Source organism: Frankia canadensis, assembly GCF_900197875.1.
Taxonomy (GTDB): Bacteria; Actinomycetota; Actinomycetes; order Frankiales; family Frankiaceae; genus Frankia; species Frankia canadensis.
In genome coordinates, this window is record NZ_FZMO01000445.1 from 1 (window position 1) to 56,577 (window position 56,577).

A 56,577-nucleotide genomic window follows, 5' to 3' on the forward strand; every position below is an offset into this window, starting at 1 on the left:
GCGGGGCGATCAGGCGCGGGCGATGGCCTCACAGACCGCCAGCGAATCCCGGGCCGCCAGCTCCAGCGCCCGGGAGCAGTGCCGCAACCAGGCGATGACCCCTTCGGCGCCGCCATGCACATACGCGTCCGCCGCCGCACGGTAGTCGAGGACGGCCTCGTGATCCGGCGCCGCGGCCTCCTGGCCGATCTCCAGATGACCGACGTCGGTCGCGGTGAGCGCCTTCGGATCGAGCCCGCGGCTGATGAGGACCAGCCGGGCCGCCGCGCGCGCGATCACGCCGTCCAGGACGCCGAAGGGACGCAGGGCCAGCAGCTCGCCGTGCACGACGGCGGCGACGATGATCGCCGGCGCGGTGGTGGGGGCGACGAGCAGCCCGGTCAGGCCATCGAGCCGGACCGAGGCCTCCATCGAGCTCGGGGGCGGGCCGAGGCGCAGGGGGTCGGACGGGGGACGCGTCCCCGCGTCGGCCCGCGGCCGGCCGAGCTCCTCGTCGGGCAGCACGCCCCGCCCGAGCAGCACGTGCATCCGAGCCAGCGCCTGGCGCGGGGCCCGCTCCCAGGCGGGTGCGAGCATGCCCAGCTCGGCGTACAGGCGCACCGTGCCCAGGACAGTGGGATCGGGCCCGCCCGCCGGCACCGCTGCCTGGTCGGTAGGCGCCTGCGGCGGGTCGCCGGCCGCCGACAACATGCCGCGCAGCTGGTCGAGGCTGATCTCGTGGCCCTCCAGCGCCGCGCAGGCGCGGGCGGCGCGCAGCGAGGCCTCGGCGGTCACCTCCGCGCTCTGACGGCGCAGGACGCGGTGGCGCAGCAGCGTGTCGACGGCGGCACGGGCGGTGTCCGCGGCCTCGCGCACGCCCGGCAGGGCGGCGACACGGGCCAGCGGATCGGCGGCGAGTACTGATCCGGACGGGCGGTGGTTCACGGTGGGCACGCTACCGGTCCGGGCCATCCGAGGCGGGCCGGCCGGAATCCGTAGGAGGCATCACAGGGGCATCAACGCGTCGTTCGCCGACGGCTGGGGTCTGTCCGAGGGACACTGCGCACAGGACGAGGGGGCGGTGGACCGGCCGGAGCGCGGCCGGTCACCTGGAGATGCGTCGGCGGTGCGATCCCGCGGGGTCCGGGCCGGGGTCGCTCCGGTGGGATCTCCCGATCCGCCGCGGGCGCGGACCATCCGACCCGCGCGATCGGCCGCGCGTCCGGCCCGTGGGCCGGCGCCGGCCAGAGGGAGGACGAAGGGTGTCGACTACGACCGGGAAGACCCGGGATGGCCGCGAGCCCTCTCTGGGAGAGCTGGTGGCGCTGGCCACGCGCGACGTCTCGCTGCTCGTCCGGCAGGAGATCGACCTCGCTAAGGCGGAGCTGGCCCGGCAGGCCGTGTCGGCGGCGTTGGGCGTCGGCTGCCTGGCCGTGGCGGCCGGGCTCGGGCTGTGCGCGCTCATCGCGGTGACGATCTTCCTCGGTGAACTGTTCACCTGGGCGGGCATGGAGAGGTTCTGGTCCTACCTGCTTACCGCGGCGATCTACCTCGTGGTCGCGGGCGGGCTGGCACTTGTCGCGATCACCAGGTTCCGTCGGCTCTCACCGCCCGAACGGACCATCCAGACGGTGCGCGACGACATCGCCTGGCTGCGCAGCCCGACGGCGCGCCCGAACGGATCGTCGTCTCCCGCGGCGGCGTCGCGCGCCGGCGCGGTGCCGGGGGCGCCGACGGCGGCGGGTGGCGGGCTGGGCTGAGCCACCAGCGGTCGGCCGGCCGTGTGACCGAGCGCCGGTCGGCCATCCGGGTCCACCGGCGGCGTCGCCCGGGTCCGGGCACGCACACCGGACGGCGCCGGTCCGCGGCAGGTCTGCCATCCTGGCAGGCGATGGAGGACAGCGTTCCCGAGCCGGCCAGCGTCCTGGTCGACGGGCCGTGGCGGCACCGGGACGTGTCCGCCAACGGGACCCGTCTGCACGTCGCCGAGCTCGGCCGCGGGCCGCTGGTGCTCCTGCTGCACGGCTTCCCGCAGTTCTGGTGGGCCTGGCGGCACCAGCTGCGGGCGCTGTCGGCCGCCGGGTATCGGGTGGTCGCCCCCGACCTGCGCGGCTACGGGGCAAGTGACAAGCCACCGCGCGGATACGACGCGTTCACCCTGTCCGACGACGTCGCCGGGCTCATCCGGGCGCTCGGGGAGCGTGACGCGGTCGTCGTCGGACATGACTGGGGCGGCCTGCTCGGCTGGACCACGGCGGCCCGGCATCCGAGAGTCGTGCGCCGCCTGGCGGTCCTCGCGATGCCGCACCCGTTGCGGCTGCGGCATCAGATCGCGGCGGATCCGCGCGGGCAGGGCGCCGCCAGCGGGTACCTGTTCGGCTTCCAGCTGCCGTGGCGGCCGGAGCGTGTCCTCGTCGCGGACAATGCCGCCCGCGCCGCGACGCTGCTGCGGGACTGGGGTGGTCCCGGCTACCCGGACGCCGAGGCGGAGGCGCGCTACCGCGCCGCGATGCGCATCCCCGGGGTGGCCCACAGCTCGCTGGAGTACCACCGGTGGGTGTTCCGTTCACTGTTCCGGCCGGACGGCGCCCGGTTCGCCGGCGTCCTGCGCCGGTCGTCCCACATCGACACGCTGCAGATCCATGGCGCCGCCGACCGGTGTTTCCTGCCCGGCACGGCGCAGGGCTCGGGCCGCTACGTCAGCGGCCGCTACACGTGGCGGTTGCACGAGGGGGTCGGGCACTTCCCGCACGAGGAGATCCCCGACGTGGTCAACGCCGAACTCCTCGGCTGGCTCGGTTCCTGACCGGTTCCCGGCGCGAGCGGTGCGACGGGGGGCCGGTCCCGGGCCGCCGTCAGTCGCAGCCCTGCGTGCTGACGGGCGCGACGGCCACGGTGCCCACCGAGGCGGACTGGGCCACCTCGGCCGCGCTGAGCACATAGCCGGTGTCGGAGTCGCCGATCGCCGCGGCGAACACCACGCCGAGCACGGTGCCGTCCGGGGCGAGCAGCGGCCCGCCGGAGTTGCCGGGCAGGACCTGCCCGCGCACCGCGTAGATGTCGCGGATGACGGTGCCCCGCTCGTAGATGTTCGCCGCTCGCGCCTTCTGGTGGTTGCGGACCCGGGCGGCCACGGTGGTGTATGGGCCGTCCTCGGGGAAGCCGGCGATCACCGCCGGGTCGTCCGCGGCGGCCGCCGGGCTTGACCGCAGTTGCAACGGCGGGCGCTGGAGATCCGGGACCCGCAGCACGGCGATGTCGCGGTCGGGGTCGAACAGGACGACCTCCGCCGGCAGTACCCCGGTGGAGAGCACCACCGTGGGATTGCGCACCCCGGCCACGACATGCGCGTTCGTCATGACCCGCTGGGGCGCGATGACGAATCCGGAGCCTTCCACCCGCTGGTTGCAGGAGCGGGCGAGCCCCCGGATCTTGACGATGCTCGCGGCGGCGTTGCGCACCCCGATGGCCTGGACGGTCGCCGGGTCCGGCGGGTCGGTGGCGATGATCCGCTGCCCGTGCAGGCTCGAGAAGACCTCGGGGAACGTCTTGTTGCCGGCGAGCTGTCGCAGGTCGGCGAAGGTGTCGCGGACCCCGTTCGGCATGCCGTTGTCCACCGCGGCGAGCACGTGGGAGTCCTGGACCGAGCGCGCGAGCGTCGTGAACGACGAGCGCTGCACGGCCGTCGCGAGCAGCCAGGCGACGAGCAGGACGGAGATGCCGGACAGCACGGAGCCGGCGGCGGCGTCCACAGCACGCCCCGGGCGCCAGGTCAACCGATCACGCAGGGCGACGCCGAGCGCGGTGCCGGCGACCTGCCCGGCCATCGCGAGTCCGAGCACGACCAGGAGTGCCACGAGCGCGCCGTGTTGCTGCTGGCCGATCAGCTCGGTGAACGGTTTGACGATCTTCGCGCCGAGCACACCACCGCCGAGGAAGCCGGCGAAGGACAGTGCGCCCACCAGGAAACCCTGGCGGTACCCCGAGATCGCGAACAGGATGATCAGGGCCACCAGGATGATGTCCAGCAGGCTCGGCACGATGCTGCCCCGCCCCGACTCAGGTGATCTTCAACGTCGCCGTCATGTTGGGATGGAGGGTACAGACCACCTGATAATCACCTGGCTGGGTGATCGTGAAGGTGACACTCTGCGACTCTCCGGCGGAGATGATGCGGGTATGGGCATCCCGGATCCGCGGGATGACGAAGTTGTGCGGCGCCGAGCCTGGCGCGACCGAGAAGTCGACCCGGATCGTCCCCGGCTTCGCCACCAGCTCACTGGCGGAGAAGGCCATGCTCGGCAGGCCGGTGACGGCGAAGACCTGCACGCCGTTCGCGCCGGTCGTGGCGGCGACCGTCGGGCCGGCGGACGGGCTGGGGCCACCGTTCCCGCCGCAGCCGGCGGCGCCGACGAGGACGGCGAGGACAAACGCCAGCGACGCCACCGCCGGGCCGCGCCGGGGCGATCGCACCCGGACGCCCTGGAGCCGGCCGGCCGCCTGCGCGTCGTGCGGGGTACGGGTCAACGGGACTGCCTCTCGGGTCGGGGGCCCGGTGGGTCGCCGGCCGTGGACAGCGGCACGCGTTGCTGGAAGGGATAGCTGACGATCTCGACCGGGCTCCAGGGCCGCTCCCAGCCACCCAGGCGCAGCAACACGTCGAGCACGCCCGCGGTGAAGCCCCACACGAACATGCCGTGCACGTGGAAGGCCGGGGCGAGCACCTCCGGCGCGTAGCGCACCGAGAACCGGTTGGCGGGTTCCGCGAGTTCCGCCAGCGGCACCCGCGACACGAAGGCCGTCTCGGCGGGGTCCACCGGGGCGACCGCGCTGGGCGTGTGCCACCAGCCGATCACCGGTGTCACCGTGTGGTGGCTCGCCGGCAGATAGAGCGGCGAGGTCGTGCAGAGCACCTCCACGCCGGCCGGGTCGAGCCCGACCTCCTCCGCGGCCTCACGCAGGGCGGTGTCGACGCGGGAGGCGTCCCCGACCTCGGCGCGACCGCCGGGGAAGGCCGGCTGGCTGGCGTGGCTGCGCAGCGCGGCCGACCGTTCGAGCAGCAGGACGTCCGGCCCGTGCGGGCCCTCGCCGAACAGCACGAGGACGGCCGCGGGCCGCGGGTCGACGTCGGACCCGGCGGGCGGCCGCGGGCGGTTGCGCACCAGTTCGCCGTCCGCCTGGGCGGCGGCCGAGCGCAGCCACTGCGGGGCGCCGTGGGGCGGGGAGACATCCGTCATCGCAGCGCTTCGACATCCCCTCGTGTTCCCCGCACCAGCCTGGCGGCCTCGCCCGCCTCGGTCGGCCCGAGCCCGAACGAGGGGCACAGCCGCGCCAGCGCGCAGGCCCCGCAGGCCGGCCGGCGGGCGTGGCAGTAGCGGCGGCCGTGAAAGATCATCCGATCCGAGGCGATGGTCCAGTCGCGGGGCTCGAGCAGCGCGCACAGCTCCGCCTCGACCCTGACCGGATCGTTCTGGTCGGTCAGCCCGAAGCGGCGCGACAGCCGCCCGACGTGGGTGTCGACCGTGACGCCCGGCGTGCCGAAGGCGTGCCCGAGCACGACGTTCGCCGTCTTGCGGCCGACCCCGGGCAGCGTGACCAGCGCGTCGAGCGAGCCGGGGACCTCGCCGCCGAAACGCTCGGTGAGCGCCGCGCCGATGCCGATCAGCGAGTTCGCCTTGGCCCGGAAGAAGCCGGTGGGCCGCAGCATCGCCTCGAGCTCGGCGCGATCGGCGCCCGCGTAGGCCGCGGCGGACGGATAGCGCGCGAAGACCGCGGGAGTGACCTCGTTGACCTTCTTGTCTGTGCACTGTGCCGACAGCACCGTGGCGACCAGCAACTCAAGTGCGTTGTCGAAATGCAACGCGATACGGGCGTCCGGATGTATCTCGCCCAGCAGACGCACGATCCGACGGGCCCGCCGTGTTCGCGCGAGAGGCGTCTCGGTCGCGACATCGAGGGCGGCGGGCATGTCTGGCAGCGTATCCGCCCCGGCGGGGCGCCGAGACCGGCGTCGCGGCCGAAGCCCCACGATCGTCACCGCGATGACACCGATCCGCGACACGCCGACCCCCGCCCGCGGCGCGCGGCCGATCGTCGGCCACCATGGGGGAGTCATGTTTGTCATCGCAGCGATCTTCTTTCCCCTCCTCCTGCTCGGACTGTTGCTGGCGATGGAACGGGTGGAACGCCCGTTGAACGCCGCGGACACCGGCAAGGGGCTCGAGGGCTTCCTTCACAACGCGCAGCCGGACGAGGTCGACACGCTCGCGCACCAGGGCCTGCCGGCGGCACTGGAGCGGTATCGGCGGCGCCTGCGCCGTCCGCCGCCGGGCAAGCATCGAGCGGCCTGACGGCCCCTCGGCGCGCGGCCTGACGGCCACCTCGGCGCAGGGAGGCCGGCGCGCGCGGATTCGGCCGCCACCGCCTGTAGCACGACCGCCCATAGCACAACTTGCCGTTCCGTGCTCGCACACGCGGCCCCCGCGTCCGCCGGTCGTGGGTGATGTGCTCCACGCCGGTGATCCCGCGTCGGCGCGGTGCCGTCGGTCCTGGCTGTCCGCCCAGCTCAGCCCGTCGATGGTGGGCTGGCGCCGGCCGGCTTCCCAGGGCCGGCGAGGGGCGACGGTCGAGGTGGCTCGATTCCGTGGGCCCGGCGTGCCGGTCCGGTGTCCGTTGGTCGATCGGCCGGTGGGCGGACCGGGACGATGGGCCCGGACGGCGGCGGGACGATCTGCCCGGCATGATGTGGCCCGTTCAGGCGACACCGTTCGCGCGGACTGCAACATGGTCATCCTGGGCCAGGCGAAAACCCCGGATGTGTCAACCGGAAGTGCCTGATCAAGGCCTGATTCTCGCCATCAGCGCACGTTCGGTCGCGTTACGTTCACCCCTCGGGGTGCATTTCGATGCTGGGGGTCCCTGCCCGTGCTCTCTGGCGATAGTCCTGGCATGCTCAGGACCGTGGAGGATCTGCTTGCCCGCGTACCGCTGTTCGTGGGGCTCTCCGAACAGGACCGGCTAGCCCTCTCCGACCATCTTGATCGGCAGGACGTCACCCGCGGGGACGTGCTGTTCCGAGAGGGAGACGTCGGCGACCGGGTGTACGTGGTCCTGTCCGGAAAGGTGAAGATAGGACGTCAGTCTGCCGACGGACGGGAGAACCTGCTGTCCGTCATGGGTCCCGGGGACCTGTTCGGCGAGTTGTCGCTGTTCGACCCCGGGCCACGCACGGCCACCGCCACCGCGGTCACCGACGCGTCACTGCTGTCGCTGGAGCACACCGCGCTGCGGCCCTGGTTGCGTTCTCGCCCGGAGGCGGGCGCGATGCTGCTGCGGGTGCTCGCCCGCCGGCTGCGCCGCACCAACGACAACGTCGCGGACATGGTGTTCACCGACGTGCCCGGGCGGGTGGCGAAGGCGTTGCTCGACCTGGCCGAACGGTTCGGCGAGCCGGCGCAGCCCGGCAACGAGGCCGCCGGCGTGCGCGTCGAGCACGGGCTCACCCAGGAGGAGCTGGCCCAGCTGGTCGGCGCCTCCCGGGAGACGGTCAACAAGGCGCTCGCCGACTTCGCTACCCGTGGCTGGCTGCGCCTGGACTCACGCGCCGTCGTCCTACTCGACCGCGAACGGCTGTCCCGCCGGGCCAGATAGCCGCGTCCGGGTCCGCGTCGCGCTCGCGTGCGGCGCGGTCCGGACGGCTGTGCCGACGTACGTCCGCGCTCAGTGCCGGCGGGGGGAGGCCGTGATCGGACGCCCCCGCCGGCTTCACGCTGCGCGGGCGCACGGCCCATCCGCCCGAGCCGGGCCGAGTCCCCGACGCGAGCGGAGTGCCCGACGCGAGCGGAGTGCCCGACGTGGGCCGAGTCCCTGACGCGAGCGGAGTGCCTGATGCGGGCGGTGTGCCGCCGTGCCCGCCGGTCAGCCGCCGGGCACGGCCGAAGCGGTGGCCGTGCCCGCCCGCTCGGCGCCCGCCTGCCGCGTGACCTCCCGGGCCTGCTCGCCGGCCCCGCCGCGGCCGCCCGCGTCGGCGGGCCGGGTCCGCCCGCCTTGCCCGTTCGGCCCGCCGGGCCCGCCGCCGCCCGCCGGGCCCGCGGCGGGCGCCGAGCCGCCGCTCGGCGGCAGGCCGGCCAGCAGCCGGCGGGTCTGCGGTGCCTCGCTGACGGCCCCGGTCGCCGTCGCCGCCGCCAGCGCCCGTAGGTAGGCCCCCCTGCCGGCCTCCAGCTCGCCGTTCGCGACGAGCGCCGTGCCCAGCGCCCGGTAGCCCAGTACCGTGGCCCGCACGTCCTCGGCGTCGACCGCGACCGCCTGCCGTGCGACCTCCAGCGCCTCGACCGGCGAGCCACCGTCCAGCAGGATGCCGGCGAGGTGCGCGTAGGCCTGGCGCCGGGGGAACATCAGGGTCGCCGGCTCGCTGGCCGCCAGCGCCTCGCGCAGCAGGTCACGCGCGGCGTCGATCCGCCCGCGGGCCCTGGCGATCTGTGCGACGAGGACCTTCGCCCCCAGCTGGGCGTGGGGTCGCAGCTCGAGGCTGTCCAGGTCCCGCAGCGCCGCCTCGGCGGCCTGCTCGGCCTGGTCCACCTCGCCGGCGTCGAGCAGGGTCAGGCCGAGCAGCACCCGGGCCAGGGCGCCGACGACCACCTGGCCCCGTTCGGCCGCCTGTTCGCAGGCCTCGGTCAGGTACCGCGCGCCGCGCGCCGGCTCGCCCGCACCGCGGGCCGCGAGACCCCTCGCGACCAGCACGAGCATGGATCCCCAGGTGTCCCCGGAAGACTCGAACAGCTCGGTGGCCCGGGCCGCGTGCGCCTCGGCGGTGGTGATGTCGCCGAGTTCAGCGGCCGCGATCGCGCCGATTGTCAGGCACACCGCCATCCCCCACTGCTCGCCCACCGAGCCGGCGAGCTCGATCAGCTCACGGGTGAGCTTGCGCGCCCGAGTGAGCTGGCCGGACAGCAGCAGCACCAGCGCCTCGGTGCCCCGGCACCAGCCCAGCCCGCCGGTGTCCTCCAACCGCTCGAAGACGGTCGAGGCCTCGCGTAGCGTCCGTTCGGCTCGCGGGTAGTCGCCCCGGGTGGTGGCGTTCCAGGCCAGGTGCTGCAGCGCCCAGCCGATGCCGCGCGGGTCGTCGACCTGCCGGGCGATGGCGAGGGCGTCCTGGTAGCGCTCCTCGGCGGCGCTGATCCGGCCGGCGTTGTACTCGAGCATGCCCAGCCGGCGCAGCGCCGCCGCGGTGGCCCGCTCGTCGCCCGCCTGGCGGGCCGAGTCGAGGGCGGTGAGCAGGCACTGCGCGGCCTCCTCCGGCCGGCCCTGCTTCTGGCGCAGCTCACCGAGCACCGAGAAGGCGGCCGCGCGCCGGGCCGGGGCCTCCGCCCGCAGCGCCGGGCGCAGCGTGCGCCCGGCCTCGTCCAGCTGGCGCAGCGCGACGAGAGCCTCGGCGTGCAGCACCCGGACGGTGTTGTCCTCCTTGCGATCGATCATGTCCCGCCCGAGCCGGCGGGCGTTGGCGAGCAGTTCGGCGGCGGCCCGATGGTCGTCGCGGGCCAGCGCCGCGCGGGCCAGCCGCACGTGCGCGTGGAAACCGGACATCCGCGACGTCCATGCCGGGTCGCCGGGGGCGAGGCCCATCGACGCGGCCAGCTCGTACGCCCGCAGTGCGTGGCTGGCCACGAAGGTCGACACCGAGCGCGACGTGCCGATCATCGCCGTGACACCCCAGCGGGCCGCCGTGGCGTGCCGCCGGGCACGCTCGACCTTCGGCAGCCCGGCGTAGGCGACGTCGCGGGCCATCGGGTGCACGAAGCGCCAGCGGGTCTCGCTGGCCCGCGGCGGGCGGACGAGCTGACGTTCGGTTAGGACGTCCAACGCGCGGGTCACCTCGTCGGCGGGCCGCTCGTCGACCATGGGCAGCGCCTCGGCGGGGAACCGCCGGCCGAGCACGGCGGCCGCCCGCAGCACCGCCTTGGCGACCGGGTCGAGATCATCGATGCGGGCGGCGAGTACCGACTGGACGCCGGCGGGCAGCGGGGTCTCGGCGAGCGATCCGTCCAGCACGAGTTCGGCCTGCCCGTCCGCGTCGGCGTTGCCGTCCGGGGCCGTCGCGGAGTCGGGGCGTGCCGGGTGCAGCAGGCGTCGGTCGATGAGCAGGTTGAGCAGCTCGACCAGGAAGAACGGGTTGCCGTGCACCCGGGCGAGCAGGTCGGTGCGGGTCTGCGGCTCCAGCGTGCGCCCGCGCAGGTGGCTCTGCAGGAGCAGGCCGGACGCCTCCACGCTCAGCGGCGCGAGATCGATGCGGCGCATCTGCGGCAGCGAGGTCAGCCGGGGCCCGGCCCGGTCGAGCAGGACCAGCAGCACCGGCCCGGACAGCCGCGACGCGAGCCGGCTCATCGCGTTGCTGAGCTGGCTTGTCGCCCACTCCAGGTCGTCGATCACGACCAGGATGGGACCTGAGCGGGCCCGCGCGCTGAGCAGCAGCGCGACCGCCTCCACCGTCGCCTCGACCGCCCGGGCCTCGGCCTCCTCGACATGCGAGGCGCGGGCCGCCGGGTCACCGGGGGTCGCGGCCGGAACACCGGTGGAGCGCCGGTCGAGCGGCACCCCGAGCAGCAGCAGTAACCGGTCGGCGATGCCGGCGGGCAGCCGGGTGCCGGTGATCGGATGGGTGAGGCCCGCCACCGTGGCGCGCACCCGGTCGGCCACCCGGTCGAGCGAGTCGCCGTCGGTGATGCCGCAGGCGTTGCGGACGACATCGACCAGCGGGGCGAGCCCGCGGCCGTCACCGTGGCGGACCGTGCGGCCCCACAGCACGACCGTGCCCGGGGTCTGCGCGGCCCGGCTCGCCAGCTCACTGGCCAGCCGGGTCTTGCCGATTCCGGCCTCGCCGACCAGCAGGGCGACCTGGGGGGCGCGCCGGGTCACCACCTCGTCGAACAGGGCCCTCAACTCGTCGAGCTCGGCCTCCCGGCCGAGGAACGGCGCGTCGTCGGCGAGCCCGGGGCGGGCCACGTTGGACGGGCGCAGGCTGATCAGCTCGTAGGCCGGTACGGGCTCCCGCTTGCCCTTGAGCACGAGGTCGGGCAGTTCTCGCCAGCTCGCCACCGACCTGGTCGCGAGCACGGTGGACCGGCCCGCGTAGACGGTGCCGATCGAGGCGGCCGCGGACAGCCGGGCGGCGGTGTTCACCGTGTCGCCGATGACGGTGTAGGACAGCGCGGCCTGGACCCCGGCGAGGACCTCACCGGTGTTGAGCCCGACCCGCAGGCCCAGACGCCCCTGGGCGCTGTCGCCGGCGGTCTCCTGGACCAGCCGGCGGACCGTCTCCTGCATCGCGGTCGCGGCCCGCACGGCGCGTTCCGGATCGTCCTCATGGGCGGTCGGCGCGCCGAAGACGGCCATGATCCCGTCGCCGGCGAGGTTGTCGACACGCCCGCCGACCTCGTCGATCTCGCGGGCGAGCGCGGCGAGCACCCGGTCGGTCATCTCGCCGACCCGCTCGGGGTCGCGGTCCTCCGCCCAACCGGTGAAGTCGGACAGGTCACCGAACAGGACGGTCACGACCCGGCGTTCCGGCGCGTCGGAGGCGGGAGCCTCCGCGGAGCTGAACTCCAGGCCGCAGTTGTAGCAGAACCGGCCGCCGGGGACGGCCGCGGACGCGCAGCGTGGGCAGCGCAGCGGACCGGTGTGCGGCGCGGCGATCACCATGGCCGCGCCCTGGTACGTGGGGATCGCACGGGTACCCTCATCCGCGGGCCTCCCGGAGTCGAGGACGTGGCCGAGCCGCCGGTCGCCCGGCCGGGTGGCCAGCGGCCGTCCCGGGCCGGCCACTCGGCGTCTGCCTGGTCGAAGAAGTCGTCATCCTGCGCACGGGCGGTTCCCTCCAGACCTGAGTTTAGTGGCCTGGATCTCGTTTCCCGGATCGCGTCCGCTCGGGTGACGGAACGCGGCCATCACCCGCCGCCGGGTGGTATCGGCGGCGGGAGACCCCCCATCCGTGCCGTCTCGGCGCCCGATCGGGTGCGGGCCGTGCCGACCCGCGCCGCCCGGCCCGTCTGCGCCGACCGTCCTGGTCGGGCGGCGCAGACGGGCCGGCCGGCCGCGCCGGGCCGCGGCCGGCCGGCGCGTTGCGGCGCGGCGGTCGCGTCCGCGGCGCACCTCAGGTGATACGGCCCGGGTGTGGCCGGCCCGAAGTGCCTGGCTCGATCAGGGCATGTCGGAATGCTCCCGGAGGTAGTCCAGTTGGGCCCGGACGGACATCTCCGCGGCCGGCCACAGCGCCCGGTCGGTGTCCGCGTACACCCGGCGGACCACGGCCACCGGATCCGCCCGGGCGGGGGTCGTGCCCGCGTCGGCCAGCGCCTGGCGGACCTGCGCCAGCCGGGACTCACGGTGAGCCAGGTAGCGCTCGGCGGCGGCGCCGGCCGCCGGGAGCTCCGGCCCATGCCCGGGTAGGACGGTGGCCTCGCCCAGGTCCCGCAGCAGCCGCAGGCTGTCGAGGTAGTCGCCGAGGCGGCCGTCGGGATGCGCCACGACGGTGCTGCCCCGGCCGAGGATCGTGTCGCCGGTGAGCACCGCTGGCGCGGCGCGCTCGTCCCCGGCGAGCAGGAACGACAGGGAGTCGGCGGTATGGCCCGGGGTGGGCAGCACGCGCAGCTCCATGCCGGCCAGGCCGAGCACGTCCCCGGCGGCCAGGCCCTCCGAACCGAGCCGGTGGGCCGGATCCAGCGCGCGCACCGGGGCGCCCGTGAGGGCGTGCAGCGTGGCGGCGCCCGCGCTGTGGTCGTGATGACCGTGGGTGAGAAGGATTACGTCGACGCGGCCGCCGGCGGCGGCGACCGCGGCCAGGTGACCGGCGTCGTCCGGCCCGGGGTCGACCACCGCGCAGCCGTCCTCGCCGGGGGCTCGCAGCAGCCAGGTGTTCGTGCCCTCCAGCGTCATCGGACCTGGGTTCGGCGCGAGCAGGACGGCGGCCAGCGGTGTCACCTGGCGCGGGGCGGCGTGGCGGGGGGAGGCCACGGGACTACGCCGACACGTCGCCGCGGCCGCCGGGCAGCACCGCGGCCGGGTCGTCGTACGCCTCGTCGTGCGGCAGCAGCATGTGCGCCTCGTCCCCGGTGACCAGGATCTTCGGGATGATCGGCGACAGGTCGCGGGTGTGCGCGGCGGCCATCACCGAGGCGACGTCGTCATACTCGGCCAGCTCGGCGAGGGTGAAGGCGGTCGGCGGCAGCATCCGCATCGTGCCGGCGTCGTGGCCCGCGAGCGCGTCGACGGGGCGTGTCCACTCCATCGAGGACGCCTCCCGGCTCGGCTGGCCCGGAGACTGCCCGGGCGGCAGCGCCGCGACGAAGAAGCGGGTGTCGTAGCGGCGGGGCTCCACCTCCGGGGTGACCCAGCGGGCCCAGGGGGCCAGCAGATCGCCCCGCAGCGCCAGCCCGTGCTCGCTCAGCAGGGCGCTCAGTGCCAGCTCGTGGCGTTCCAGCGCGGTGCGCGCGGCGTCGCGCGCCGCGGGCGCCAGCGGCGGCGCGCCGGCCGCGCCCTCGACGCCGGCGCGACCACCACCGTCCGCGTGGTCGCTGCCGCCGGTGGTCGGCACGGCGAGCAGGACGCCACACTCCTCGAAGGTCTCGCGAACGGCCGCGCACATGAGTGCCCGAGCGAGCGCCGGGTCGGCGGCGAGGGCACGCAGCGCGTCGGCGGACGGCGGGTCCGCCCAGGGCAGGTCCGCGCCCCGGTCTGTCGGGTCGACCCGACCGCCCGGGAAGGCGTACATGCCGCCCGCGAAGGCCATCCCGGCTGCCCGGCGCAGCAGGTACGCCTCGATGCCCGGACCGTCCGGGGCGTCGCGCAGCATCACCACGGTCGCGGCGTCGCGGATCGCCGCGGGCGGCCCGGCGGGAGCCGACACCCGGATCCCGGGGCCGGCCACCCCGTCGACGACCGCCATCGGCCGGCGGAACAGGGCGAGCAGGGCAGCTTTGTGGTCGGGCATGTCCCCGATGCTAGTGACGGGCCCCGGCCGCCGCCGCCGATCGGACCCGCGGGTCAGCCGCGTGCGGCCGCGGCGACCCGCGCCACCACCTCGATCTCCACCGGGGCGCCCAGCGGCAGCGAGGCGGCGCCGATCGCCGACCGGGCGTGTCGGCCCGCCGCCCCGAAGACCTCGACGAACAGCTCGCTCGCGCCGTTGACGACGGCCGGCTGGCCGGTGAATCCGGGGGCGCTGGCGACGAAACCGACCACCTTGACGATCCGGACGACCCCGTCGATCCCGTCCGCCTGGGACGCGACGGCGGCCAGCGCGTTCAGCGCGGCGACCCGGGCGAGACGGGCGGCCTCCTCCACGGTGACCTGGTCGCCGACCAGACCGGTCGCGAGCAGCCGGCCGTCGGCGATCGGCAGCTGCCCGGCGGTCCAGACCAGGTCGCCGTCACGCACCGCGGGCACGTAGGCGCCGGCGGGGCTCGCCACGGGCGGCAGTGTCACGCCGAGCTCGGCGAGGCGCCGCGCGGGCGTGGTCAGGACTGCCCCTTGGGCCGCTTGAAGTAGGCGACCAGCCCCTCGGGGTTGGTGGGCGCGGGGATCACCTGCACCAGCTCCCAGCCGTCCTCGCCGAACGTGTCGAGGATCTGCTTGGTGTTGTGGATCAGCAACGGAGCCGTGAAGTACTCCCACTTCGTCTGCATGACACCGGACCTTAGAGCATCGACCGGGTAGGCCCCGGGCACCTCGTCCGGACGGTCCGGTCGGCGATGTCGCGAGCGGGCCGGTTCGCCACCGCGGCACGATGGGCGCGGGCTTGCGCGGGTGGCCGCGGCCGGCCGCACGAGTACGGTCGAGCATGTGAGCGGCAAGCGCACCGTGACCGAGGGCCGTGCCGGCGACGACGCCGACGGCACCGGCGGCGGACTCGACGACAGTGACGCAGTGGAGCGCGGTGACGGCTTCGACGGCCCGTGGGATCGTCGGCTGCACATCGTCACCGGCAAGGGCGGGACGGGGAAGACGACCGTGGCGGGCGCCCTGGCGGTGGCGCTGGCCACCGGCGGGCGCCGGGTCCTGCTGACCGAGGTCGAGGGCCGCCAGCAGATCGCGCAGCTGTTCGACACGCCTCCGCTGCCCTACCAGGAGCGCAAGGTGGCGAGCGCCCCCGGCGGCGGTGAGGTGTTCGCCCTCGCCATCGACGCGGACGAGGCGCTGCTGGAGTACCTGGAGATGTTCTACAACCTGCGCCGGGCAGGGAAGGCACTCGGCCGCATCGGCGCGGTCGACTTCGCCACGACCGTCGCGCCGGGAGTGCGCGACGTGCTGCTGACCGGCAAGGTCAAGGAGGCGGTCAACCGCCCGGACGGCACCCGCCCGAGCGGCCTCGCCTACGACGCGGTCGTCCTCGACGCCCCGCCGACCGGCCGGATCACCCGCTTCCTCAACGTGTCCGCCGAGGTGGCCGGGCTCGCCAAGATGGGCCCGATCCGCGCGCAGGCCGACAGCGTGATGGCGGTGCTGCGGCCCGAGCGGGCCGCGGTGCACCTGGTCACGCTGCTGGAGGAGATGCCCGTCCAGGAGACCGTGGACGGCGTCGCCGAGCTCGCCCGGGTCGGCCTGCCGCTCGGCGGCGTGATCGTCAACATGGCGCGCCCGCCGCTGCTGAAGGTCAAGGAGTCCCGGCTGGCCCGCCGCGGTGAGCTGGACCGGGAGGAGATCGCCGCCGGGATCAAGGAGGCCGGGCTGGAACCGACGCCGGATCTGGTCGAGGCGCTCGCCTGGGAGGCGGCCCAGCACGCCGACCGGGTGGCGCTGGAGACGGCCGAACGGGCGGAGATCGCCGCGCTCGGCCGTCCCGTCTACGAGGTGCCGCTGGTCGCGGACGGGGTTGATCTGGGCACCGTCTACCGGTTCGCGGAGCTGCTGCGCGCCCAGCAGATGGTGGCCTGAGCCGATGGCCGCCTCCTCGCCGTCGCCCGCCTCACCGGTCACGCCAGCCTCCTCGCCGGCGTCGTCCGCGTCGTCCGCGTCAGGATCGCCCCCGCCGGCACGGCCGAGGACGCCCCGCTCGAAGCCCCGGTCGTCGTCCGGCGCCACACGTCGCCGCGCGGGCACGCAGGCGCCGAACGGTGCCGCCGCCGGACAGCGGCGCGTTCGACCGCACCCGGCTGGTGTGCCGCTGCTGGACGTGGACGAGATGCTCGACACCGAGCGCATCGTCGTCTGCTGCGGCTCGGGCGGTGTGGGCAAGACCACCACGGCGGCGGCGCTGGCGCTGCGGGCGGCCGAACGCGGGCGCGTCGTCGTCGTGCTGACGATCGACCCGGCGCGCAGGCTCGCCCAGTCGCTGGGGCTGACCGCGCTCGACAACACCCCGTGCGAGGTCGCGGGCGTCGACGTGTCGGCCGGCGGCCGCCTCGACGCGATGATGCTCGACATGAAGCGGACGTTCGACGAGATCGTCCTCGCCCACAGCACGCCCGAGCGGGCCCAGGCGCTGCTCGCGAACCCCTTCTACCAGTCGCTGTCGTCGTCCTTCTCCGGCACGCAGGAGTACATGGCGATGGAGAAGCTCGGCCAGCTTGACGCGACCGGCGAGTGGGATCTGATCGTCGTCGACACGCCGCCGACCCGTTCGGCACTCGACTTCCTTGACGCGCCGTCGCGGCTGGGCACCTTCCTCGACGGCCGGTTGCTGCGGGTGCTGCTCGCGCCGGCCAAGGCGGGCGGGCGGGCCTACGCGAGGGTCCTCGGCGCCGGTCTCGGGATGTTCACCCGGGTGATCACCAAAGTGCTGGGCGCGCAGCTGCTCACGGACCTCAGCCAGTTCGTGGCGGCCTTGGAGACGATGTTCGGTGGGTTCCGCGCTCGAGCGGAGGAGACCTACCGGCTGCTCGGGGACCCGGGCACATCGTTCGTCGTGGTCGCGGCACCCGAGGCGGCGGCGCTGCGGGAGGCGTCCTACTTCGTCGACCGGCTGGACGCGGAGGGAATGCCGCTGGCCGGCCTGGTGGTGAACCGCATGCACCACAGCGATGCCACCGCGCTCACCGTGGAGCGCAGTCTGGCCGCCGCCGAGAACCTCGACGAGCACCGGGAGCATCCCCTGGCCGCGGCGGTGCTGCGCATCCATGCCGAGCGGGTGCGTCTCGCCAGCCGGGAGGCCCGGCTGCGGGAGCGGTTCACCAGCGCCCATCCGGACACCGCGCTGGTGGAGGTGGAGGCGCTGTCCGAGGATGTGCACGACCTGGCGGGCCTGCGTGAGATCGGTCACGCGCTCGCTCGTGACGAGCGGCTGGAGCAGGCGGGCTGACGCGGACGGGCTGACTCCGGCTGCGGTCGCGGCGGGCGCTGTCTGTCGTGCGAGAGGGTCGGCCTGGCGCGCGGCCGGCCTGAGCCTCGTGGCCGGCACGGCCACCGAGCGACACGGCGGGCACTGTCACCGGCGGGCACTGTCACCGGCGGGCACGGCCGCGGGCGGGGGTCCCGGGCGGCCGGCTGGAGCGGGAACGGGGGTTCCGGCGGGGACGACGCTGTCCTCGGACGGAACGGGAGAGCGGGCCGGCTAACCGGCCGAGGCGGAGCGGTGATCCGCCTGGGCGTCGGCGAGCAGCTTGCGCCAGGACGTGACGTCCGGGCGGCGACGCAGCAGCGCGCGACGCTCCCGTTCGGTCATGCCACCCCAGACGCCGAACTCGACGTGGTTGTCGAGGGCGTCGGCGAGGCACTCGGTGCGGACGGCGCAGCCGAAGCACCGGGTCTTCACCCGGTTCTGGGCGGCGCCCTGGACGAACAGCTCGTCCGGGTCGAGGTCGCGACAGGCGGCGTGAGCCGTCCAGTCGCCGTCGACGGTGGAGCCGACGAGCTGGGTCGGGTTGGCACGCAGGGTCGTGCTGACGGCGGGGGCCAGGCTTCTGGTCATGCCACCTGCCTTTCTTCTCGAGTCCGGGTCAGGGGGCCCGTGCGGGTGGTGACGTGGCGTTGACCCGAAACCGTACGGAGTGGCGTGGCCACGGCACAGACCCCACACGGGTGGTTATCCAAATGACTAGTCCGGGCCATTGATCCGGATCGCCTTGGTAGTGCGGTCTGTGACAACGGTATGTCCGTTGGGTGACAATGAGATATCACCGCATCTGGCGCCGTAGCTCGGCGATGGTCCCGACGCCGGGCGGACGCGGGAGCCGCTGTGTAAGGACCACCCTCGCGGGGTGGCCCGTTGGTGGGCAGGCCGCCTGACCGGCGGAGCGAGGCGATGTGGAGGTCGTCACGCCTCGTCCGGGGCTCGCCCGCGCAGGTCGGCGGCGTGACGGCCGCCGGATTTGCCCTGCCCCAGGTCAGGGCGTTATCAACCCGGTTGGACAGCCATCTGGCCGTAGTTCTACCGTCCTCGCGTCCCGGGGCGAGGCCGGTTGCTCGGATGTTGGCCCGTATGCTGCGACTGGTGTCCCAGCCTGGCTGGACGGAGGTCCGCCGATGACCACGCCCCCTGGGCCCCGGGCGCCGGGCGGGTGGACGCCGCCTCCGGGGCGGCGGCCGGCGTCGCCGGGTTCTGGCGTGCCCGGGGCCTCGCCCGCGCCCTCCGCGTCCGCTGGCTCGTCAACGTCCGCATCGCCCATGTCGGCGTCGGCCAGGCGGTCCTCCGTACCCGCGCCGCCGAGCGCCGGGCGCGGCGTCGGCGGCGTCGGAGACCTGTACCGGCCGGGCTTCGGCGGGCGCCCGAACGCTGGCGGTACCCGCACCGCCGCCACCCGTGGCGGCGGTGACGACGCCCATGGTGGCCGGCCGCGCGGCGTGGTCCGCCGGTGGGCGCGCGGGCTGGTCGGCCTTGCGGCGATCAGCATGCTGGCCGGCCTGCTCGTCGCGATGCTGGCGTTGCCGATGGTCGGCGCCGTGGGCCTGACCGCGAAGGACAGCGCCGACTCCTTCCTCGACCTGCCGGAGAACCTCACCGTCCCGCCGCTCGCGCAGGCCTCCCGCATCCTCGATGCCCGCGGCAACCAGATCGCCGTCCTGTCCGGTGAGCAGAACCGCGAGGTCGTCCCGCTCAGCCGGGTACCCAGGGTGATGCGCCAGGCGATCATCGACATCGAGGACTCCCGGTTCTACGAGCATGACGGGCTCGACTACAAGGGCCTCATCCGCGCCTACCTGACGAACCGGGAGAACGGCGAGGTGACCCAGGGCGGGTCGACACTGACCCAGCAGTACGTCAAGAACGTGCTGCTGATGTCGGCGACCACGCCGGAGGAGAAGAAGGCCGCCACCGAGCAGACCGTCGATCGCAAGCTGCGCGAGGCGCGGTACGCGCTCTACCTGGAGGCGCACCTCAGCAAGGACGAGATCCTGGAGCGCTACCTCAACATCGCCTATTTCGGCGACGGCGCGTACGGCATCGAGGTGGCGGCGCGGCACTACTTCGACGTCGACGTCGACGCCCTCACCCTGCCGCAGGCGACGATGCTCGCCGGGCTGGTGAAGAATCCGACCGCCTTCAACCCCGCGTTGCATCCGCAGGCCGCCCAGGAACGCCGCAACGTCGTCCTCGACCGCATGTACCAGCTGCACCACGTCAGCCAGGCGGACTTCCGCCGCGCGCACGACTCCCCGGTGGTGCTCGACCGTCGTTCCCAGTCGGCCGACCCGTGCGCGGACTCGGGCGCGCCGTTCTTCTGCGCGCTGGTGCGCCAGGAGCTGCTGCGCGACAGAACCTTCGCCCCGACCGAGGAGGACGCGCGCAGGCTCCTGTTCGAAGGCGGTCTGACCATCAGAACTACGCTGGACCCGGTCGCCGAGCAGGCCGCGCAGTCGGCCGCGAGCGAGGTCATCCCGGTCGGCAACCGGGTGGCGGCGAGTGTGGTCACGATGCAGCCGGGCACCGGGCAGGTGCTGGCCGTCGCGATCAACCGGGAGTACGGTCCGACCGCCGACGGGAAGCCGGCGAGCGAATCGACCGACTTCACGCACACGAAGGAGGTCTACCCGGCCGACGAGGACTCGTTCAGCCCGGGATCGACCTTCAAGGTGTTCACCCTGATCTCGGCGCTGCAGGCGGGTCTGCCATTGTCGACGACACTGCACGCCCCCGTCTGCTACCACTCGGACGTCTTTCCGAACCCGGATCCCGGCGGCAAGAACTGCTACGGCAACGCCGACCCGAGCGAGGACGGTTTCTACTCGTTGACGACCGCCACCTGGGGGTCGGTCAACACCTATTACATCCAGCTCGCCGAGAAGCTCGGCGTGCTGCGCACGGCGCAGATCGCCCGGCGGATGGGCGTCAGCTCCTGCCGCATCCGCGAGCAGGGCAACAACGACCCCGAATGCAAGGGGATCGACGGAATCGGCCGGGTTGACGGCTCGTCCATCCTGGGTTCCAACGAGATCAGCACCATGGATCTGGCGACCGCCTACTCCACGCTGGCCGCGCGCGGCCGCCGCTGCGACCCCCGCACGGTCACCGCGATCACCCAGCGGGTCGGGGGTGCGGACCGCCCGCTGCCCTTCAACGCCGGCGCGCCCTGCGAGCAGGTGCTCGACCCGAAGATCGCAGACACGGTCAGCTCCGTCCTGGAAGGCGTCATCAGCCACGGCACGGCCAGCGGCAACGCCCAGATCGGCCGGCCGGCCGCGGGCAAGACGGGCACCGCCGAGGGCTTCAGCACCGCCTCGTTCGCGGGCTACATCCCGCAGCTGGCCACGGCCGTGACCCTGGCCGACCCGCGCGGGCCTACGTCGCATCCGCTCACCGGCGTGCTGGGGCGCAACGTCTTCGGCGGTGGCTACCCGGCGCAGATCTGGGCCCGAACGATGACGCGGACGATCAATGGCCTCGGCCTGCCGGTCGAGCCGCTGCCGCAGGAGGACGAGACCCGGCCACAGGTGCCGACGAAGGCGCTGCCGAACGTCATCGGCCAGCCGCAGGCCGTGGCCGAGCAGGTCCTTGTCCAGCTTGGCTTCCACGTCTCCTCGCAGCCGGTCCCCGCGCCGGTGGCGCCGGGGACGGTGGTGACCATGTCACCCGCCCCCGGCAGCCAGGTGTCCCTGAACACGGAGATCCAGCTGGGGATCTCCGGCGGCCTGACCGGCGCGCAGATCCTGCCGGGCGGCTCGCCGCCGGCCGGCCTCGGGCAGGGCGGCCAGCCCGCCCCCGGCATGTTCCAGGTGTCGCCGCGCGACCAGCTCGGGCTCGGCGCGGCACTGGACGGCGGATCCGAGCCCGCCGATGACACCCGACCTCGCCGAGGTCGAGGGCGAGACCGTTAGCCGCGTAGTCGGATCGTGTTCCTCGCGGTCGTGCTCGGCGGCGCCCCGGTCGGAGGGTGGAGGCGGCGGTCAGGTGCCGGCGAGGCGGGCCTTCACCAGCGCGGCGACCCGGCCGCCCTCGGCCCGCCCGGCGACGGCGGCCTGCACCGACCTCATGGCCGGGCCGATGGCCTTCGGCCCGGACAGCCCGAGCTCGCCGAGCACCCGGTCGATGATCGCGGCCAGTTCGTCGTCGCCGAGCTGGCTGGGCAGGTACTCATCGAGCACCTCGCCCTCGGCGCGCTCCCGGGCGGCCTGCTCGCCGCGGCCGGCGTCGGCGTACGCCTCGGCCGCCTCGCGGCGCTTCTTGACCTCGCGGGTCAGGACCTTCAGGATCTCCGCCTCGTCGAGAACGCGCGCCGTGTCGCCGGCGACCTCGGCGTCCTTCACGGCGGCCAGTGCCAGCCGCAGGGTGGACGTCCGCAGCTCGTCGCGGGCCTTCATCGCGGTGGTCAGGTCGGCGCGGAGCCGCTGCTCCAGCTGGCTCCGTTCCGTGGGGGTACTCATAGTCCAGCAAGCCTATGGTCCCGCCGCCGGACTGGCCACGGCCGCCAGGCACCGACCGCCGCCGGACGACGCCGGGTGGGCACCGGGGTGGCGGTCCGGCGGCGCGCGGGGAAGGTGAGAGTGTGGGACACGGTCGCGGGGTAGCCGCGATGGTGGTGGAGCCACGGGAGGAGCCGGTGGTGGGCGGTCAGCGCGGGGCGGTGCGGACGATGGCGGGCGTCACCGCGGCGGCCGGCTCGGCCGTGCTCGCGTACGGCGCGCTGTACGAGCGCACGGCCTACACGTTGCGCCGGGTCGCGGTGCCCGGGCTGCCGGCCGGGGCTCGGCCGCTGCGCCTGCTGCACCTGTCCGACCTGCACGTCACCGTCCGCCAGCGGGGCAAGCTCGCCTGGCTCGCCGATCTCGCCCGGGTAGTGCCGGACCTGGTCACCCTGACCGGCGACATCCTGTGCGCGGACGACGCGCGGGGGCCGCTGCTTACCGCGCTGGAGCCGCTCGCCTCGTTCCCGGGCGTGTTCGTCCCCGGCAACAACGACTACTCCGCCCCGACTCTGCGCAGCCCGCACCGCTACCTGCGCGCGCATGTCCGCGCCGACCCCCGGGGCGAACCCCTCGACTGGCCTGGTCTGGCCAAGGAGCTCACGGCCGGGCTCGGCTGGACCGAGCTGACGAACACCCGCGGCGTGATCGCGGCCGGTGGCCTGCGGATCGACCTGCGCGGCGTCGACGACGCCCATCTGGGCCGGGACCGCGCGGAGCTGGTGGCGGGGCCGCCCCAGGCGGGCACCGACCTGGCGATCGGCCTGTCCCACACGCCGGAGCCCCGGGTGCTCGACGCGTTCGCCGCGGACGGCGTCGGCCTCGTCCTGTCCGGGCACACCCATGGCGGCCAGATCCGGCTGCCCGGGATCGGCGCCCTCGTCGGCAACTGCGGGTTGGAGCGGTCCCGGCTGCGCGGCCTCTCGCGGCATGAGACGGCGTCCGGTTCCTGCTGGCTGCATGTGTCACCCGGGCTCGGGACGTCGCCGTTCGCGCCGGTCCGCCTCGGCTGCCGGCCCGAGGCGACACTGCTCACCCTCCTCCCGGCGGGTCCCTGACGCCCCGCGCGCCGCTCACGTCGATCCGTCAGGTATGCTTCTCCTCGGTCGCGGGGTGTGGCGCAGCTTGGTAGCGCGCTTCGTTCGGGACGAAGAGGTCGTGGGTTCGAATCCCGCCACCCCGACCAGGCACGATGGCAGGCCCTGAGCATCCGGTCGGAGGCTCGGGGCCTGATCTTTTTCACCCGCCGGGCAAGGGACGGGGCGGAGGCCGGGCAGGGCTCGGCCGCGAAGCGGTCTGTCCCGTTTGTCGCCCGCCGGCCGGGGGCATTTCGCGGCGGCCGGGAGGTGGTGTGGCGCCGGCTCCGGGGTGTTCTACCGTGTAGCCAGCAGTTCCGGGCTCATGATCGATCATTGGCCCGTATACGTTACGATCGCACGATGGAAAAGGGGAAGCGGGAGACTGTGGCCAAATACCGTCGAGTGGTCGTAAAGCTGAGTGGTCGAGCGATTGCCGGCTCGGCAGAATTCGGGTTCGACTCCAGTGCGCTCGAGCATCTCGCCCGGGAAATCATCGCCGTCCGCCAGTCCGGCGTCGAGGTGGCCATCGTCGTCGGCGGCGGGAACCTCTTCCGCGGCAACCAGTCCGACCGGTGGGGCATAGACCGGGTCGAGGCCGACAACATCGGCATGCTGGGCACGGTCATCAACAGCCTGCTGCTGCGCGGCAAACTGACCGCGCTCGGCGAGGACAACCTGCGGGTGATGACGGCGGTGCCGGTGCCCGCGGTCGCCGAGCCCTATATCCGGCTGCGTGCCGCCCACCTGCTGGAGAAGGGCGCCACGGTGATTCTCGCCTGCGGCAACGGCCAGCCCTTCCTCACCACCGACTATCCGGCGGTGCAGCGGGCGCTGGAGCTCGGCGCCGACGCGGTGCTCGCCGCCAAGGACGGCGTCGACGGCGTCTACGACAGCGACCCGAAGATCAACCCGGACGCGCGGCGTTTCTCCCACCTCAGCTACGACGAGGTGATCAGCCGGGGGCTGCGGGTGATGGACCAGTCGGCGTTCATCCTGGCCCGCGACTTCGGAATTCCGCTGCATATCTTTGACATCGAGCAGAAGGGTGCGATGACGGCGATCTGCCGTGGTGAACACCGTGGCACCGTCATCACCAGCACCGGCGCGGAGCCGGGCGAGGCGGCGCTCGCGGGCTCGGCCGAATCGGCGGTCTGAGCCGGCGGCCCGGGCCGCCCGTTTCTTTCCGATTCCGCGTACCGGCGCCGTATTCCCGTATTCCCGGATTCCGGATCCCTGGTCCTCCGGGCTCCCGGATTCGCGGACTCCCGGCGCCGAGAACCGGCGCCGGGGTCACGCGTCGGCAGGGATCAGGAGCAGGAATACGTGACGGCCGGCGAGGTGTCGGTCGCGGTGACGCCGTCCGCGGTGCCGGTGGTGACGGTCTTGAACTGGGTCTGGCCGCTGAAGTCACAGGGGACCCAGGTGCCGTCGCCGACCGCCGTGCCGCCCCAGAACGACTTGGTGACCGGCTGGCCGGCGTCGACCCACTGGCCGTTCGCGTACTTGCGCAGCTGGTTGCTGATGGTCATGTTGCCGGTGTACCAGCTGTCACAGGCGATGTTGCCGTTGCCGAAGATGGTCGACCCGCCGGTCGGCGGCCAGGCGGTGACGCTGCAACCGGTCTTCGGCATCGGCGTCGCGGCGGAGGCTGGCGTGGCGGCGCCGAACAGCGTCACGGCCATCGTGCCGGTCGCGCCGATGGCCGCGGTCCGTAGGGCTGCGCGGGTACGGGGCATGCTGTCCTCCAGGGTGACAGTGGGGCGGGGTTCTCGGGCAGGGGTCGTGCCCGGGGATCAGCCGTGCACGGCCCCGAAGACATGGGTGCGGATCCGCGGTGGCGGCGGTCCGAAGAAGGTGCTGACGGTGGCGAGCAGCGGGCCGCGGGGCGCATCCCGCTGGTGGTCCGGGGCGGCCTCGGCGAGGGTGACGACGTCGAGGCCCATGAGCACCACCTGGCCGATGCCGTCGCGCAGGCCCCATTCCCACCGGGCCCGGCCGTGGTGCAGGTCGACGGCGCTGGTGCGGGTCGGCCGGTGCCCGGGGTAGGGCGCCAGGCACCGGCCGATGAGGTCGGTGAGCGCCGCGACGCCGATCGCCTCGCCGAGTGGGTTCGCGTACCGCACCCGCGGGGCGCAGCACTCCGACAGCAGCCGTGCCCGCACGGTGGGGTCGCCCGCCGCCCAGGCCGCGTGCAGGTGGTCGGCGAGGGCCTCGATCCTGGATTCGGCCGAGGGGCGCGCCGGCGGCGTCACGGCGCGAACCGCCGTCGGGCCTCGGCCCGCTGGAGCTTCCCCGACGGGGTCTTCGGCACCGTTCCGGGCGCGAGCACGACGACGGTGTGCGGACTCACGCCGAGCGCGGCCCGCACTTCGGCGGCGACGGCGAGCCGCAGCTCCGCCGGATCGGTGCCCCGGGTCTCGACGGCCACGGCGAGGCCTTCCCCGCCCGGGTGACCTGGCCGTTCGTAGTGGAAGGCGACGACGTTGCCGAGCCGGGCTCCCGGCGCGCGGGCGGCGGCGCGCTCCACCTCCTCGGGATAGATGTTGCGCCCGCCCAGGACGATCACATCCTTGCGCCGCCCGCACACGACGAGGTCGCCGTCGACGAGGTAGCCGAGGTCGCCGGTCGGGAACCAGCCGTCGTCGGCGGCGAGCCGGGCCGCGGAGCCGGGGTCGCCGTGATACCGGGAGGACACCGACGTGCCGCGGACCCGCACCTCGCCGACCGATCGGTCCGGCAGGATGGCGCCCGAGCCCGGATCGGTGACCCGCACCGACAGGCCCGGGATCGGCTTGCCGAGCATGACCAGCCGCCGCGCGCGGGCGCCGGCGGCCGCGGCCCGGGCCGATCCGGCGGCCAGCGCCTCCGCGTCGACGGTGTCCAGGCGCGGGCGACGGCCGGGAGCGGAGAACGTCACCGCGACGGTGGCCTCGGCGAGCCCGTAGGCGGGGGTGAAGGCGGTGGCGGGCATCCCGTGCTCGCCGGCGGCGGCCAGGAACTCGTCGACCGTCGCGGGGTCGATCGGCTCCCCGCCGCACAGCGCGTAGCGCAGGCAGGACAGGTCGAGGCGGGGACCCGTCCGCAACAGCCGGGCGGCCAGCGCGTAGGCGGAGCCGGGGGCGACGGTCGTGGTCGCGCGGTGCTGGGCGACCTGCCGCAGCCAGCTCGCCGGGCGGGCGAGGTAGTCGGCGGAGGATGCCAGCAGCGTGTCGCAGCGGCCACAGGCCAGTGGCAGGACGAGCCCGCCGACGAGGCCCATGTCGTGGGACAGCGGCAGCCAGGACAGCATGCGGCCGTGCACCGTCTCGTGGCTGGTCGCCACCCGGATGCCCTCGATGTTCGCGGCCAGGTTGGCGTGCGTGATCCGGGCGGTCCTCGGCGCGCCCGTCGTGCCGCTGGTCAGCTGCAGGATCGCCGGATCGTCCGGCGTGAGCGCCGGCGGGTGCCAGCTCACCGCCGGCGCGGCGCCGACCGCCTCGGCCAGCGCGACCACCCGGGCGCCGCCCCGCGCGAGTGGTCCGGCCGCCGCCTCCCACGGGGCGCCGACCAGCACGAGCGGGTCGCCGAGGGTCTCGAGGCGGGTGCGGGTGTCGGCGAGGTGGCGGGCGAGGTCGACGGTGCGGCCTGGGGCGGGGGCCATCGTCAGGCTGCCGCCGGCGAGCCATGCCGCCATCGCGGCGGTGACGGTCGCCCGCGAGGCGGCGGCGATGATGACGACTGGTCGGCCCGGGCCGACGCCGCGCGCCTGCAGGCCGGCGGCCGCGCGGCGGGCATCGCGGTACAGGTCGGACCAGCTGACCCGCTCGCCGCCGTCAGGCGCGAGGAAGGTGACGCCGCTGCGCCCCCCGGCCGCACGCCGCATGCGATCCAGCAGATAGACCGGGTCCGGCCCGCAGGCGCGGCCCGATGGCGCGGTCCGGTCCGGCGACATGGCCTGATCCGGCGGCATGGCCCGATCCGGCGGCATGGCCCGGTCCGGCGACATGGCCTGATCCGGCGACATGGCCTGATCCGGCGGGGCGGCCCCGGCGGCGGGGGCCCGTTCCCAGAGGTTGACCATTGTCCATTGCTTTCTGCGGCGGTGGGTCCCCGGGCTCAGATATCGTCGCCCGCGGCGTCCCGATAGACGGCGAGAATGAGGCGGTCCCAGTATCGGCCGCGATAGAAGTCGTGCCGGCGCAGACGGCCTTCGAGGATCAGGGAACCATCCGCGGAGTTGGCCCGATCGGCCCCGGCGAACTGCGGATAGTTGAATTCCGGAACCTCGAAGTAGAGTTTCCGGAAAGGCCAGATGTCAAAGATGTACCGGACGAACAGATCGAGGGCCTCGACGGCGAGCCCGGAGCCGGCGTACTCGGTGCGGACGGCCGCGCCCACGTACGCGTAACCCAGGGAGAACTCCGGGTTGTAGCAGATCGCGTGCCCGATCGGCCGGCCCGCGTCGATCGACTCGATCAGGAACTGGGTCAGTACCCCCTGCCACAGCTCCTGCTCGAACTGAGGGTACGAGGGCACCGAACCCCGGTACCGCCAGCGGAAGCCGACCTCGGGCGTCACGGCCAGCTCGTACAGGAACGGCGTCGACGCCGGCAGCACGGGCAACAGGCGCAGGAAGCGGCCGGCGAAGCGCGGTGCCGGTGGCGACTGTGCCGGTGGCGACTGTGCCGGTTGCGCACCGCCGTCCGCCCGCGCGGCGCCCACTGCCGGCCCCTGACCGGGTGGTCCTGGGACGGCGGCGCTCCCGGCGCCGGCCGCGGTCGAGCCGGCCCGGTAATGGCCGTAGAGCTCGCCGACCGTGGCGACGTCCAGCCAGTTCGCCTCGGAGATGTCGGCGCCGAGTTCCGTCATGTAGAGACAGAGGTCGAGAAGGCGGAAGGAATCGAGACCGAGGTCCTCGTGAAGCCGGCTGCCGGCCGTGACCGACGCGTCGGGAAAACCAAGCCTGCGGGCGACAAGCTGCTCGAATTCGTCGTGTTGGAGCATGCTACCTGTTCTGCAGGACGATTTCGGGCAGTGCGAACAGGAAGGACCGTAGCAAGTCCCGCGGAAGGACAGCAACGACGATGACCCGTTCCGGCTAGCGCGCGTCGGCGGCGCCCTCCCGCCGGGTCAGGGCCGGCCCGACCCGACCCGCCGATCGCCGGCAGTCCGGGATCGGATCGGGGTCGGCTCGAGCCGGGGCCGTGGTCAGTAGGAACGGGCGACCAGGGCGACGAGGTCGTCGCCCTGGTCGCCGGCGGCGGGAACCGCGCCGTCCGGCGTCTGCAGGCAGCGGATGCTCAGTGCGTCCTGCGTGAGGCGGGCCTCACCCTCCTCGCCGACGAGGCGCCAGGGGATGCGGGCGAAACCGGTCTGCGCCGCGGCGGCCGCGTCCGCCAGCGTGCCGACGTCCGCGGTGCGGCTCTCCCGCAGCTCCAGCGCCTCGGCGAACAGGGCGGCCTGGACCTCGTCGAGCAGCGCGGGCACGCGGGTCGAGACCTCGGCCAGGGCGACCGGCGACTTCGTCGAGTTGTCGCGGCGGGCCAGGGTGGCGTTTCCGGCGGCGAGGTCGCGCGGGCCGACCTCGACCCGCACCGGGATGCCCTTGATCTCGGCGTCGGTGACCCGGCGGCCGAACGACAGGCCCGGGCGAGCGTCGAGCTGGGTGCGCACGCCCGCGGCGGTCAGCGCCGTGGCGAGCTCCCGCGCGGCGGCCACGACGGCGTCGTCGTCGCGCACCGGCAGCACGACGACCTGCGTCGGGGCGAGCCGCGGCGGGATCCGCAGGCCGTTGTCGTCGCCGTGCGCCATGATCAGGCCACCGACCATGCGGGTGGAGCAGCCCCAGGACGTCGTCCAGGCGAGGTGGCGTGCGCCGTCCGCGCCGAGGAAGTCGATGTCGAAGGCGCGGGCGAAGTTCTGGCCGAGCTCGTGGCTGGTCGCCATCTGCAGGGCCTTGCCGTCGCCCATCATGCCCTCGCAGGTCACGGTGTTGGTGGCGCCGGCGAAGCGCTCGCGGCGGGTCTTCGCGCCGACGAAGACGGGGATTGCCAGCACGTCCGTCAGGAAGTCCCGGTAGACCTCCCGCGCGATCCGGCGGGCGTAGGCGGCGGCGTCGGCCTCGTCCGCGTGCGCGGTGTGGCCCTCCTGCCAGAGAAACTCGCTGCTGCGCAGGAACAGCCGGGGGCGCAGCTCCCAGCGGACCACGTTGGCCCACTGGTTGAGCAGCAGGGGCAGATCGCGGTAGCTCTGGGTCCACTTGGCCAGGTACTCGCCGATGACGGTCTCGCTCGTGGGCCGTACGACGACCGGTTCCTCGAGCTCCTTGCCACCGCCGATGGTGACCACCGCGAGTTCGGGGCTGAAGCCCTCGACGTGCTCGGCCTCCCGGCGCAGGTAGCTCTCGGGGATGAACAGTGGGAAGTAGGCGTTGACCGCGCCGGCCGCCTTGATCCGCGCGTCGACGTCGGCCTGCATGCGCTCCCACAGGGCATAGCCGTACGGTCGGATGACCATGGTCCCGCGGACGGGACCGTTGTCGGCCAGTTCGGCCTTCGCGAGCACGTCCTGGTACCAGCGCGGGAAGTCGGTCGCACGGGGAGTGAGTACAGCCACCCCGCCACGATATTGCCTGCGCCGGGAATCCCGGCGATCGCCTGCGCCGGGTTCCCGGCGGCCGGAGCGGGCGGCGCCGGGAACGGCGGCGGTGCCGACGTCCGGGAGCCCCGGGCCCGGGAGACCGGGTGCCCGGGTGTCAGGTCAGGTGCGGGCTCGGCCGGGGCGGCGCGTCGGTGCCGACGACGAGCTGGTCGTCGCGGCCTGTCTCCCGGAACACCAGCGAGACGTCGACATCGCCGTGGTGGCTGACCAGGCAGGCGGTGGGCGGGACCAGGATCATGGCGGTGGTCAGGTCGGCCGCGGTGGCCCCCGGCGCTAGGACCAGCTCGTGCCGCACGACCGGGCCATCGTGGACCATGACCACCTCGGCGAGGGACGGCGGGCGCCCTCCCGTGACCGGCCGGGGCTCCGGCAGGAGATCGTCGCTGTCGACGGTGCTCATCTTCTGGCCGTCCTCCTCTGTCTGCGCGTCTTCACTCATCGGAATGTAGATCTTGCGTCGAGCGAGAATCTGGCGTCGCGCTCCCGATCCCTGTCCGCTCGGCGTCTTCCTCGATACTGTCAGCAATATCGATGTTGCTGACCAGCAAATCACGATCGGCGGCTCGTGACTACCGGAGATGTCCGGACAGAGTGGACGTCGCGTAACTCCGCGCGAACGTCCTGATCATCTGCGTAGCGCCGCGCGCGGGTTGGCCGCTTCGTCGGCTGCGCCCCACTGCGTCACCCGGCACAAGGGAGGGCACCGGACACGCCGTGCGCCACGGGACAGAGCGTGTGATCATCGGACGCGCGGGGGTGATCGGGCGCACCGGACGGTCCGGGCATGTCCGCACGGGTCGTGCCGCGAGGCGCGTCGATGAACATTCGGTATCACCGGGACACCGTTCGGCCGCCGGCTTGATGTCCTTTGATGACCATCGAGCGGCGGGCGCCCGTCATCCGCGACGGTGGCTGATCGACTACACCGGGCGTGCATCATCCTGCCGGGTGGTCGGCCGCGCGTCCGAGGCTCCGTCGGCCCTTGTCCTTATCTTGTCCAGGGGTTGTCCATGCTGGTCGCCGGGGTGCCGGTCGACCGCCGCTGGCCTGCGGTTGCTTTGGGACGGCGAGGTGCCGGCCCCGGGCTCGCCGCCAGGCCGCCGCCCGCGTGTTGGTAACCATGTGTCGTGAATTGTGTACACACTGCCGCAAGTTCCGCAGGTCCGTCTTGGTCAACGGGCCGTAAATCCTCCGACATGGATGTGTTTCGGTTGGTGACGGGTTGGCGTATGCGGTTGTTCATCTTTCGTTCATGCTGGATCGCTTCGATTCTCGCCGGCACCCCAGTCCGGGGGGCGGACGACATCTGCGCCGTGAACGGCGCGAGGACGAAGGGTTGCTTGTGAAGCTAGGCAGGCGTCAGGCCGCCGTCGGGGCCGCGATGGTGGCTCTGCTCACCGTGGCGGCGTGTGGGACTGATGACAACAGCGACTCCGGCGGCTCCGGGACGAAGCCGTCGGGGACCGCGAGCGCGATCGCGTGCGCGAAGGGCTCGATCACGGGTTCCGGCTCGTCCGCGCAGAAGAACGCCGTCGACGAGTGGGTGAAGGCGTACCAGAGCGCCTGCTCCGGTGCGACGATCAACTACCAGTCGACGGGCTCGTCGACCGGTCGCCAGCAGTTCATCGGCAAGCAGGTCTCCTTCGCGGGCTCCGACTCCGCGCTCAAGGACCAGCAGAAGATCGACGCCGACGCGCGCTGCGCGCCCGGCACCGCGGTCGACCTGCCGATGGCCGTCGGCCCGGTCTCGCTGATGTACAACATCTCGGGCGTCAAGGACCTGCAGCTGTCGGGTCCGACCCTGGCGAAGATCTTCGCCGGTAAGATCACCAAGTGGGACGATCCGGCCATCAAGGCCGAGAACCCCAGCGCCTCGCTGCCCAGCGCGACCATCGCGACGGTGCACCGCTCGGACGGCTCCGGCACCACGGACAACTTCACCAAGTTCCTGAAGGCCGTGGGCGGTGCTGACTGGACGTTCGACTCGGGCTCGGACTGGAAGGCCCCGGGCGGCCAGGGCGCCAAGGGCAGTGACGGTGTGACCTCCACGGTGAAGTCCACCGAGAACTCCATCGGCTACGCCGAGCTGTCCTACGCCGAGAACGCGGGCCTGTCGACCGTCAAGGTCAAGAACGCCGCCGGTGAGTACGTCGCGCCGAGCACCGATGGCGCCTCGCTCGGCCTGAGCACCGCGAAGATCGCCGATGGTGACGACCTGAAGCTCACCTTCGACTACACCACGGCCACCAAGGGCGCCTACCCCGTGTACCTGGTGACCTACGAGATCGCCTGCACCAAGGGCCTGCCGGCCGACCAGGCCGCGCTGGTCAAGTCGTTCCTGACCTACACGGCCTCGGACGCCGCCCAGACCGCCATCGGCGACCTCGGCTACGCGCCGCTGCCCGACGCGGTCGCGACCAAGGTCCGCGCGGTCATCGCGACGCTGTCCTGACGACCGGAACCGGTCGGTAGGAGACACCCGACCGGCCAGCCGGTACCCGCGGTGGGGCACCACGCCCCACCGCGGGTTCGTCGGTATCCGGCTCCCCGCCGGCTCGGCGACACCCAGCTGACGCACGGCATCCAGCTGACGCACGGCACCAAGGAGAGGACCATGACGACGGAGCCGGACAGCTCGGCGGACGACGCCGGGCCACGGGGAACCGCTTCGGCGACGGACCCGACCCCCGCCCAGCTCGTGACCACGAGCAAGGCCAAGATCGGTGCGGCCGACCTCATCTTCAAGAACCTGACCCGTACGGCCGGCATCGGGCTGCTGGTGCTGATCGCCGCGATCGCGCTGTTCCTGGTGCTGCGCGCCACCGACGCGCTCAGCGCCAACACCGGCAACTTCTTCGGAACCCAGGAGTGGTTCCCCAACCAGACGCCGCCGAAGTTCGGCGTCGCGGCGACCCTGTTCGGCACGATCGTGACCGCCGCCATCGCGATGATCATCGCGGTGCCGGTGGCCGTCGGGATCGCGCTGTTCATCACCGTCTACGCGCCCCGCCAGCTGGCGTCGGTGCTCGGCTACGTCGTCGACCTGCTCGCCGCGGTGCCGAGCGTCGTCTACGGCCTGTGGGGCCTGATCGTCCTCGCCCCGCACATGAAGGGCACCCAGCTCTGGCTCAACGACGTCCTCGGCTGGATCCCGCTGTTCAGCGCCGACGCGGTCGGGCGGTCGTTCCTCGTCGCCGGCGTGGTGCTCGCCATCATGATCCTTCCGATCGTCGCCGCGCTGTCCCGCGAGGTCTTCCTCCAGGTGCCCAACGCCCACCGGGAGGCGGCGCTGGCGCTCGGTGCGACCCGCTGGGAGATGATCCGCACCGCGGTGCTGCCCTACGGCCGCCCCGGCGTGATCAGCGCGTCGATGCTGGGCCTGGGCCGGGCGATGGGCGAGACGATCGCCGTCGCGCTGGTGCTGCCCGCCTCGTTCAAGATCTCCGTCCACTGGCTGGAGCCCGCCGGCAACACGATCGCCGCGAACGTGGCGAACGGCTGGGGTGAGGCCAACGAGATCGGCCGGGGCGCGCTCATCGCCTCCGGTCTCGTCCTGTTCATCGTCACGATGGTCGTGAACATGATCGCGCGCGCCATCGTCGCCCGCCGCCGTGACTTCTCGGGGAGCTCCGCATGAGCACCGCGACCGCGCCGGAGCCCGTCGTCACGGGTGAGGACCGGCTCAACCTGCGGGGCCAGACCCTGCCCCGCTGGACGCCGCTCGCGGTGGCCGCCGGGTCCGTCGTCCTCGCGCTGCTGATCTACTTCGTGACGCCGGTCGACAGCGAGATCCAGATCGTGCTGATGGCCGCGATACTGTTCCTGATCGCGATGTCGGCGGCCTCGACCGTGGTCGAGGGCGCGCGGCGGGCACGTGACCGGTTCGCGACTACGCTGGTCTACACCGCGTTCCTGCTCGCCTTGATCCCGCTGGTCGCCGTCCTGGTCAGCGTGATCAGCAAGGGTGCCAAGCGGCTCGACCTCGACTTCTTCACCCACTCGATGAACAACATCGGCGCTCGCGACGCCGGCGGCGGTATCTACCACGCGATCATTGGCACGGTCGAGCAGGTCGTGATCGCCAGCGCGATCGCGGTGCCGTTCGGCCTGCTGGTCGCGATCTACCTGGTGGAGTACGGCCAGGGCCGGATCAGCCGGGTGATCAGCTTCTTCGTCGACGTGCTCACCGGTCTGCCGTCGATCATCGCCGGTCTGTTCGTGCTGTCGTTCTGGGTGCTCGCGCTCGGCTTCGGCTTCTCCGGGTTCGCCGGCGCGCTGGCGCTCGTCGTCCTCATGATCCCGACGGTCGTGCGGTCGTCGGAGGAGATGCTCAAGCTCGTCCCGAACGAGCTGCGCGAGGCCGGCTACGCGCTCGGGGTGGCCAAGTGGCGCACGATCCTCAAGGTCGTCGTCCCCACGGCGCTGCCCGGCATCGTGACCGGCGTCATGCTGGCGGTCGCCCGGGTGTCCGGCGAGACCGCCCCGGTGCTGCTTACCGTCTTCGGTACGAACCTCATCAACAGCAACCCGTTCTCCGGCGAGCAGAGCTCCCTGCCTCTGTACATCTACTCGCAGGCCGGCCAGCCCCAGCAGTTCGCCATCGATCGCGCGTGGGCCGCGGCGCTCGTGCTGATCATCATCATCATGCTGCTCAACCTCATCGCCCGGCTGTTCGCCGGACGCAACCGGTTGAAGTGATCCGAACCGTCCTCCAGGCAGATCGCGAGTCGAGGTTGTCATGGCCACCCGCATTGACGTAAACGGGCTGACGGCGTACTACGGCAAGTTCAAGGCCGTGGCCGACGTGAACCTGACCATCGAGCCGAAGAACGTCACCGCCTTCATCGGGCCGTCCGGCTGCGGAAAGTCGACGGTTCTGCGCACACTCAACCGGATGCACGAGGTGCTCCCGAACGCCCGGGTCGAGGGCGAGGTCCTGCTCGACGGGGAGGACCTCTACGGCCCCGGCATGGACCCGGTCAACGTCCGCCGCACGGTCGGCATGGTGTTCCAGCGGCCGAACCCGTTCCCGACGATGTCGATCCGCGAGAACGTGATCGCCGGCCTCAAGCTCAACGGGGTGCGCAACAAGGCGCTGCTCGACGAGCGGGTCGAGGAGTCGCTGCGCGGCGCGAACCTCTGGGAGGAGGTCAAGGACCGGCTCAACCGGCCCGGCGCCGGCCTGTCCGGCGGTCAGCAGCAGCGGCTCTGCATCGCCCGGGCGATCGCGGTGGAGCCGCAGGTCCTGCTCATGGACGAGCCGTGCTCCGCGCTCGACCCGATCTCCACCCTGGCGATCGAGGACCTCATCACGAAGCTGAAGTCGAGCTTCACCATCGTCATCGTCACCCACAACATGCAGCAGGCGTCCCGTGTCAGCGACTCCACCGCGTTCTTCTCGCTGGAGAAGACCGGCGACCCGGGCCGTCTCGTCGAGTTCGACAAGACCTCGAAGATCTTCAGCAACCCGACGGAGAAGCGAACCGAGGACTACGTCTCCGGACGGTTCGGCTGACCTCCACCGGAGCGAACGGACAGGACGAGCGGATGCTCCCGGGACGCCGAGGGTCCGGTCCACCCGGGGGAGTCGACCGCGACACGGTGCCGGCCGCACGGCCGTCCCACGCCGACCAGGCGGGGACGGCCGCGGCGGCCACGCCACTGCCCACCCGACCAGCGCCGGCCGCGGCCCTGCCAACGCCCCCGCGGCCAGCGCCCGAGCCGCCGACGTCGTCCGCTCCGGCGGCATCCGTGCGGGCCACGCTCGCCCAACCGGCCTCGGCCCCACGGCCGACGGCGACGGTCAGGGCCGCCGCGATCACCGCGCCCGGCAGGCCGGCGCTGCTGATCGCCGACTGCGACGTCGACGACGAGATGGTGGACGCGATCATCGGCGGCGGCGTCGAGGTCAGCGTGGTGGCCGACGGCGCGCTGGCGCTGCTGGAGATCGGCCTGCAGCAGCCGGCCGCGCTGCTGATCAGCGCCCGCCTGCCCGTCGTCGACGGCGTGACCGTCGTACGGACCGTACGCAGCGTTCCCGGGCATGACGAGGTGCCCATCCTGCTCGCGGTCGGCCCCGACGACCGGCCCGCCGCCGCCGCCGGGCTCGACGCCGGCGCCAGTGCCTGTGTCGGCAAGCCCTATCGGGTGCCGGAGGTCCTCGCCATGGTCGGCGGCCTGGGCAGCGGGCGCCCCGGCGGCCCGTCCTCGCGCGCGCCCGGAGCCGACGTGCTGCGCGGCGGGCTCGTCATGCTGGACCGGGCGGCCCACGAGGTCCGCCTGGACGGCGCGCTGGTCGCCGTGCCACCCCGGGAGTTCCGGCTGCTCGCGCTGCTGCTCGAACAGGCCGGGCGGGTCGTCCCGCGGGAGACCCTGCTGCGCGAGGTCTGGGGCTCGGCGGACACCGAGACGAACACCCTCGCAGTGCACGTCCGTCGCCTGCGCCGCCGGCTCGGCGAGACCGCCGGCCAGCCGACCGTCATCGAGAGCATCCGCGGCGTCGGCTACCGCTTCCGGCTGGCTGCCCCCGAGCTGGGCTGAGCCTGAGCTGGGCTGGGTCCGAGCTTGGCTGGGTCCGAGCTGGGCTGAGCCCGCGCGGTGGGTCAGGCTGGCGGGTCAGGCGGGCAGGGCGTAGACGCCGGGGGAGAGTTCGGCGACCAGGCCGTCCTCGATCAGGCCGGCCAGGGCACGGCCGCGCTGCACCGGTTCGTCCCACACCTGGTCGAGCAGCATGCGGTCGACGGGATGCTCGGCGTCGCGCAGCACCGCGAGCAGCCGGCCGCGGACCTGGCGGTCGGTGCCGGCGTAGCCCTGCGGCCGGCGCGCCGGACCGGTGCCCGCGGGGCTGCCCGCGGCGACCCAGGCGCACTGCCCGAGCAGCGGGCAGGCGGGGCAGCGGGGCGTGCGGGCGACGCAGACCAGCGCGCCGAGCTCCATCAGCGCGGCGCTGGTCATGGCGGCGGTCTCGGCGTCGGCGGGCAGCAGCTCCGCGACGGCGGCCAGGTCTCGGCGGCTGACGGTGGCGGGCGGGTCGGCCCGGCCCTCCACGGCCCGGGCATACAGCCGGCGCACGTTCACGTCGACCACCGGATGGCGCTGGCGGAACGCGAACGCGGCGACGGCCCGGGCGGTGTAGGCGCCGACGCCGGGCAGGGTGAGCAGCGCGTCAAGCTCGGCCGGGATGACGCCGTCGTGCCGCTCGACGACGGCGGTCGCGGCCTGGTGCAGCCGCAGGGCACGGCGCGGGTAGCCGAGGCGGCCCCAGGCGCGCACCGCCTCCCCGGCGGGTTCGGCGGCGAGCGCCGCCGGCGTCGGCCAGCGGGCCAGCCACGCCTCCCAGACAGGCAGCACCCGGGTGACGGGCGTCTGCTGCAGCATCACCTCGCTGACCAGCACCGCCCACGGCGTCGTGCCGGGATGGCGCCAGGGCAGGTCCCGCGCGGCGACGGCGAACCAGTCGAGCACGAGCCCGCCGAGCTCTGGGGTTGTGGTGGTGGTCATCCACGTCATCGTGCCAGGCGGGTCCGAGACGGCCGGCGCGCGGGTCGGGCGTCGCGGGCCCGGCCCGGCGGTGGGTCACCGGCCCGGCGGGTCAGACGTAGCGCTCGAGGATGCTCGACTCGGCGAGACGGGACAGGCCTTCGCGCACCGCCCGGGCCCGGGTCTCGCCGACGCCGTCGACGGTCTGCAGGTCGTCGACGCCGGCGGCGAGCAGCTTCTGGAGGGTGCCGAAGTGGTCGACCAGCCGGTCGACGACCATCCGCGGCAGCCGCGGCACCTTCGCCAGCATCCGGTAGCCGCGCGGGCTGATCTGCCGGTCGAGGATGTCCGCCCCGCCGGAGAAGCCGATCACCCGGGCGAGCACGGTGAGGTCGAGCAGGTCGGTCGGGGACATCGCGGACAGCTCGGCGAGGACCTGGGCGGCCGGCCCGGCCTTGGAGCCTGCCGGCAGGTAGTCGCGCACGGTGAGCTCACGCTCGGTCTCGACACCGGCCATCAGCTCCTCGAGCTGCAGCGACAGCAGCCGCCCGTCGGTGCCGAGCTCGACGACGTACCCCTCGATCTCGTCGGCGATGCGGCGCACCATCTCCAGGCGCTGACTGACGGAGATCGCGTCGCGGACCGTGACGAGATCCTCGATCTCCAGCGCCGACAGGGTGCCGGCGACCTCGTCCAGGCGCAGCTTGTAGCGCTCGAGGGTGGCCAGGGCCTGGTTCGCGCGGGACAGGATCGCCGCCGAGCCGTCGAGCACGTACCGACGCCCGGCCACGTACAGGGCGATGATGTGCATCGACTGGCTGACCGAGATGACGGGGTACTCCGTCTGCTTGGCGACGCGCTCCGCCGTGCGGTGGCGGGTGCCGGACTCCTCGGTCGGGACGGTCGGGTCCGGGACGAGGTGCACGGCCGCGCGCACGATGCGCTGCAGGTCGGAGGACAGCACGATCGCGCCGTCCATCTTCGCGAGCTCACGCAGCCGGGTCGCCGAGAACTCGACGTCGAACTCGAAGCCGCCGGTGCACAGGCCCTCGACGACCTTGTCGTGGCCGAGCACGATCAGCGCGCCGGTGTGGCCGCGCAGGATCCGCTCAAGGCCGTCACGGAACGGGGTTCCGGGGGCGACCGCGGCCAGTGTCGCCCGGAAGATGTCGTCTCCGGGTGGTCCTGCCATCAGGCTCCCTCAGCTCCTCGGCTCCCCGCGTCTGCGCCTGCCCTTCGATGCTATCGGGGCGGCCGGCGCCGGGGGTCCCGTCGATCACAGGGTAATGAATACCGGTTGTGTCGACTTGTTGAATATTTACGTGTCGTACATTCGAGCAATCGCGCCGATCAGGTCAGGCACCTCGGTGACCGTCATACCCGGCACCTCCGCCCCCGCGCCGGCCGGAACCAGCGCCCGGCGGAATCCCAGCCGGGCCGCGGCGGCCAGCCGCCGGGGCACGCCGCCCACCGCACGCACCTCTCCCGCGAGCCCGACCTCGCCGAGCGCGACGAGATCCGCCGGCAGCGGCCGGTCCCGGAAGGCACTCACGACCGCCAGCGCCGTCGCCAGGTCCGCCGCGGGCTCGGCGAGGCGGACCCCGCCGACGGTCGCCGTGTAGACGTCCGACCGGCCGTAGCGCAGCCCCGCCCGCCGCTCCACCACGGCGAGGATCATCGCCACCCGGGCCTGGTCGAGCCCGGACACCGCCCGGCGGGGGACCTGGGCGGACGACTCGGCCACGAGGGCCTGCACCTCGGCGACGAGCGGGCGGCGCCCCTCCATCGTCACCGTGACGCAGGTGCCCGGCACGGCCACCTCGGCGCCGCCGCCGGAGCGGGACAGGAACAGTCCACTCGGATCGGCGATGCCGTGGATGCCGCCGTCGTCCATCTCGAAACAGCCGACCTCGTCGGCGGGGCCGTACCGGTTCTTGCCGGCGCGGACCAGCCGCAGGGTCGAATGCCGCTCACCCTCGAAGTGCAGCACGACGTCAACCAGATGCTCCAACAGGCGCGGGCCTGCCACCAGGCCGTCCTTTGTCACATGCCCGACAAGGATGACCGCGAGCCCAAGCGCCTTCGCCGTGCGGATGAGCGCGGCGGTGACCTCGCGGACCTGGGTGACCCCGCCGGCGGCACCCTCGACCCCGGCCGCCGAGATCGTCTGCACCGAGTCGACCACCAGCAGCGCCGGCTGGACCTCCTCGACGTGGTGCAGGACGGCGCCGAGGTCCGTCTCGGCGGCGATCCACAGATCCTCGTGCAGCGCGTTCGTGCGCCCGGCGCGCAGACGCACCTGAGCGGCCGACTCCTCCCCGGTGACGACCAGGGCCCGGGAGCCGGTGGCCGCGCTGCGAGCGGCCACCTCGAGCAGCAGGGTGGACTTGCCGACGCCGGGCTCGCCAGCGAGCAGGATCACCGCCCCGGGCACCAGGCCGCCGCCGAGCACGCGATCGAGCTCGTCCACACCCGTCGGGCGCCGGCGCGCGGCCGTGACGTCCACGGCGACGACGGGCTGGGCCGGGGCGGTGACGACCGCCGCGGCCCCCGCCCGCGGGCCGCCGATGCCCGCGCCGCGCCGCGGCGCGGGCGCCTGGGCCTCGAGCGTTCCCCATTCCTGGCAGCGCGAGCAGCGCCCGGCCCAGCGGACCGACTCCACGCCGCACCCGCTGCAGCGGAAGCCGCCCGACGCGGCCCGCCCGGAGCCGCGGCCGCCCCCGGCCGCCCGCACAGATGTCATGGTCGCCACGTTAGCCCGCGGGTCCGACAGCACGGGGACGGCCGGCGACCGGTCCCGCCACCCAGGTGCCGGGACGAGCGGGCGCCGACCGCCCTGGCCGCCCACCGCGGCGGCCCCGGGCGCCCGCACCCGCGCGCGGGTCAGCCGGTGGTGGTGTGCGGGCTCGCGGAGACCGTCGGCGTCGCGGCGGTGCCGGCCGGGACGGTCGGGCTGGCCGTCGGGCTGGCCGTCGAGCCCGGGGTGGCCGTGCCCGGCGTCTGCGCGGCGGCGCTCGGGCTGGCCTCGCCCGGCTCGGCGGAGGCACCCTGGGCCGCGGGCTCCACCGGGACGTCCAGGGTCACGCTGCCGGCGTGCGCGAACGTGAACGTGATGGGCAGCTGCGACCCGATCAGCTGGTTCTTCCGGACGCCCTGCAGGCTCGGTGCGGAGCCGTTGGCGATGAAGATCCGGTCGCCGCCCGCCGGGATCTCGGCTGGCGTCGGCGGCCGGCCCCCGGCGGCGCCGGGCGAGGTCACCGAGACCAGAGTGTCGGGCGTGGAGCCCGCGTTGAAGAACGCGGAGACGACCTGGGCCGACTCGCCCTGGGCCACCGGCCCGGCGACGTAGACGTTGCGCAGCGTGATGGGGCCGACGGCGCCGGCGACGCTGTTCGTCGTCGTGCGGGCGCTGTTGGTCATCGCGTCGGTGCCGGAGGCGCAGCCAGCCGCGCCGCCCGCGCCGAGGGCTGTGGCGAGCATGGCCACGCCGACCCGGCGGGAGGCCATCCGCCGCCGGAACCCGCCGCGCCTGGCGGCGTCGTCGCGGGCGGCCGCGGGCTCGGCCGCGACGCCGGCGGAGGTGATGACTGACGGGAAACGGGCACCCGGACGGCGGCTCACAGCTCGGTGGCTCCTCCTGCACAAGACCGGCGCATGGCGGCGCCGGTGCTGGTCGACGGCCGCCGCGGGGGACGGCCGACCCGGCGGAGCTCCGGCGCCGGCGGTCGGTCCCGACCGGCCTGCCGGGTCACCCCCGGGTGCGCGGATCGGCCCGCCGCCGATGCCAGGTGGGACAGCACACTGTCGGTGGGAGTCGCCGCGCGGGGCTAACACTAGCCATCCGGGACTGCCACGTGCGGAGCCCGCGGGGGTCGTCCCGGCCCGTGCGGGCGGGCCCGCGGGTGCGGGGCGCGGTGCCCGTGCGGCGCCTGACCCCCGCCCGAGCGGCGCCACCGGCGAGGACGAGCCCGCTGGGGGCCGGGACGGGCAGGTCGGCGACGTGGGCAGAGTCACGCCCCGGACGGGGCCGGACGGGGCTCGGCGCGGCGGGCGTGGCCCGGCGTGCGCGCGACGTGGCCGCCGTGTCGGCGGGCGGGCGGCGAGCGGGCGCGCTACGTTTGCCACGCCCTTCGCGCTCAACGTTCGGCCAACAACATGTCCGCCGGTCGTCCGTTTTACCTGGTAGGGCTGTTCGGTGTGGTTGCGCGGCGATGTGGTGCGCCGCGCGTGGATGCGGGTCGGGCCCTGCCCCCCGGCGGCGAACGGCCGACGGAAGACGCTGTCGGGCCCGTCACCATGGCGTTGCGGGCGTTGCCCTTGCAGCGCGCGTCTGACCTGCGGCGATGCGTGCGTGTTACGCTGGTAGAGGCGGAAGGGGCACGTGACACATGGCGTTCCAAGTCGGCGAGACCGTTGTTTACCCGCATCATGGTGCTGCTCTGATTGACGCGATTGAAACTCGGGTCATCAAGGGCGAGGAAAGACTCTATCTCGTACTGAAGGTCGCTCAGGGCGATCTGACTGTCCGGGTTCCGGCCGACAACGTCGGCATGGTCGGGGTGCGCGACGTCGTCGGGCAGGACGGGCTGGAACGGGTGTTCGAGGTGCTCCGGGCACCGCACACCGAGGAGCCCACAAACTGGTCCCGGCGTTACAAGGCGAATCTCGAGAAGCTCGCGTCGGGTGACGTGAACAAGGTCGCAGAGGTCGTTCGGGACCTGTGGCGTCGTGATCGTGAGCGGGGCCTTTCCGCGGGCGAGAAGCGGATGTTGAGCAAGGCCCGGCAAATTCTCGTCAGTGAGCTCGCGCTCGCGGAGGGCACCAACGAGGACAAGGCCGAGGCGATGCTTGACGAGGTTCTCGCCGGCTGACCGCGGATCTCCCGCGAGCAGAGCTCCCGACAGATCCCTCGTCGGGCGATCTGACCGACCGGCGAGATACTCCGGAATTGGATTTCCCGGCGGGGCCGGCGCGGACGCAGCGGCGTCCAGACCGGCTCTGGGCCCGAGTGGTTCGGCGGCAGTGCGGTTCGGGCGGCGCGGGGGAGCCCGGGCCCGTCCCGCCGTACCGTGCCCACCCGCCCGTGCGGGCCCGGGTCGGCCGGCTCGCGCCCGGTCGAGCACATAGGCCATGCTCTCGTGGTGGATGGCACACGGGAGGTCTGGTGATGGGCGAAGGTCCCCAGCCGCGGGCGGTGGGCCCTCGGGTCGCGGCGATCGTGCCGGCGGCCGGCCGCGGCGAACGTCTGGGTGGCGGCACCCCCAAGGCGCTGCGCGCCCTCGGTGGCCGGCCGATGCTGGTGCGATCGGTCGAGGCGCTTCGGCGCTCCGAGTCCGTGACGCAGATCGTCGTGGCGGCGCCGCCCACCCTCGTCGAAGTCGTGGCCCAGCTGCTCGGCCCGGACGTGCGGGTGATCGCCGGCGGCGCGGAGCGGGTCGACTCGGTCCGCCGCGCGCTCGGCGCGGTCGACGACGACGTCTCGGTCGTCCTCGTCCACGACGCGGCCCGCCCGCTGATCCCGCCGGCGCTCGTCGACGCGGTCGCCGCGGCGGTCATCGCGGGCCATCCGGCGGTGATCCCGGTGCTCGGGCTCGGCGACACGGTCAAGGAGGTCGGCCCGGACGGCCGAGTGATCCGTACCCCACCCCGGGACGGCCTGCGCGCCGTGCAGACCCCGCAGGGGTTCCGCCGGGACGTGCTCGCCGCCGCCTACGCCCTGCAGGACGTCCCGGTGACCGACGACGCCGGCCTGGTGGAGGCGCTGGGCGTCCCCGTCACCACCGTTCCCGGCGCGCAGGAGGCGTTCAAGGTGACCCGACCGCTCGATCTGGTACTCGCCGAGGCGTTGCTGGTTCGCCCGTCGGCGAGCGACGCCCGCGCCGGGGCGGACGCCTGTGGAAGCAACGCGGGCATGGACGCACGGAGGTCCGGGTGAGCTCACCGACCCGACCGCCCGCCTCCGCCTCGGTGACCACGACGCTGCTGCCCCGGGTCGGCGTCGGGGTCGACGTGCACCCCTTCGAGGCCGGTCGCCCCTGCTGGGTGGCCTGCCTCGAATGGCCGGGCGAGACCGGGCTCGCCGGGCACTCCGACGGCGACGTGGCCGCGCACGCGTCCTGCGACGCTCTGCTGACCGCGTCCTGCCTCGGTGATCTCGGCAAGGTCTTCGGCACCGACCGGCCCGAATACGCCGGTGCGTCCGGTGCGGTCCTGCTCGCCGAGACGGCCCGGCTGCTCGGCGCCGCCGGCTGGGTGATCGGCAACGTGGCCGTCCAGGTGGTCGGCAACCGGCCGCGGATGGCCGCCCGCCGCGAACAGGCCCAGGAGGCGATGGCGGCGGCGCTGGGCGCGGCGGTGAGCCTGTCGGCGACGACCACCGACGGGCTGGGCCTGACCGGTCGCGGTGAGGGGCTGGCGGCGATCGCCACGGCCCTCGTCGTGCGCGCCTGAGCGGGCAGTTCGCCCGTCTGCGTATGCCGATCGGGCATCGGCCGGTAGCGTGCCGCAGCGGAGTGAAAGGCTCTCCGACACTGGCCGCTGCCCGAGGAGTCTGATGGCTGACCGCCTTCCCGAGACGGTGCGGGCCCTCGCTGATGCCCGGACATACGTGGTGCTGGCGACCGTGCAGGCGGACGGCTCGCCGCGGATGACCGTGCTCTGGGTGGACCGTGACAACGACGATCTGCTGCTGTCCACGGTGCGCGGGCGGGCCAAGGAGCGGGACATAGCCCGCGATCCGCGGGTCGGTCTGATGTTCTTCGACCAGAACGATCCCTATGCCTACGTGGAGGTGCGGGGCACCGCCACGCTCACGGAACAGGGTGGTCGAGAGCTGATCGACCGGCTGTCGCTGAAGTACACCGGCGACATCTACCGGTGGGACGATCCGGAGGAGGTCCGGGTCGTCATCCGGGTGGTCGCCGACCGCGTACTGACCGTCGGCTGACCCCGCCTGGCTGCCCGCGGCCGCGGTCCGCGCCGTACTCTTGACAGATGGGACTCCACCTCTACGACACGCGCAGGCGGCGTGTGCGGCCATTTGAGCCGCAGCGCCCCGGTCACGTGGGCGTCTATGTGTGTGGGCCCACCGTGCAGTCGGCGCCGCACGTCGGCCACCTGCGCACGGCGCTGCCGTTCGACCTGCTGCGCCGGTGGCTGACCCACGGCGGCCTCGACGTCACGCTGGTCCAGAACGTGACCGACATCGACGACAGGATCATTGTCAACGCGGACCGGGACGGCACCTCCGTCTGGGAGCTCGCGACCCGGCAGACCAGGGCCTTCGACGACGCGTACCGGACGGTCGGTATCCTGCCGCCCTCCATCCAGCCGCGGGCCACCGGCCACATCCCGGAGATGATCGCCCTCATCGGCGCGCTCGTCGACGGCGGCTACGCCTATCCGGGCGGTGGCTCGGTGTGGTTCCGGGTCGGCCGGTTCGCCGATTACGGCGCCCTGTCACACCAGCGGCCCGACGCGATGCTCCCCTCGGCGGAGACCGAGCCGGGCAAGCGTGATCCGCGCGACTTCGCGCTGTGGAAGGCGGCCCGGCCCGGCGAGCCGTCGTGGACCTCGCCCTGGGGGGACGGCCGCCCCGGCTGGCACCTGGAGTGCTCCGCGATGGCCGGCAAGTACCTGGGGCCGTCGTTCGACATCCACGGCGGCGGGCTCGACCTCGTCTTCCCGCACCACGAGAACGAGCGCGCCCAGACGGTCTGCGCCGCGGACGGCGGGGCGGGCACGGGCGAGATGGCCCGCTACTGGATGCACGTCGGCCTGCTGACCACCGGCGGGACGAAGATGTCCAAGTCGCTCGGGAACTCGGTGCTCGTCGCCGACGCCCTCGAGGCGGTCCGGCCGCAGGTGCTGCGCTACCACCTGCTCTCGGCGCACTACCGGTCGACGCTGGAGTACAGCCCGGAGGCGCTCGCCGAGTCCACCGCGGCGCACGACCGGGTGGAGACGTTCGTCCGCAACGCGCTGGACATCCTTGGCGGCCCGGGTGAGGCCGCGGCGCTGGCCGCCGACGACGGCCCGCCCGACGCCGGCGCGGGCCGATCCCACGGTGCGGGCGGCGCCGAGGCGCCCACGCCCGCGCGGGTGTGGGCGGACTTCGCCGCCGCGCTGGACGACGATCTCGCCGTGGGCCGGGCGCTCGCCGCCATCTTCGGCGCGGTCGGCCAGGGCAACCAGGTGCTGTCGAAGGCGCACAGCCGGGCGCTCGCCGGCTGGGCGGAGGTGACCCGGCGGATGCTGGCCGTCTTCGGCCTCGATCCGCACGAGCAGTGGCCGTCCGCGGGCGCCGAGCTGCGCTCGGCGCTCGACGGGGTGATGCAGATCGTGCTGGACCTGCGGTCGGCGGCCCGGTCGAGGCACGACTACACCGAGGCCGACGCGATCCGCTCGCGGCTGGCGGCCGCCGGGCTGGTCGTCGAGGACACGTCCGAGGGCCAGCGCTGGCACCTGGCCTAGCGGCTGGGCACCCGTCCGGGGTACCCGGGTCCAGGGCCCGCCCAGGTGGGCAGCGATGATCGACGGCACCGGCCCGCGTGACGTACGGGCCGGTGCCGCCGATCGGGCCGCTAGCGGGCGCGCAGCGTGATACGGGTCCAGGCGCCCAGGTAGACGCGGTCCCCGTCCCGCAGCGGGACGGGCTGACCGGGCTCGATCGGGTCGGGCTCGTCGTTGAGCCGGGTGCCGTTGGTCGAGCCGGGGTCGCGCACGGCGTACCCGCCGTCGGGGAGCTGCTCGAACATCGCGTGGCTGCGGGAGATGCCCGGATCCTCCGGCGCGCCGGACAGGTCGATGTCCGGGTGGATGCCGCGGGACTCGCTACGCCGGCCGATCAGCATCTTCGGCCCGGTCAACGCGAACACCCGGCGCGGGTAGAAGGTCGGGAACGGCACGCGGTGGTCGTCACCGCTGTCGTAGTACTCCCGCTCGGCCTCGACGATCGCCTCCCAGACCGAGGCACCGGCCGGGGCCCGGTCGGGTTCCCGGTCCCAGCCACCGGCGCCGCGCGGGTCGTCGGCGGGGTCGCGGGGATCGCGCCGAGCGGCCGCCCGGGGGTCGCCGCGGCGCGGGTCGTCGAGGTCCGCCTCGTCCAGGCGGGGGTCACCGCCCTGGCGGGCGTAGCGCGGGTCGGTGGTGTGCCGAGGGTCGCCACCGCGCCCCTGGAAGCCCCGCTCCGGCGCCACGCTCGGGTCGAGGCCCAACGGGTCGGCCTGGTAGCCGTAGCCGCCCTCGTCGCGTCGGGCCCGGCGGGCGTCCGGCTCCCGGTCGAGCTCGTCGCCGTAGCCGCGGCCGTCCCGAGCCGGCGGGTACCCGCCGCGGTCGGGCTCGGCGTAGCCGCCGCGGTCGTCGCCACGGGCCTCGCGCGCCGGCGGCGGGTAGCCGCCGCGGCCGTCCCGGTCGTCCGGCTCGCGGCCGTAGGGGTCGCGGCCGCCGCCGTCGGGGTAACCGGCGGGCGCGCGGTCATCACGCGCGTCCCGGCCGGGCGGCGGGTAGCCGCCGCGGTCGTCCGCCGGCCAGTCTCGGGCGTAGGGATCACGCCCGCGGTCGGCCCGCTCGTCCGGGCCCGGCCGGTCGTCGCGTCGCCGGGCGTACGGATCACGGTCGTAGCCAGCGGGCGCGTCGTACCCGTCCGCCTGGTAGCCGCGCCCGCCACGGGGCTGGTCGGCGTAGTCGTCGCGGTCGTACCCGCCGTAGGGGTCGCCGCCGCGCGGCGGGTCCGAGACCCCGGCCAGGTCGGCTGGCGACCGCCGGATGCCGAGCGGGTCGTAGCCCCCGCCCCCCGCGTCCGGACCGTCCGGCTGTGCCGGCCCGCGCCGGCGCTGACCGCCGGGCTCGTCCGTTCCGTAGGGAGACCGACCGCCGTCGTCCGGACGGTATTCGTACCTCTCCTGACCAGTCATGATCCCAATTCCGCACCGATCGCAGTTGTCGGGTCGTGAGACAGGTGCCCCGCAGGGCGACGTCCCCTCACCTGATCACCGGTTCACCCGGACGGTCGTCGTCGACCGAGTCAAGGATCGTCTTCTCGATCTGCTTGACGTTCGTCTTCAACCGAACCGTACCTGTTGTGCCATCGTGGATGTGAACCGCCTTCCGTAGGAGGTGGTGGGGGTCCGCGTTGCCCGGTTTCGGGCGGGCTCGCACCGCACGTCCCGGCACCAGTGTCGCAGTGGCCCCGGCGTCGGCCGGACGCGCCTCGGGCGCGCGCCGCGGGCGGTCCGGCGCGGCGACGCCCGGGGCCCGGCGCGGCGGACGGGTGCCAGGGGAGCGCATCAGGTGTCCACTCTGGCCGCGACCACGGTGATGTTGTCGTGGCCGCCGGCGTCGATGGCGAAGTCGACCAGGTGGCGGGCGACCTCGATCGCGGAGCAGTGCGCCGGCAACTGGTTGACCAGGGAGGCCATGACGTCCGGCCGGGAGGCGTAGTTCCACAGCCCGTCCGAGCAGACGATGACGGTCGCCGGGGTCTCGATGGGGAAGATCTCGGTGTGCGGGGCGACGTCCTCGACATCTCCGCCGAGCCAGCGGGTCAGTGTGTGCGCCCGCCGGTGCGTCTCCGCCTCGTTGGCCGGGATGAGGCCCGCCCGCGCGGCCTCCGCGGCCCAGGTGTCGTCCGAGGTCAGCCGCTCGCACCAACGCGGCCCGAGCAGGTAGACGCGGCTGTCGCCGACCCAGCCGACGGTGACCATGCCCGGGCCGTCCGGCGTCGGCGGGGTGACGATGGCCGCGGCGAAGGTGCACGACGGGGCCATCCGCCCCTCGGCCGCGCTGAGCTGGGCGATCGTGGACTGGGCCGCGTCGACGGCGGCGTGCAGCGCGGCCTCGGCGTCCTCCGGGGAGAAGCCGCCGACGATCGCGCGGGGTGCCGTGCGCGGCTCGTCGTAGTCGTCGTACTCCGGCTCCAGGATGTCGAGCATCTCCTCGGCCCGGCTGCCGCCGCGCGGCGCGCGCCCGTCGTGATGGACGGTGCGGCCGGGGCCGTGCGCGCGCACCGCGTCGGCCAGCACGGCCATCGCGGTGGCGGCCGCCGCGGCCGACGCCTGGCCGGAGCCGGGGGTGGTGGAGACGCCGTCGCAGACCACCGCGATGAGGGTGCCGTAGACGACGGCGAGGCCCATCGCGTCCTCGTTCGTCGTGTGGCGCACGCCCCGGTCACACACACCGGCCAGCTCGCCGAGGTCCACCTCGCTGTGGTCGTCGTCACCGCGCGCCGGGTCCGGGCCCTGCAGGGCGTGGCCGCAGACCTCGCAGTAGCGGTCGTCGGCGTAGACGGGCGCCGCGCAGACCGGGCAGCGGCCGAGATCGTCGTCCGGTTCGAAGGGACCGCTGCCGGTGAGCTGGTAGGCCACGGTGGGCGCGTCGTCGTGCGGATTGAGGTCCACGGGTCACGCCGCCGGGAGGGAACGCTCGCGTGCGGGCGGTGTGCGCAGAGCCATGTGCTGGGTGCCTCCTGCCCCTGCTGGTGCGGTCGTCGGAACTCGTCGGCCGGTCGTGCGGGCCCGGTCGGTCGCAACGGTCGGAATGGTCATCACGGATTCATGGGGATGTATTCTCCCAGTTTCCCCGGGGCCGCGTCGATGACCGAGATCGCCACCGGTGGGCCACGGTCCGGCGTTTCCTCCTTCGTCGGTGCGCAGGCTTAGGAGAGCGTAAGGGTCGAGTGTCGACGATGGGACCGGCCATGCCCTCGCCGGGGCAGGTGGGAGCGGCCGGACGATGGCCGTGATCTGCCATCGGGCACACCGCTGGTCACCGTGCGACCACGAGCGGGCGACGACACGCACCGGACCCTCCTGACACGGCCGAGGGCAACCGGGACCACTCAGGCCGCCGGCGGAGGACCGCCGCCTCAGAATAGGGCGCGGCGGTCCCGTGAACGACCATGTCGGGGCAGGTTGCAGGGTCCGGCCGGCCCGCGCTGCCAGCCAGGGGCCCCTGGCCGGGTGGGGGCCGGGCGCCGCGCGCGGGCCCGGTCGGTGAGATTGGCCGTATACCGTGGTCGCATGGTCGTTTCCAGCGCGCCCGCAAGTCGGTGGTACTGATGGCCGGCGCCGCGCGCCGGGGCGGCGGCGGCATCGCCCGCGGTGGCCAGGGCGGCCGGGCCGGCAAGTCGGGTTCGCATCGCAAGGGGGCCGCCGCCGGAAGCGGTGGGCAGGGGCGCAAGGCGCTGGAGGGTCGCGGGGCGACCCCGCCGGCGCAGCTGCGGCCCGGCCATCCGGCGCAGCGTCGGGCGGCCGCGCAGGCCAGGGCCGCGCAGGCCGGGGCCGCACCGGGCCGCCCCGCCGAGCGCGGGCGGCCCGACGCGCCCCGGCGGGGTGACAGTGCCCGGGACCGGGCCGGGGCCGGTTCCAGCGCCGAGGCGCGCGGGGGCGGTGCGCCCTCCCGCGGCGCGGGTGGGGCCCCCGCCGGCGCGCGGTCGCGGCGGGTCGAGGCGGACGAGCTCGTCGTCGGGCGCAACCCCGTCGTCGAGGCGCTGCGGGCCGGCGTCCCGGCGTCGACGCTGTTCGTCGCCGCGGGCCTGGACTTCGACGAGCGGCTCGAGGACGCCCGGCGGCTCGCCGCGCGCGCGGGCATCGCGGTCGTCGACGTGGGCCGGCCGGATCTCGACCGCATGTGCGGCACCGCGCCGCACCAGGGCCTCGCCCTCTCTGTGCCGCCGTTCCGCTACGCGCACCCGGACGATCTGCCCGCGCGGGTGCCCGCCGGCGCCGCGGGCCTGCTGGTCGCGCTTGACGGCGTGACCGACCCGCGCAACCTCGGCGCCGTCGTGCGCAGCGCGGCCGCGTTCGGGGCGCACGGCGTGGTGGTGCCCGAGCGGCGGGCGGCCGGTATGACGGCCGCCGCGTGGAAGACCTCCGCCGGGGCCGCCGCGCGGCTGCCCGTGGCGCGCGCGACGAACCTCGCCCGTACCCTCACCGCCTACGCCGGCACCGGCCTGTTCGTGGTCGGGCTGGCGGCGGACGCGCGGCTCAGCATCGATGAGCTGGCGATGGCCACCGACCCCCTCGTGCTGGTGGTCGGCTCGGAGGGCCGCGGGTTGTCGCGGCTGGTCGAGGAGCGCTGCGACGTGACGGTGCGGATCCCGATGGCCGAGGACGTCGAGTCGCTCAACGCCGGGGTCGCCGCCGGGGTGGCGCTCGCGGAGATCGCGCGCCGCCGCCGCGAGACCTGACCCGAACCGGGCCGTGGCCGTCACGCAGCCGAACCATGTGCCGCGCAGCCACCGGGCCCGGTCCGACCGCCCTGTAGCCTCATCGGACTGACGAGCGTCGGGCTGTCGCGGGGGTAACGGTCGACGTGCAAGGCGAGTGGCGACCGGCAGCGTGGCTGCGCGTGCTGCCGCGGCTGCGGCCGGGGATGGGCGCGTCGCGGCCGCGTGCGCTGCCGCGGCTGCTCACGGCCGTCGGTGGCCCTGGGCCGGCCGCGCTGCCCACCACCGCGCTGCGCCGGGCCGTGGCGGTGATGTTCGCCGGTCTGCGGGCGTGCGCGCTGATCGTGAACGTCGCACTGGTGCTGCTCTGGCGGGGCTGGTACGCCGGTCATCCCGTCGCTCTGGCCGCGGCCTCGGCGACCGCCGCCTGGTCGGTGATCTTCATCGTCGTCGCGCTGCGCCGCGGCGTGGGGCGGGCGCTCGCCGGCGCGTGCGTGGTCGTCGCGGTGTTCCTGCTCGCCGGGGTGCGCTGGTGGTTGCCGCCCGACCTCGTCGGCGACCCGGCGTCCTGGGTGCTGATCGCCTCGTCGCACGCGATGGTGGTGGCCGCCTGGTGCTACTCCCCGCGTCGCTACCTCGCGGTCGTGGCGCTGACGGGGGGCGTGGCGGCCGGCGAAACGGCCCTGGCCGGCGCGCCGTCCCCGGCGTCGGCGGTGATCATCGTGACGATCTCGCTGTTGGCCCGCTACCTGCTGACCCAACTGCGCGCGCTCGCCGAGAGCGTGGAGCGCGAGCTCGTCGCAGTGGCCGAGTCGCGGGCGGTCGAGATCGACCTGCGCCGGCTGCTGCGGGCCCGCCGGGACCGGGAGCTGGTGATCCACAACGCGGTGCTCAACACCCTCACCGGCATCGCCTGGGGCGGCGGCGAGGATGAGGAGCTCGCCCGCCGCCGCTGCGCCGACGGAGCGGCCGCGCTGCGCGGGCTGCTGGGCGAGCAGGACACGGCCGTCGGCGCCGTCCCCGACGGCGACGCCGTGATCTCCGTGGAGCGGCTGCGGTCGCTCGTCGCGGTCGAGATCGCCGCGGGTCCCGCGGACGACGGGGATGGCCCCGCCGGCACAGACGGCACAGACGGCACAGACGGTGGGGACGGCCCAGACACGAGCGGGAACACAGCGGCCGGCGCCGACAACGGCGTGGAGGCTGCGGCCGGCGCCGGTGGGCGGCGGCTTGCCTACACCGCGCAGCTGCGCCGGCTCACCTGCCGCACGGCCGGGCTGTGGCTGCTCCTGCTGGCGGCGCCGGCGGCCCGGGTGTGGCCGTACGTGCGGTCGGCGCCGCTCGCGGTCGCGCTGTTCCTCCTGCCGCTGGCGGCGGTCGCCCTGGCGGGCCGGCGGCTGCGCTCGGCGCCGCTGGCGCGAGGCCAGGTGGCCGCCGTGGTCGCCGTCTGCGCGATGATCGCGATGGCCGGCGCGTGGAACGCCGGCGGCCGCGGGGGACAGGTGATGGTCTGGCCGATGGCCGCGATCGCGCCGCTGATGATGCTGGTGACGGTGTCCTGCGTGGCGTGGTGCTGGGCGGCGCCGACCATCCTCGTCACCGCGATCATGATCATCTCGACGCTGGCCGTCGCCCCGGGGGATCCGCTCGCCCTGTCCCACCTGCTGATGGCGCTCTACTACCTGTGGCTCATGCAGAGCTGCCTGGTCGTGCTGCGATCGCTGGTGTCGAACACGGTCGAGGCCAGGACCTGGGCGGGTCGGTCCGGGCAGGAGCTGGCCCGGCGCGCGCGGCTGCTCGACCAGGCCCGCCGGCGGCGGCGGGGGCTGCTCGACTCGGTTGAGCGCGACGTCGTGCCGCTGCTCGCCGAGGTGGCCGCGGGCCGGCTTGACCCGCGCGCGCAGGCGGTGCGGACGGACTGCGGCCGCCGAGCTGTGGCCATCCGGCGGCTGCTGTACGACGACGTCGCCGTGCACGGGGCGATCGGCGAGGTCATCGACGCGGCCGAGCGGCGTGGCACGCTCGTGTCGAGCCAGATCCTCGGTGGGCTGGACGAGCTGCCGGCTCCGGTGCGCGGTGAGTTCGTCGAGCAGCTGCACCACGCGCTGTGGGCGATGACGAGCCGCCGGGTGCTGCTCACGGTGAACGCGGACGCGGACGCGGCCAGTCTCTTCCTGTCCTGTCCCTGGCCTGGTGGGCGGCTCCCGCCGGCCCCGGCGGGGCGGGACATCGACATGATCGTCGATGTCGAGGACGGGCAGCTCTGCGTGGAGCTGCGCTGGCCGACCGAACCGCGCCCGCTGCGCGCCGCCTCGGCCTGACGCCAGCGAAAGGCGTGCCGGGCTGCAACGAGCGGAAGCCCCGCCTCCCGGGAGGGAGAGACGGGGCTTCCGGAGCCGCGCGCTGGGTCGCGTCGCCTCGCGCCGGTCGGCTCACGATCTGTCGAGCACGATCCGATTGATCATGTGCGGATCAGAACCGGCCGAGTGCGGATGTCGGCGCGGTGATTCGGGGCCTCAGATCCGGTGACCCCAGCAGGGCTTCGACGCGTACCACGGGCTGGTGCCCGCCTGTGCGTACAGCTTGCGCGCCATCTGCCACTGCTCCGCGACGCTGGCGTTCTGCGGCAGGCCCTTGCCACCGAGACCGTGCCAGGTGCTTGGCAGGAACTGGAACAGTCCGCCGGCGCCGATGGAGTTGACCGCGCGGGGGTTGCCGCCGGACTCACAGGGAACGACGGCGCGCAGGAAGTGGTCGGCGTTCGGGGCCGCGCTGGCCGGCTGGGACAGCGCGAGGCCGCCGCCCACGGAGGCAGCGAGAGTGGTGGCGAGAACTGCGGCCCGGGTGCTGAGCTTGATCCGGTTGAGGCCCCGACCGAGCGTACGAGCGTTGGACATGTAGTAGTGCCCTTCCCCACGCCTGCGAGGTGAGCTGTCGGGTTCGGGCTGGGAATGCCCGGCCACCGCTGGTGGCTTCACCCCTAGGACGCCTGCGTTCGACGCCCGGAATTGGTTCCCCCGTTCCTGCCACAGGTTTGGTTCTCATCGGGTGGGGGCAGGATTCGGCGTGCCACCCGACGTCTGCCATCAGTTGACGGCATGGCGACGAACATAGCCGAGCGTGACGCCGGTAAGGCAAGGGAAAGTGAAGATGGACACAGTGCTGTCTAACTTCTTTTCATGACCTTGTTATCGAGGTTTCGCGCGCGCCCACGCGCTCGATTGTAGATGTCGTTCCAGGTCGATGGAATACCTTTTTTGTGACGGCTCCGGCGCGCAGTCGAAAGAATAACGCGGACCGTGGCAGATCCCTTTCCCGGCGTGGCGGCGTGGTGCTTTTTGACCATCGCCGGTGGCATTGGCGCGGCCGCGGTGAACCGTGGCTGTCGCGGCCGTGGAAAAACAGTTCTCCGGCGAGACCGAACTATACGACACGGTGGACGGAAACCGGACTAGCGGGATGTGTCCGTTCTTCCGGACGGCCGGCGAGGTGGGCGCAGCGTCACCGGTCGGGCGGCTGCGAGGACCAGTCGGAGGACATCGGGAGACGCGGGGCGCCCCGGCAGGCGGGGCCGCCGCCGCGGCGCCCCGCGGGCCGTTCTCAGGGGCTGTAGGTCCAGGCCGAGCCGGTCCCGCGGTACTGCTCCACCGGGATGGGCGCGGTGCCGGGCCGCATCCGATCGGTGTACAGCTGCCCGAAGAGGTGATCGATCTCGTGGGCCACCAGCCGGGCGAGGCCCTGGCGGTAGACCGTGATGTGCTGGCGCCCGGAGATGTCGGTGTGCTCGACGTGCAGCTCCAGCGGGCGTGGGACCAGGCCGCGGACGTCGAAGAAGCTCAGGCAACCCTCGTACTGCTGGTCGGTCTCCGGCGAGGACTCGATGACCCGCGGGTTGAGCAGGGTGATCGTGTCTTCGTCGGCGGACCGCACGATGGCGGCCGCCCGGTTGATCCCGATCTGGGGGGCGGCGATGCCCATCCCCTTCCCGAAGGTGTGCAGCGCGGAGACGCGTTCCATCGCCGACGACAGTTCGGCGACGACCCGGCGGGCGTCCTCGGCCTCGCCCGGCAGCTCGAAGAACCTCGCCGGCTGGCGCAGGATCGACTCGCCGGCCTGGACGATGCCGGTGGCGGCCATCTGCTCGCTGGGCCGGGGAGCCGGGGTCGCCGCCGCGCCCGCGCCGGCCGGTTCACCGGCGGCGCCGGCCCGGGCGGCCGCCGCGGCCCGGAAGTTCCATTCAAGGCGATAACGGGCGTGCAGCGGCGGATTGTTCGTCGACCAGGTGAAGATCCGCCGGTCGTCGGTGTCGGTCCGGGCGATCGCGGTGCGGAAGGGGAAGGCGTCCGCGGTCATCGACGTCTCCATACCCCACACCACCGGGTCGACGTCGGCGGGAAAGTCCAGCACCACGGAGAGAAAGGTGGTCGGCACGCGGACCGCACGCTGGAACCAGGGGCCCCACTTCTCCTCCCGCACCCGGTAGCTGTATTCGATCCAGGTCGACTCGCCCGGATAGAGCGGGAATCGGCCGCGGCTGTTCTCGAACAGCAGCCAGACCTCCTTGAGGGCGTCCCAGTCGGTCTTCACCTGGCAGGCCATCTGCTCGTCGCCGCAGCGCGCGCTGAGCTGCAGTTCGTCCCAGCTCAGCGGATCGCGGCGGTAGAGCCGGGCAGCGCGTTCCTGGTCGCCGGGGAACCGGTCGACCGAGATTCGCATGAGGTAACGGGTCACCGGCTCGACGCCGGTGTTCAGCACCAGCCGCCGCTGGTGCGCGACGTACATCCCGTCGTCGTAGCGCAGCTCGGCCCGGTCCTCCTCGACGACCAGGCCCCCCGCGACCGCCGCGCCCCGGCCGCCGGCACCGGGCGGCGCGGCGGGGTCGGACCCGCCGGCCGCGCCCGCCTGGCCCGGCACCCCGGCGCCGCCGGGCCCGCCCGCGCCCGGCGGCCCCAGGCCCGCCTCGGCCGGTGCCGGGACGGCGGGCAGCGGCTCGTATCCGGACTCCCAGGGGCGGGCGGCCAGATGGAAGTACGCGCCGGGGATGCGCAGCGCGTCGGCGATCCGCTCGATCAGGGAGAGCCGGGCGATGTGGTCCTCGCCCTGCATGATCCGGCTGACCCGGCTCTGGCTGAGGCCCTCGACCGGGGACGCGATCCGGTTCTGGCTCGCGCCGTCGTACTTCTTCATGAGGCGGAAGACCATCCGGAAGTCCCGCGCTGCGCAGGCGGCCCGGAACTCGGCGCGGGCGAGCAGGTCGGGGGAGACCCGGTAGGGACCGGACTCGTACGACATCAACCGGCCTTCCTGAGGGCACCTGAGCCACGCCGACCGCCGCGCCAACCCGTGGGACACCCAACGGAACTCGGACGTCGCGAGGTGACCGGCCCGGGTGTGCGGGCCGTTCCAGGCGGCGCCTGCCGGCGGATGCGCAGGTCGCCCGATGCGTCAAGCCGGAGCCGACACGTCAGGATAGCGACGCTATGCCAGCCGGGAATTGGGTTTGCGCTGGTTGTGGCCGTCGCGGCGTTGTCGCTGATCCGACAGGCGGGGTGCGCGGATCCGCCCGTCCCGCCGGGCTGGCTCTGCTACGGCGCGGGATCGGCGAGTGCCCCGTTCGGAGGATGCCGCGACCCCCGGCCTGGCGGGCGGCCTAGCCCGATCCGGCCGTGGCGCGGGTCATATGAGAAGAGCATGCCTGACTGACGTTTCCCCGCCACCCCCGATCGGGCGACGCTGGCTCCAGGCCGGCCCCGCCCCGCGTCGAGCCGCGACCTCCGCCGGGCGGGGTCGGCGCCGGTCATCGGCGCGGGTGACGGCGCGAACCCGGCCGTCGGCATGGTCGTGAGGCAGGGGGCCTGTGGTCCCAGGCGACGGGCGAAGGCGGAAGGCTGGTGACGATCGTGACGGACCTGATGAGAGACCGGGAGCAGCCGGCCGTCGTCTACGGGATCGTCCGCTTCGCCCCCGGCGGCGACCGGCAGGTGCTGGACATCGTCATCACGTTCGCCACCGCGGCGGCGGCGGACGGCTACGCGGCCGGGCAGGGATGGGCGGACTACGAGGTCGCGCCAGCCCGCTTCTTCGTCCGCGAGCGGCCGTCGGCCCTTGACGCGATGCCGCCCCCGACCCGTCCGGCCCCACCCGGGGCCCGGCCGTCCGCCCTGGATACGCACCTTCCGCCAAGCCCTGACCTGGCCCGCCCTGACCCCGCCGGCTCTGGCTTGGGCCATCCTGACCCGGCCCGTTCCGGGCCTGGTCGGCCCGGCCTGGGCCGCCCCGACCCGCGCCCGGTCGAACCCGACCACCTCACCGGCCGCCGACCGCCCGGGCCCGCCCGCTGGTCCCCGGCGACAGATCGGCCGCCGACAGGTGGCCCTGCCCTGCCCAAGCAGGGTCACCGCCCCGTCTCCG

Annotated in this window: 49 protein-coding genes, 1 tRNA gene and 1 riboswitch (1 of these 51 only partly in view); of the genes, 23 read left to right on the top strand and 27 right to left on the bottom strand. The window is 73.9% G+C overall.

Annotated features, from left to right (window positions below):
* Nucleotides 1–9: 9 nt before the first annotated feature.
* The gene (locus tag C1A33_RS25580; RefSeq protein ID WP_101834030.1) at nt 10–951 is read right to left on the bottom strand and encodes a Fic family protein; all 942 of its coding nucleotides are present in this window, start codon (nt 949–951) and stop codon (nt 10–12) included.
* Nucleotides 952–1,241: 290 nt separating this feature from the next.
* Here C1A33_RS25580 and C1A33_RS25585 point away from each other — a divergent pair, with 290 nt between their 5' ends.
* Nucleotides 1,242–1,739 (top strand): phage holin family protein, encoded by a 498-nt coding sequence (locus C1A33_RS25585; protein ID WP_101834032.1) that lies wholly within the window; start codon nt 1,242–1,244, stop codon nt 1,737–1,739.
* Nucleotides 1,740–1,870: 131 nt separating this feature from the next.
* Nucleotides 1,871–2,785: an alpha/beta fold hydrolase gene (locus C1A33_RS25590; RefSeq protein WP_101834128.1), complete on the top strand. Its 915-nt coding sequence runs from the start codon at nt 1,871–1,873 to the stop codon at nt 2,783–2,785.
* A 49-nt stretch (nt 2,786–2,834) separates the two neighbouring features.
* On the opposite strand, the gene C1A33_RS25595 is transcribed toward C1A33_RS25590, so the two are convergent.
* From C1A33_RS25595 to nth, 4 genes are read right to left on the bottom strand one after another with little or no spacing between them, the layout of a single operon-like run.
* Nucleotides 2,835–4,019: a MarP family serine protease gene (locus tag C1A33_RS25595; protein ID WP_101834033.1), complete on the bottom strand. Its 1,185-nt coding sequence runs from the start codon at nt 4,017–4,019 to the stop codon at nt 2,835–2,837.
* A gap of 19 nt (nt 4,020–4,038) precedes the next feature.
* The gene (locus tag C1A33_RS25600) at nt 4,039–4,506 is read right to left on the bottom strand and encodes a plastocyanin/azurin family copper-binding protein (RefSeq protein WP_423748146.1); all 468 of its coding nucleotides are present in this window, start codon (nt 4,504–4,506) and stop codon (nt 4,039–4,041) included.
* On the bottom strand, nt 4,503–5,216 hold the full coding sequence (locus C1A33_RS25605) for an NUDIX hydrolase (RefSeq protein ID WP_101834035.1): 714 nt from the start codon (nt 5,214–5,216) through the stop codon (nt 4,503–4,505). Before C1A33_RS25605 ends, C1A33_RS25600 begins: the two co-directional genes overlap by 4 nt.
* Nucleotides 5,213–5,947, bottom strand: a complete 735-nt coding sequence (gene nth, locus C1A33_RS25610; protein WP_101834037.1) for an endonuclease III — start codon at nt 5,945–5,947, stop codon at nt 5,213–5,215. Before nth ends, C1A33_RS25605 begins: the two co-directional genes overlap by 4 nt.
* 145 nt (nt 5,948–6,092) lie before the next feature.
* Here nth and C1A33_RS25615 point away from each other — a divergent pair, with 145 nt between their 5' ends.
* Both C1A33_RS25615 and C1A33_RS25620 read left to right on the top strand, forming a co-directional pair.
* A complete protein-coding gene (locus tag C1A33_RS25615; protein WP_101834132.1) occupies nt 6,093–6,329 on the top strand; it encodes a hypothetical protein in 237 nt (78 codons plus the stop codon).
* A 598-nt stretch (nt 6,330–6,927) separates the two neighbouring features.
* Complete coding sequence (locus C1A33_RS25620) at nt 6,928–7,629, top strand: Crp/Fnr family transcriptional regulator (protein ID WP_279354697.1); 702 nt, start codon at nt 6,928–6,930, stop codon at nt 7,627–7,629.
* 267 nt (nt 7,630–7,896) lie between these two features.
* Here the strand turns inward: C1A33_RS25620 and C1A33_RS25625 are convergent, their stop codons facing one another.
* From C1A33_RS25625 to sp36, 5 genes are all read right to left on the bottom strand, one after another.
* Nucleotides 7,897–11,673 carry an AAA family ATPase gene (locus C1A33_RS25625; RefSeq protein ID WP_101834136.1) on the bottom strand — a complete coding sequence of 1,259 codons (3,777 nt, stop codon included), beginning with the start codon at nt 11,671–11,673 and terminating at the stop codon, nt 7,897–7,899.
* A gap of 498 nt (nt 11,674–12,171) precedes the next feature.
* Nucleotides 12,172–12,984 (bottom strand): MBL fold metallo-hydrolase, encoded by an 813-nt coding sequence (locus C1A33_RS25630; protein WP_243407942.1) that lies wholly within the window; start codon nt 12,982–12,984, stop codon nt 12,172–12,174.
* 4 nt (nt 12,985–12,988) lie between these two features.
* The gene (locus C1A33_RS25635) at nt 12,989–13,960 is read right to left on the bottom strand and encodes an NUDIX hydrolase (protein ID WP_101834039.1); all 972 of its coding nucleotides are present in this window, start codon (nt 13,958–13,960) and stop codon (nt 12,989–12,991) included.
* A 53-nt stretch (nt 13,961–14,013) separates the two neighbouring features.
* The gene (locus C1A33_RS25640) at nt 14,014–14,454 is read right to left on the bottom strand and encodes a RidA family protein (protein ID WP_423748147.1); all 441 of its coding nucleotides are present in this window, start codon (nt 14,452–14,454) and stop codon (nt 14,014–14,016) included.
* A gap of 32 nt (nt 14,455–14,486) precedes the next feature.
* A complete protein-coding gene (gene sp36 / locus C1A33_RS25645) occupies nt 14,487–14,654 on the bottom strand; it encodes a Sp36 family protein (protein ID WP_009741752.1) in 168 nt (55 codons plus the stop codon).
* 121 nt (nt 14,655–14,775) lie between these two features.
* Between sp36 and bagA the strand changes: the two genes are divergently transcribed.
* Complete coding sequence (gene bagA / locus C1A33_RS25650) at nt 14,776–15,903, top strand: ATPase BagA (RefSeq protein ID WP_101834041.1); 1,128 nt, start codon at nt 14,776–14,778, stop codon at nt 15,901–15,903.
* 4 nt (nt 15,904–15,907) lie between these two features.
* Nucleotides 15,908–17,266, top strand: coding sequence for an ArsA family ATPase (gene bagB / locus C1A33_RS25655; protein ID WP_243407943.1), 1,359 nt, complete (start codon nt 15,908–15,910; stop codon nt 17,264–17,266).
* Nucleotides 17,267–17,518: 252 nt separating this feature from the next.
* Here bagB and C1A33_RS25660 read toward each other — a convergent pair whose 3' ends face one another.
* Nucleotides 17,519–17,875 carry a WhiB family transcriptional regulator gene (locus C1A33_RS25660; protein ID WP_101834042.1) on the bottom strand — a complete coding sequence of 119 codons (357 nt, stop codon included), beginning with the start codon at nt 17,873–17,875 and terminating at the stop codon, nt 17,519–17,521.
* Nucleotides 17,876–18,570: 695 nt separating this feature from the next.
* Here C1A33_RS25660 and C1A33_RS25665 point away from each other — a divergent pair.
* A complete protein-coding gene (locus tag C1A33_RS25665) occupies nt 18,571–21,219 on the top strand; it encodes a penicillin-binding protein (RefSeq protein WP_423748148.1) in 2,649 nt (882 codons plus the stop codon).
* Nucleotides 21,220–21,288: 69 nt separating this feature from the next.
* Here the strand turns inward: C1A33_RS25665 and C1A33_RS25670 are convergent, their stop codons facing one another.
* The gene (locus C1A33_RS25670) at nt 21,289–21,765 is read right to left on the bottom strand and encodes a GatB/YqeY domain-containing protein (protein WP_101834046.1); all 477 of its coding nucleotides are present in this window, start codon (nt 21,763–21,765) and stop codon (nt 21,289–21,291) included.
* 209 nt (nt 21,766–21,974) lie between these two features.
* On the opposite strand from C1A33_RS25670, the gene C1A33_RS25675 reads away from it, so the two are divergent.
* The 3 genes from C1A33_RS25675 (at nt 21,975) to pyrH (ending at nt 24,038) form a co-directional block, all read left to right on the top strand.
* Complete coding sequence (locus C1A33_RS25675) at nt 21,975–22,862, top strand: metallophosphoesterase (RefSeq protein ID WP_480014734.1); 888 nt, start codon at nt 21,975–21,977, stop codon at nt 22,860–22,862.
* 51 nt (nt 22,863–22,913) lie between these two features.
* Nucleotides 22,914–22,990 (top strand) — tRNA-Pro (locus C1A33_RS25680).
* A gap of 160 nt (nt 22,991–23,150) precedes the next feature.
* Nucleotides 23,151–24,038 carry a UMP kinase gene (pyrH, locus tag C1A33_RS25685; RefSeq protein WP_133150835.1) on the top strand — a complete coding sequence of 296 codons (888 nt, stop codon included), beginning with the start codon at nt 23,151–23,153 and terminating at the stop codon, nt 24,036–24,038.
* Nucleotides 24,039–24,190: 152 nt separating this feature from the next.
* Here pyrH and C1A33_RS25690 read toward each other — a convergent pair whose 3' ends face one another.
* From C1A33_RS25690 to C1A33_RS25715, 6 genes are all read right to left on the bottom strand, one after another.
* Entirely contained in the window at nt 24,191–24,619 is a 429-nt protein-coding gene (locus C1A33_RS25690; RefSeq protein WP_101834052.1) for a hypothetical protein, read from the bottom strand.
* Between the two features lie 57 nt (nt 24,620–24,676).
* Nucleotides 24,677–25,135, bottom strand: coding sequence for a hypothetical protein (locus C1A33_RS25695; RefSeq protein ID WP_101834054.1), 459 nt, complete (start codon nt 25,133–25,135; stop codon nt 24,677–24,679).
* Nucleotides 25,132–26,814 (bottom strand): long-chain-fatty-acid--CoA ligase, encoded by a 1,683-nt coding sequence (locus C1A33_RS25700; protein ID WP_101834144.1) that lies wholly within the window; start codon nt 26,812–26,814, stop codon nt 25,132–25,134. Before C1A33_RS25700 ends, C1A33_RS25695 begins: the two co-directional genes overlap by 4 nt.
* Before the next feature lie 164 nt (nt 26,815–26,978).
* Nucleotides 26,979–27,866 carry a phosphopantetheine-binding protein gene (locus tag C1A33_RS25705; RefSeq protein ID WP_101834056.1) on the bottom strand — a complete coding sequence of 296 codons (888 nt, stop codon included), beginning with the start codon at nt 27,864–27,866 and terminating at the stop codon, nt 26,979–26,981.
* A 204-nt stretch (nt 27,867–28,070) separates the two neighbouring features.
* Nucleotides 28,071–29,477: a proline--tRNA ligase gene (gene proS / locus C1A33_RS25710; protein WP_101834058.1), complete on the bottom strand. Its 1,407-nt coding sequence runs from the start codon at nt 29,475–29,477 to the stop codon at nt 28,071–28,073.
* A gap of 139 nt (nt 29,478–29,616) precedes the next feature.
* Nucleotides 29,617–29,961 carry a hypothetical protein gene (locus C1A33_RS25715; RefSeq protein ID WP_243407944.1) on the bottom strand — a complete coding sequence of 115 codons (345 nt, stop codon included), beginning with the start codon at nt 29,959–29,961 and terminating at the stop codon, nt 29,617–29,619.
* A gap of 903 nt (nt 29,962–30,864) precedes the next feature.
* On the opposite strand from C1A33_RS25715, the gene pstS reads away from it, so the two are divergent.
* The 5 genes from pstS (at nt 30,865) to C1A33_RS25740 (ending at nt 36,062) form a co-directional block, all read left to right on the top strand.
* Nucleotides 30,865–31,974, top strand: coding sequence for a phosphate ABC transporter substrate-binding protein PstS (gene pstS, locus C1A33_RS25720; protein WP_243407953.1), 1,110 nt, complete (start codon nt 30,865–30,867; stop codon nt 31,972–31,974).
* Nucleotides 31,975–32,136: 162 nt separating this feature from the next.
* Nucleotides 32,137–33,159 (top strand): phosphate ABC transporter permease subunit PstC, encoded by a 1,023-nt coding sequence (gene pstC / locus C1A33_RS25725; protein WP_101834148.1) that lies wholly within the window; start codon nt 32,137–32,139, stop codon nt 33,157–33,159.
* On the top strand, nt 33,156–34,220 hold the full coding sequence (pstA, locus tag C1A33_RS25730) for a phosphate ABC transporter permease PstA (protein ID WP_101834062.1): 1,065 nt from the start codon (nt 33,156–33,158) through the stop codon (nt 34,218–34,220). The genes pstC and pstA overlap by 4 nt, the downstream gene beginning before the upstream one ends.
* 40 nt (nt 34,221–34,260) lie before the next feature.
* Nucleotides 34,261–35,037 (top strand): phosphate ABC transporter ATP-binding protein PstB, encoded by a 777-nt coding sequence (gene pstB / locus C1A33_RS25735; protein WP_101834063.1) that lies wholly within the window; start codon nt 34,261–34,263, stop codon nt 35,035–35,037.
* A 32-nt stretch (nt 35,038–35,069) separates the two neighbouring features.
* Nucleotides 35,070–36,062 carry a winged helix-turn-helix transcriptional regulator gene (locus C1A33_RS25740; RefSeq protein WP_341477268.1) on the top strand — a complete coding sequence of 331 codons (993 nt, stop codon included), beginning with the start codon at nt 35,070–35,072 and terminating at the stop codon, nt 36,060–36,062.
* Between the two features lie 75 nt (nt 36,063–36,137).
* Here C1A33_RS25740 and C1A33_RS25745 read toward each other — a convergent pair whose 3' ends face one another.
* The 4 genes from C1A33_RS25745 to C1A33_RS25760 all read right to left on the bottom strand — a co-directional run bounded on the left by C1A33_RS25745 (nt 36,138) and on the right by C1A33_RS25760 (nt 40,622).
* A complete protein-coding gene (locus C1A33_RS25745; protein ID WP_207770501.1) occupies nt 36,138–37,022 on the bottom strand; it encodes an HhH-GPD family protein in 885 nt (294 codons plus the stop codon).
* A gap of 91 nt (nt 37,023–37,113) precedes the next feature.
* Nucleotides 37,114–38,193: a DNA integrity scanning diadenylate cyclase DisA gene (gene disA / locus C1A33_RS25750; protein WP_101834065.1), complete on the bottom strand. Its 1,080-nt coding sequence runs from the start codon at nt 38,191–38,193 to the stop codon at nt 37,114–37,116.
* Nucleotides 38,194–38,319: 126 nt separating this feature from the next.
* Complete coding sequence (gene radA, locus C1A33_RS25755) at nt 38,320–39,744, bottom strand: DNA repair protein RadA (RefSeq protein ID WP_207770502.1); 1,425 nt, start codon at nt 39,742–39,744, stop codon at nt 38,320–38,322.
* 140 nt (nt 39,745–39,884) lie between these two features.
* The gene (locus C1A33_RS25760) at nt 39,885–40,622 is read right to left on the bottom strand and encodes a copper chaperone PCu(A)C domain-containing protein (RefSeq protein WP_101834067.1); all 738 of its coding nucleotides are present in this window, start codon (nt 40,620–40,622) and stop codon (nt 39,885–39,887) included.
* Between the two features lie 767 nt (nt 40,623–41,389).
* On the opposite strand from C1A33_RS25760, the gene C1A33_RS25765 reads away from it, so the two are divergent.
* The 5 genes from C1A33_RS25765 (at nt 41,390) to cysS (ending at nt 45,473) form a co-directional block, all read left to right on the top strand.
* Entirely contained in the window at nt 41,390–41,872 is a 483-nt protein-coding gene (locus C1A33_RS25765) for a CarD family transcriptional regulator (RefSeq protein WP_009741775.1), read from the top strand.
* A gap of 296 nt (nt 41,873–42,168) precedes the next feature.
* Complete coding sequence (gene ispD / locus C1A33_RS25770; protein ID WP_101834069.1) at nt 42,169–42,936, top strand: 2-C-methyl-D-erythritol 4-phosphate cytidylyltransferase; 768 nt, start codon at nt 42,169–42,171, stop codon at nt 42,934–42,936.
* Between the two features lie 32 nt (nt 42,937–42,968).
* Nucleotides 42,969–43,451 (top strand): 2-C-methyl-D-erythritol 2,4-cyclodiphosphate synthase, encoded by a 483-nt coding sequence (gene ispF, locus C1A33_RS25775; RefSeq protein ID WP_101834154.1) that lies wholly within the window; start codon nt 42,969–42,971, stop codon nt 43,449–43,451.
* Nucleotides 43,452–43,554: 103 nt separating this feature from the next.
* A complete protein-coding gene (locus C1A33_RS25780) occupies nt 43,555–43,947 on the top strand; it encodes a PPOX class F420-dependent oxidoreductase (protein ID WP_101834071.1) in 393 nt (130 codons plus the stop codon).
* A 47-nt stretch (nt 43,948–43,994) separates the two neighbouring features.
* Nucleotides 43,995–45,473, top strand: coding sequence for a cysteine--tRNA ligase (gene cysS, locus C1A33_RS25785; protein ID WP_101834073.1), 1,479 nt, complete (start codon nt 43,995–43,997; stop codon nt 45,471–45,473).
* A 110-nt stretch (nt 45,474–45,583) separates the two neighbouring features.
* Here cysS and C1A33_RS25790 read toward each other — a convergent pair whose 3' ends face one another.
* The 3 genes from C1A33_RS25790 to C1A33_RS25795 form a co-directional block, all read right to left on the bottom strand.
* Nucleotides 45,584–46,915 (bottom strand): FHA domain-containing protein, encoded by a 1,332-nt coding sequence (locus tag C1A33_RS25790; RefSeq protein ID WP_101834075.1) that lies wholly within the window; start codon nt 46,913–46,915, stop codon nt 45,584–45,586.
* Nucleotides 46,916–46,982: 67 nt separating this feature from the next.
* A complete protein-coding gene (locus tag C1A33_RS38165) occupies nt 46,983–47,288 on the bottom strand; it encodes a hypothetical protein (RefSeq protein ID WP_165818591.1) in 306 nt (101 codons plus the stop codon).
* Nucleotides 47,288–48,397: a PP2C family protein-serine/threonine phosphatase gene (locus C1A33_RS25795; protein WP_101834077.1), complete on the bottom strand. Its 1,110-nt coding sequence runs from the start codon at nt 48,395–48,397 to the stop codon at nt 47,288–47,290. The genes C1A33_RS38165 and C1A33_RS25795 overlap by 1 nt, the downstream gene beginning before the upstream one ends.
* 659 nt (nt 48,398–49,056) lie before the next feature.
* On the opposite strand from C1A33_RS25795, the gene rlmB reads away from it, so the two are divergent.
* Nucleotides 49,057–50,187: a 23S rRNA (guanosine(2251)-2'-O)-methyltransferase RlmB gene (gene rlmB, locus C1A33_RS25800; RefSeq protein WP_101834079.1), complete on the top strand. Its 1,131-nt coding sequence runs from the start codon at nt 49,057–49,059 to the stop codon at nt 50,185–50,187.
* 125 nt (nt 50,188–50,312) lie between these two features.
* Nucleotides 50,313–52,487 carry a hypothetical protein gene (locus C1A33_RS25805; RefSeq protein ID WP_133150836.1) on the top strand — a complete coding sequence of 725 codons (2,175 nt, stop codon included), beginning with the start codon at nt 50,313–50,315 and terminating at the stop codon, nt 52,485–52,487.
* Between the two features lie 195 nt (nt 52,488–52,682).
* On the opposite strand, the gene C1A33_RS25810 is transcribed toward C1A33_RS25805, so the two are convergent.
* The gene (locus tag C1A33_RS25810) at nt 52,683–53,063 is read right to left on the bottom strand and encodes a transglycosylase family protein (RefSeq protein ID WP_101834083.1); all 381 of its coding nucleotides are present in this window, start codon (nt 53,061–53,063) and stop codon (nt 52,683–52,685) included.
* A gap of 4 nt (nt 53,064–53,067) precedes the next feature.
* Nucleotides 53,068–53,216: riboswitch (cyclic di-AMP (ydaO/yuaA leader) on the bottom strand.
* A gap of 550 nt (nt 53,217–53,766) precedes the next feature.
* Nucleotides 53,767–55,458, bottom strand: a complete 1,692-nt coding sequence (locus tag C1A33_RS25815) for a peptide deformylase (protein WP_101834085.1) — start codon at nt 55,456–55,458, stop codon at nt 53,767–53,769.
* 599 nt (nt 55,459–56,057) lie between these two features.
* Between C1A33_RS25815 and C1A33_RS25820 the strand changes: the two genes are divergently transcribed.
* Nucleotides 56,058–56,577, top strand: the 5' portion of a protein-coding gene (locus C1A33_RS25820; protein ID WP_101834087.1) for a hypothetical protein. It continues 473 nt past the right edge of the window; 520 of the gene's 993 nt are visible here — the first part of the coding sequence; the start codon lies at nt 56,058–56,060; its stop codon lies beyond the right edge, outside the window.

What these genes read in the sequence shown, in the direction of transcription:
- C1A33_RS25580 (WP_101834030.1), bottom strand. Translation starts at nt 951, where the DNA reads ATGGCCCGGACCGGTAGCGTGCCCACCGTGAACCACCGCCCGTCCGGA.
- C1A33_RS25590 (WP_101834128.1), top strand. Translation starts at nt 1,871, where the DNA reads ATGGAGGACAGCGTTCCCGAGCCGGCCAGCGTCCTGGTCGACGGGCCG.
- C1A33_RS25605 (WP_101834035.1), bottom strand. Translation starts at nt 5,216, where the DNA reads ATGACGGATGTCTCCCCGCCCCACGGCGCCCCGCAGTGGCTGCGCTCG.
- nth (WP_101834037.1), bottom strand. Translation starts at nt 5,947, where the DNA reads ATGCCCGCCGCCCTCGATGTCGCGACCGAGACGCCTCTCGCGCGAACA.
- C1A33_RS25615 (WP_101834132.1), top strand. Translation starts at nt 6,093, where the DNA reads ATGTTTGTCATCGCAGCGATCTTCTTTCCCCTCCTCCTGCTCGGACTG.
- C1A33_RS25620 (WP_279354697.1), top strand. Translation starts at nt 6,928, where the DNA reads ATGCTCAGGACCGTGGAGGATCTGCTTGCCCGCGTACCGCTGTTCGTG.
- C1A33_RS25625 (WP_101834136.1), bottom strand. Translation starts at nt 11,673, where the DNA reads ATGGTGATCGCCGCGCCGCACACCGGTCCGCTGCGCTGCCCACGCTGC.
- C1A33_RS25635 (WP_101834039.1), bottom strand. Translation starts at nt 13,960, where the DNA reads ATGCCCGACCACAAAGCTGCCCTGCTCGCCCTGTTCCGCCGGCCGATG.
- sp36 (WP_009741752.1), bottom strand. Translation starts at nt 14,654, where the DNA reads ATGCAGACGAAGTGGGAGTACTTCACGGCTCCGTTGCTGATCCACAAC.
- bagB (WP_243407943.1), top strand. Translation starts at nt 15,908, where the DNA reads ATGGCCGCCTCCTCGCCGTCGCCCGCCTCACCGGTCACGCCAGCCTCC.
- C1A33_RS25660 (WP_101834042.1), bottom strand. Translation starts at nt 17,875, where the DNA reads ATGACCAGAAGCCTGGCCCCCGCCGTCAGCACGACCCTGCGTGCCAAC.
- C1A33_RS25665 (WP_423748148.1), top strand. Translation starts at nt 18,571, where the DNA reads ATGTCGGCGTCGGCCAGGCGGTCCTCCGTACCCGCGCCGCCGAGCGCC.
- C1A33_RS25670 (WP_101834046.1), bottom strand. Translation starts at nt 21,765, where the DNA reads ATGAGTACCCCCACGGAACGGAGCCAGCTGGAGCAGCGGCTCCGCGCC.
- C1A33_RS25675 (WP_480014734.1), top strand. Translation starts at nt 21,975, where the DNA reads ATGGCGGGCGTCACCGCGGCGGCCGGCTCGGCCGTGCTCGCGTACGGC.
- C1A33_RS25690 (WP_101834052.1), bottom strand. Translation starts at nt 24,619, where the DNA reads ATGCCCCGTACCCGCGCAGCCCTACGGACCGCGGCCATCGGCGCGACC.
- C1A33_RS25700 (WP_101834144.1), bottom strand. Translation starts at nt 26,814, where the DNA reads ATGTCGCCGGACCGGACCGCGCCATCGGGCCGCGCCTGCGGGCCGGAC.
- C1A33_RS25705 (WP_101834056.1), bottom strand. Translation starts at nt 27,866, where the DNA reads ATGCTCCAACACGACGAATTCGAGCAGCTTGTCGCCCGCAGGCTTGGT.
- C1A33_RS25715 (WP_243407944.1), bottom strand. Translation starts at nt 29,961, where the DNA reads ATGAGTGAAGACGCGCAGACAGAGGAGGACGGCCAGAAGATGAGCACC.
- pstC (WP_101834148.1), top strand. Translation starts at nt 32,137, where the DNA reads ATGACGACGGAGCCGGACAGCTCGGCGGACGACGCCGGGCCACGGGGA.
- pstA (WP_101834062.1), top strand. Translation starts at nt 33,156, where the DNA reads ATGAGCACCGCGACCGCGCCGGAGCCCGTCGTCACGGGTGAGGACCGG.
- pstB (WP_101834063.1), top strand. Translation starts at nt 34,261, where the DNA reads ATGGCCACCCGCATTGACGTAAACGGGCTGACGGCGTACTACGGCAAG.
- C1A33_RS25740 (WP_341477268.1), top strand. Translation starts at nt 35,070, where the DNA reads ATGCTCCCGGGACGCCGAGGGTCCGGTCCACCCGGGGGAGTCGACCGC.
- C1A33_RS25745 (WP_207770501.1), bottom strand. Translation starts at nt 37,022, where the DNA reads ATGACCACCACCACAACCCCAGAGCTCGGCGGGCTCGTGCTCGACTGG.
- disA (WP_101834065.1), bottom strand. Translation starts at nt 38,193, where the DNA reads ATGGCAGGACCACCCGGAGACGACATCTTCCGGGCGACACTGGCCGCG.
- radA (WP_207770502.1), bottom strand. Translation starts at nt 39,744, where the DNA reads ATGACATCTGTGCGGGCGGCCGGGGGCGGCCGCGGCTCCGGGCGGGCC.
- C1A33_RS25765 (WP_009741775.1), top strand. Translation starts at nt 41,390, where the DNA reads ATGGCGTTCCAAGTCGGCGAGACCGTTGTTTACCCGCATCATGGTGCT.
- ispD (WP_101834069.1), top strand. Translation starts at nt 42,169, where the DNA reads ATGGGCGAAGGTCCCCAGCCGCGGGCGGTGGGCCCTCGGGTCGCGGCG.
- C1A33_RS25780 (WP_101834071.1), top strand. Translation starts at nt 43,555, where the DNA reads ATGGCTGACCGCCTTCCCGAGACGGTGCGGGCCCTCGCTGATGCCCGG.
- cysS (WP_101834073.1), top strand. Translation starts at nt 43,995, where the DNA reads ATGGGACTCCACCTCTACGACACGCGCAGGCGGCGTGTGCGGCCATTT.
- C1A33_RS25790 (WP_101834075.1), bottom strand. Translation starts at nt 46,915, where the DNA reads ATGACTGGTCAGGAGAGGTACGAATACCGTCCGGACGACGGCGGTCGG.
- C1A33_RS38165 (WP_165818591.1), bottom strand. Translation starts at nt 47,288, where the DNA reads ATGCGCTCCCCTGGCACCCGTCCGCCGCGCCGGGCCCCGGGCGTCGCC.
- rlmB (WP_101834079.1), top strand. Translation starts at nt 49,057, where the DNA reads ATGGCCGGCGCCGCGCGCCGGGGCGGCGGCGGCATCGCCCGCGGTGGC.
- C1A33_RS25810 (WP_101834083.1), bottom strand. Translation starts at nt 53,063, where the DNA reads ATGTCCAACGCTCGTACGCTCGGTCGGGGCCTCAACCGGATCAAGCTC.
- C1A33_RS25815 (WP_101834085.1), bottom strand. Translation starts at nt 55,458, where the DNA reads ATGTCGTACGAGTCCGGTCCCTACCGGGTCTCCCCCGACCTGCTCGCC.